The sequence below is a fragment of the Bradyrhizobium sp. 138 genome (genome assembly GCF_023074075.1).
GTDB lineage: Bacteria > Pseudomonadota > Alphaproteobacteria > Rhizobiales > Xanthobacteraceae > Bradyrhizobium.
This window is the reverse complement of sequence record NZ_JADPKT010000016.1, coordinates 219,199-269,402: the sequence shown is the minus strand read 5'-3', so window position 1 is coordinate 269,402 and position 50,204 is coordinate 219,199. Positions and strand designations below refer to the sequence as shown.

At 64.1% G+C, this 50,204-nt stretch carries 44 protein-coding genes (1 of these 44 running past the window's edge); 26 read left to right on the top strand and 18 right to left on the bottom strand.

Translation table 11 applies throughout. The annotated features are described in order from the left end of the window. Positions 1–1,058: 1,058 nt before the first annotated feature. The 7 genes from IVA79_RS10195 to IVA79_RS10165 form a co-directional block, all read right to left on the bottom strand. The gene (locus IVA79_RS10195; RefSeq protein ID WP_247552451.1) at positions 1,059–1,325 is read right to left on the bottom strand and encodes a type VI secretion protein; all 267 of its coding nucleotides are present in this window, start codon (positions 1,323–1,325) and stop codon (positions 1,059–1,061) included. A gap of 595 nt (positions 1,326–1,920) precedes the next feature. Continuing rightward, on the bottom strand, positions 1,921–2,727 hold the full coding sequence (locus tag IVA79_RS10190) for a transglutaminase family protein (RefSeq protein WP_247552449.1): 807 nt from the start codon (positions 2,725–2,727) through the stop codon (positions 1,921–1,923). A gap of 231 nt (positions 2,728–2,958) precedes the next feature. Beyond that, a complete protein-coding gene (locus tag IVA79_RS10185; protein ID WP_247552447.1) occupies positions 2,959–3,420 on the bottom strand; it encodes a hypothetical protein in 462 nt (153 codons plus the stop codon). 287 nt (positions 3,421–3,707) lie between these two features. Then, entirely contained in the window at positions 3,708–4,130 is a 423-nt protein-coding gene (locus tag IVA79_RS10180; protein WP_247552445.1) for an endonuclease domain-containing protein, read from the bottom strand. A 116-nt stretch (positions 4,131–4,246) separates the two neighbouring features. After that, positions 4,247–4,738 (bottom strand): hypothetical protein, encoded by a 492-nt coding sequence (locus IVA79_RS10175; protein ID WP_247552443.1) that lies wholly within the window; start codon positions 4,736–4,738, stop codon positions 4,247–4,249. A gap of 478 nt (positions 4,739–5,216) precedes the next feature. Beyond that, positions 5,217–5,642, bottom strand: a complete 426-nt coding sequence (locus tag IVA79_RS10170; protein ID WP_247552441.1) for a universal stress protein — start codon at positions 5,640–5,642, stop codon at positions 5,217–5,219. 50 nt (positions 5,643–5,692) lie between these two features. Beyond that, positions 5,693–6,229 carry a histidine phosphatase family protein gene (locus IVA79_RS10165; RefSeq protein ID WP_247552439.1) on the bottom strand — a complete coding sequence of 179 codons (537 nt, stop codon included), beginning with the start codon at positions 6,227–6,229 and terminating at the stop codon, positions 5,693–5,695. A gap of 152 nt (positions 6,230–6,381) precedes the next feature. Between IVA79_RS10165 and IVA79_RS10160 the strand changes: the two genes are divergently transcribed. The 9 genes from IVA79_RS10160 (at position 6,382) to IVA79_RS10120 (ending at position 20,058) form a co-directional block, all read left to right on the top strand. After that, positions 6,382–7,845, top strand: coding sequence for an FAD-binding oxidoreductase (locus IVA79_RS10160; protein WP_247552437.1), 1,464 nt, complete (start codon positions 6,382–6,384; stop codon positions 7,843–7,845). An 86-nt stretch (positions 7,846–7,931) separates the two neighbouring features. Beyond that, positions 7,932–8,444, top strand: coding sequence for a peptide-methionine (R)-S-oxide reductase MsrB (msrB, locus tag IVA79_RS10155; protein WP_247552435.1), 513 nt, complete (start codon positions 7,932–7,934; stop codon positions 8,442–8,444). Positions 8,445–8,734: 290 nt separating this feature from the next. After that, positions 8,735–10,990, top strand: a complete 2,256-nt coding sequence (locus tag IVA79_RS10150; RefSeq protein ID WP_247552433.1) for a flagellar hook-basal body complex protein — start codon at positions 8,735–8,737, stop codon at positions 10,988–10,990. Positions 10,991–11,025: 35 nt separating this feature from the next. Further along, complete coding sequence (gene flgK / locus IVA79_RS10145) at positions 11,026–12,909, top strand: flagellar hook-associated protein FlgK (RefSeq protein ID WP_247552431.1); 1,884 nt, start codon at positions 11,026–11,028, stop codon at positions 12,907–12,909. A gap of 21 nt (positions 12,910–12,930) precedes the next feature. Next, complete coding sequence (locus IVA79_RS10140) at positions 12,931–14,814, top strand: flagellar protein (protein ID WP_247552429.1); 1,884 nt, start codon at positions 12,931–12,933, stop codon at positions 14,812–14,814. Between the two features lie 71 nt (positions 14,815–14,885). Further along, positions 14,886–15,671, top strand: a complete 786-nt coding sequence (locus IVA79_RS10135) for a hypothetical protein (RefSeq protein ID WP_247552427.1) — start codon at positions 14,886–14,888, stop codon at positions 15,669–15,671. Between the two features lie 10 nt (positions 15,672–15,681). Beyond that, positions 15,682–17,307 carry a hypothetical protein gene (locus tag IVA79_RS10130; protein ID WP_247552425.1) on the top strand — a complete coding sequence of 542 codons (1,626 nt, stop codon included), beginning with the start codon at positions 15,682–15,684 and terminating at the stop codon, positions 17,305–17,307. 1 nt (position 17,308) lies between these two features. Continuing rightward, entirely contained in the window at positions 17,309–18,562 is a 1,254-nt protein-coding gene (locus tag IVA79_RS10125; RefSeq protein ID WP_247552423.1) for a hypothetical protein, read from the top strand. Further along, positions 18,559–20,058, top strand: coding sequence for an aspartate aminotransferase family protein (locus IVA79_RS10120; protein WP_247552421.1), 1,500 nt, complete (start codon positions 18,559–18,561; stop codon positions 20,056–20,058). Before IVA79_RS10125 ends, IVA79_RS10120 begins: the two co-directional genes overlap by 4 nt. A 75-nt stretch (positions 20,059–20,133) precedes the next feature. On the opposite strand, the gene flbT is transcribed toward IVA79_RS10120, so the two are convergent. Further along, the gene (gene flbT / locus IVA79_RS10115) at positions 20,134–20,574 is read right to left on the bottom strand and encodes a flagellar biosynthesis repressor FlbT (RefSeq protein ID WP_247552419.1); all 441 of its coding nucleotides are present in this window, start codon (positions 20,572–20,574) and stop codon (positions 20,134–20,136) included. 320 nt (positions 20,575–20,894) lie between these two features. On the opposite strand from flbT, the gene IVA79_RS10110 reads away from it, so the two are divergent. The 4 genes from IVA79_RS10110 (at position 20,895) to flaF (ending at position 28,960) form a co-directional block, all read left to right on the top strand. Beyond that, positions 20,895–23,174: a DUF1522 domain-containing protein gene (locus IVA79_RS10110; RefSeq protein WP_247552416.1), complete on the top strand. Its 2,280-nt coding sequence runs from the start codon at positions 20,895–20,897 to the stop codon at positions 23,172–23,174. Positions 23,175–23,504: 330 nt separating this feature from the next. Next, positions 23,505–25,784 carry a DUF1522 domain-containing protein gene (locus IVA79_RS10105; RefSeq protein WP_247552414.1) on the top strand — a complete coding sequence of 760 codons (2,280 nt, stop codon included), beginning with the start codon at positions 23,505–23,507 and terminating at the stop codon, positions 25,782–25,784. 218 nt (positions 25,785–26,002) lie between these two features. Further along, a complete protein-coding gene (locus tag IVA79_RS10100; RefSeq protein ID WP_247552412.1) occupies positions 26,003–28,297 on the top strand; it encodes a DUF1522 domain-containing protein in 2,295 nt (764 codons plus the stop codon). Between the two features lie 294 nt (positions 28,298–28,591). Further along, positions 28,592–28,960, top strand: a complete 369-nt coding sequence (gene flaF / locus IVA79_RS10095) for a flagellar biosynthesis regulator FlaF (protein ID WP_247326691.1) — start codon at positions 28,592–28,594, stop codon at positions 28,958–28,960. Positions 28,961–29,078: 118 nt separating this feature from the next. On the opposite strand, the gene IVA79_RS10090 is transcribed toward flaF, so the two are convergent. The 4 genes from IVA79_RS10090 to IVA79_RS10075 form a co-directional block, all read right to left on the bottom strand. Beyond that, positions 29,079–29,438 carry a hypothetical protein gene (locus IVA79_RS10090; RefSeq protein WP_247552410.1) on the bottom strand — a complete coding sequence of 120 codons (360 nt, stop codon included), beginning with the start codon at positions 29,436–29,438 and terminating at the stop codon, positions 29,079–29,081. A 159-nt stretch (positions 29,439–29,597) separates the two neighbouring features. Next, positions 29,598–30,095 carry a hypothetical protein gene (locus tag IVA79_RS10085; RefSeq protein ID WP_247552408.1) on the bottom strand — a complete coding sequence of 166 codons (498 nt, stop codon included), beginning with the start codon at positions 30,093–30,095 and terminating at the stop codon, positions 29,598–29,600. Between the two features lie 11 nt (positions 30,096–30,106). Continuing rightward, positions 30,107–30,475 (bottom strand): flagellar assembly peptidoglycan hydrolase FlgJ, encoded by a 369-nt coding sequence (gene flgJ, locus IVA79_RS10080; protein ID WP_247552406.1) that lies wholly within the window; start codon positions 30,473–30,475, stop codon positions 30,107–30,109. Then, the gene (locus IVA79_RS10075; RefSeq protein ID WP_247552404.1) at positions 30,475–31,599 is read right to left on the bottom strand and encodes a flagellar basal body P-ring protein FlgI; all 1,125 of its coding nucleotides are present in this window, start codon (positions 31,597–31,599) and stop codon (positions 30,475–30,477) included. The genes flgJ and IVA79_RS10075 overlap by 1 nt, the downstream gene beginning before the upstream one ends. A gap of 283 nt (positions 31,600–31,882) precedes the next feature. Here IVA79_RS10075 and IVA79_RS10070 point away from each other — a divergent pair, with 283 nt between their 5' ends. Further along, entirely contained in the window at positions 31,883–32,296 is a 414-nt protein-coding gene (locus IVA79_RS10070; RefSeq protein ID WP_247552402.1) for a flagellar assembly protein FliX, read from the top strand. Between the two features lie 4 nt (positions 32,297–32,300). Here the strand turns inward: IVA79_RS10070 and IVA79_RS10065 are convergent, their stop codons facing one another. After that, positions 32,301–32,672: a helix-turn-helix domain-containing protein gene (locus IVA79_RS10065; protein WP_247552400.1), complete on the bottom strand. Its 372-nt coding sequence runs from the start codon at positions 32,670–32,672 to the stop codon at positions 32,301–32,303. A 150-nt stretch (positions 32,673–32,822) separates the two neighbouring features. On the opposite strand from IVA79_RS10065, the gene IVA79_RS10060 reads away from it, so the two are divergent. From IVA79_RS10060 to IVA79_RS10040, 5 genes are all read left to right on the top strand, one after another. Further along, entirely contained in the window at positions 32,823–33,434 is a 612-nt protein-coding gene (locus IVA79_RS10060) for an NAD(P)-dependent oxidoreductase (protein WP_247552398.1), read from the top strand. A gap of 215 nt (positions 33,435–33,649) precedes the next feature. Continuing rightward, entirely contained in the window at positions 33,650–34,015 is a 366-nt protein-coding gene (gene dksA / locus IVA79_RS10055) for an RNA polymerase-binding protein DksA (protein WP_085966600.1), read from the top strand. Positions 34,016–34,479: 464 nt separating this feature from the next. After that, positions 34,480–35,259: a fumarylacetoacetate hydrolase family protein gene (locus tag IVA79_RS10050; protein ID WP_247552396.1), complete on the top strand. Its 780-nt coding sequence runs from the start codon at positions 34,480–34,482 to the stop codon at positions 35,257–35,259. A 963-nt stretch (positions 35,260–36,222) separates the two neighbouring features. Beyond that, positions 36,223–36,468, top strand: coding sequence for a type II toxin-antitoxin system RelE/ParE family toxin (locus IVA79_RS10045; protein WP_247552394.1), 246 nt, complete (start codon positions 36,223–36,225; stop codon positions 36,466–36,468). Next, positions 36,468–36,794 (top strand): transcriptional regulator, encoded by a 327-nt coding sequence (locus IVA79_RS10040; protein WP_247552392.1) that lies wholly within the window; start codon positions 36,468–36,470, stop codon positions 36,792–36,794. Before IVA79_RS10045 ends, IVA79_RS10040 begins: the two co-directional genes overlap by 1 nt. 302 nt (positions 36,795–37,096) lie before the next feature. On the opposite strand, the gene flgH is transcribed toward IVA79_RS10040, so the two are convergent. From flgH to flgF, 4 genes are read right to left on the bottom strand one after another with little or no spacing between them, the layout of a single operon-like run. Further along, complete coding sequence (flgH, locus tag IVA79_RS10035; protein ID WP_247552390.1) at positions 37,097–37,861, bottom strand: flagellar basal body L-ring protein FlgH; 765 nt, start codon at positions 37,859–37,861, stop codon at positions 37,097–37,099. Between the two features lie 3 nt (positions 37,862–37,864). Beyond that, positions 37,865–39,004, bottom strand: a complete 1,140-nt coding sequence (gene flgA / locus IVA79_RS10030; RefSeq protein WP_247552388.1) for a flagellar basal body P-ring formation chaperone FlgA — start codon at positions 39,002–39,004, stop codon at positions 37,865–37,867. A 10-nt stretch (positions 39,005–39,014) separates the two neighbouring features. Further along, positions 39,015–39,803 carry a flagellar basal-body rod protein FlgG gene (gene flgG, locus IVA79_RS10025; RefSeq protein WP_247552386.1) on the bottom strand — a complete coding sequence of 263 codons (789 nt, stop codon included), beginning with the start codon at positions 39,801–39,803 and terminating at the stop codon, positions 39,015–39,017. A gap of 16 nt (positions 39,804–39,819) precedes the next feature. Further along, a complete protein-coding gene (gene flgF / locus IVA79_RS10020; RefSeq protein ID WP_247552384.1) occupies positions 39,820–40,581 on the bottom strand; it encodes a flagellar basal-body rod protein FlgF in 762 nt (253 codons plus the stop codon). A 378-nt stretch (positions 40,582–40,959) separates the two neighbouring features. Here flgF and fliL point away from each other — a divergent pair, with 378 nt between their 5' ends. The 5 genes from fliL to IVA79_RS09995 all read left to right on the top strand — a co-directional run bounded on the left by fliL (position 40,960) and on the right by IVA79_RS09995 (position 44,711). Next, complete coding sequence (gene fliL / locus IVA79_RS10015) at positions 40,960–41,457, top strand: flagellar basal body-associated protein FliL (RefSeq protein WP_247552382.1); 498 nt, start codon at positions 40,960–40,962, stop codon at positions 41,455–41,457. A gap of 30 nt (positions 41,458–41,487) precedes the next feature. Next, on the top strand, positions 41,488–42,690 hold the full coding sequence (gene fliM / locus IVA79_RS10010) for a flagellar motor switch protein FliM (protein ID WP_018321852.1): 1,203 nt from the start codon (positions 41,488–41,490) through the stop codon (positions 42,688–42,690). Then, a complete protein-coding gene (locus tag IVA79_RS10005; RefSeq protein WP_212081757.1) occupies positions 42,687–43,133 on the top strand; it encodes a DUF6468 domain-containing protein in 447 nt (148 codons plus the stop codon). The genes fliM and IVA79_RS10005 overlap by 4 nt, the downstream gene beginning before the upstream one ends. 9 nt (positions 43,134–43,142) lie before the next feature. Beyond that, the gene (locus IVA79_RS10000; RefSeq protein WP_247552380.1) at positions 43,143–43,910 is read left to right on the top strand and encodes a flagellar protein FlbB; all 768 of its coding nucleotides are present in this window, start codon (positions 43,143–43,145) and stop codon (positions 43,908–43,910) included. Positions 43,911–44,513: 603 nt separating this feature from the next. Beyond that, entirely contained in the window at positions 44,514–44,711 is a 198-nt protein-coding gene (locus IVA79_RS09995) for a hypothetical protein (protein WP_247552378.1), read from the top strand. A 22-nt stretch (positions 44,712–44,733) separates the two neighbouring features. On the opposite strand, the gene IVA79_RS09990 is transcribed toward IVA79_RS09995, so the two are convergent. Further along, on the bottom strand, positions 44,734–48,867 hold the full coding sequence (locus IVA79_RS09990) for a VCBS domain-containing protein (protein WP_247552376.1): 4,134 nt from the start codon (positions 48,865–48,867) through the stop codon (positions 44,734–44,736). Between the two features lie 513 nt (positions 48,868–49,380). Here IVA79_RS09990 and IVA79_RS09985 point away from each other — a divergent pair. Together IVA79_RS09985 and IVA79_RS09980 are read left to right on the top strand one after the other, a co-directional pair. Next, positions 49,381–49,893 (top strand): FecR family protein, encoded by a 513-nt coding sequence (locus IVA79_RS09985; protein WP_247552374.1) that lies wholly within the window; start codon positions 49,381–49,383, stop codon positions 49,891–49,893. Positions 49,894–49,987: 94 nt separating this feature from the next. Next, on the top strand, positions 49,988–50,204 hold the 5' end (the start) of the coding sequence (locus tag IVA79_RS09980; RefSeq protein WP_247552372.1) for a tetratricopeptide repeat protein. Its footprint extends 644 nt past the window's final position; only the first 217 of its 861 coding nucleotides appear in the window; the start codon lies at positions 49,988–49,990; its stop codon lies beyond the right edge, outside the window.

Sequence of the window (50,204 nt, the reverse complement as noted above, 5' to 3'; positions counted from 1 at the left end):
GCTCTAGCGACCTTCTGGCGAATATTTCAGCCCCCGCTCGCAATCACCCCGTTCGCTACGGCCTAGGACCGCCAACGAACCAATTCTTGCTCAGCCTCGTCGGGCAACGCAAGGGATTGTACCTTGTAGCCCGAGTGGAGGGAGCGTAATCGGGCGACGAGAAGCGTTCAGCTCAACGCAACGGCGATCATGTTCAAAGTCGCTCTTTCAGCGACCCCGCTGGGAGGCACTTGACATCACTCTTGGTTGCGGGGGGCAGTCCCGGCGACGGCTTTCTGCCACAGGCAAAAACGCCGCCCGCTTGAGATAAAGCGCAGGCGGCGGCTGATCAGCCCGGGAGGGTGAGAGTAAAATCCCGATACCAATTGGTCTCCACGCGTCGGGCCGAGGTTCAGCGTATTGGAGGTGGAGACCTAAAGCGGCGCCAACAGTCCCGGCGAGGTCAGCCAATTGTTGACCTCTCCGGCAACGTCGATCTGCCGGGCTTTTCGCAAAAGCTCCGCGCGGCGGATACCAGCTGGCATCCCTTTGGCCTGCTGACGAAGGTTGAGTGCCTCTTGCGCCAAGCGGTATTCGAATGTCGATGATGGTTCTGGGGATCGTCGAGCCGGCATTTTGATGCTCCGCTGCGGGGTTGAGCGGGAGCGCAACTGGCGTTCACACCACCGATAGATGCTAAGGGCCGCTCGGCGGTAACGAGACGATGCGCCCTTATCTGCTGAATAGCGAGGGCTTTGTTACGTTCCGCGCAGGAACTATCGGCAAACTGCGCAGGAGTCGCCGCTGGCTGGATCACTTATCATCGCTTGAAGGGCCATTTGAACGATCGACGCGGACAGTTCTGAATTCCGTAGGCCCATCAAGCAGGCGCAGCTTTCTCTTCGATTGGTCGTTGGAACTCGCGGAACTGTCGGCCCTGTCATCCGGTACCGCACCGGCCATATGAAGAGCACGCTTTCGTTGGCGGAGCACTCGGCCACCTTTCGGATTTTCTTTCGTCATTCATGGCCCTCTGAATTGGAGTGCGATATTCGGCGCACGTCCGCGGTCGGTGAAACTCAGCAACCGCGGCAAATATTCTTCAGCTTCGCGGCGGTTCGGGCTTCTTCCGCAAGAAACGGATCCTTGTAGCCTGACGATGAGTCGATGCCTGGTTTCGGCGGGTTTGCTTGCTTCGGAGGAAATGCCGCATCGTAACAAGAGAGGCGCGCGCCGGTGCTTTCGATCGCACGGCAGTTCGGGTCCGCAGCGAAAGCTGCCGGCGTGAAGGTGCACAGTGCCGATGCCAGCAAAAGCGCCGCGGTGCTTGTTCGAGCCGTCTTCATGTTCAACACTCCATCGCTACTTTGATCTACTCGCCCACGTCGGACGCTCCCCGGTCCAGGCCGGAAGAGCATCCCATTCGGACCAGCGCATCCTGCGCTCCTCATCTCCGACCCTCACGAAAACAAAGGGAGCATCGTCCCGGCCTGTTCTCGAACCCACGAAGATCGCCGGAACGCCGTAGGCATCCCGGATGATTGCTGTGTTTGCCATTCCCGCCTCCTGTCTCTGCTCGCGCCTTGGCTTGAGTCTCGGCTTTGAGTCGTGGCTTGAGTCTCGGCTTTGAGTCTTGGCTCAGGACCGCGCCTGCCCGTTGGTGCAGGGCAATTGAACGGACGCTAAAGAACGGCCGCGATCGCGATCAGCAGCACCAGGAAGATGGGCACCAATAACGGCGGAACGAGCCACTCACGAATGTCGAATTTGACCAAATCGGACATCTGACCGCCTTCTTTCATTTGGAGGCGGGAGCGCAATGCTCTCAGTCACCGATAACAGCCAAGAAGCGCGCGGTGATGCCAACCCTGTAGCACCCGCCCTGCCAATTAGCGAGGTCAATCTCGTCCGGTTTGCGCTCAATTGACTGGGACGAGCGGCTCACACGAGTTCATCGGTCCACACCTTGAAGCTGATGAGCTCGCTTGGCCCGAACGTTTGAACAATTGGAACATCCGCCGCGTCGCGGCCTTGGGCGATCAGGACACGGCCGATCCGCGGAGTGTTGTTGCGTGCATCGAAGGTGTGCCAGCGACCCCCGAGATAGGCATCGAACCAACCTGCAAAGTCGCCGGGGGCGTGGGGCGGCGGAATGCCGATATCGCCAAGATAGCCGGTGCAGTAGCGCGCTGGAATGTTCATGCAGCGGCAGAACGCGATGGCGAGATGCGCATAGTCCCGGCAGACGCCCTTTCGCTCGTTGAAGACCTCCCATGCCGTCATGGTCGGGCGCGCGTGCTCGTATCCAAACGCGATGTGATCGTGAACGAAATCGCAGATCGCCTGGACGCGCGGCCAGCCGGGCGCGGTTTTCTCGAACAGCTTCCATGCGATGTCGGAAAGCCGATCCGTCTCGCAATACCGGCTGCCGAGTAGATAGAGGATGGTGTCCGATGGAAGATCCTCAACCGCGTGCTGCGCAGCTGAAGGCACGATCATATCAGGCAAGCCGCTATCGCGCACCATCCCGTCGGCAGAAAGGCACATACGGCCGGCGGGCGCGACGATCCGGCTGCACCAGTTCCCGAAGCTGTCGCGGTAGGGCGTGATCTGAACAGAAGGCGAGGTGAGGAGGTGATCCGGTATAACAACATCGGATGCTCGCGTGAAATGCGTCCCGACCATCGCGATTAATGGCGTGACTTGCTGGAAGTCGTAGACCATTTCGAAGCCGACACGGATTTGCATGCTTGGACCTGACTCCAACGGCACTGACTGGAATTGGCCGCGGGATGAGTCGCGTTGGCTCGAACTCAGATCGGCGTCGCTGCGAGAGCTTGGTCTGCGTCGTCGCTGAACGGCAGATGGCTACGCAGCTGGCCGAATGCAATGCCAATTGCCGCTATGCCCACCTGTTTTGCCAAACCAATTGTCACCGCTTCCGCATTGCGGCCTGGGCGAGCATAGCGACATCCGGGATCAGGCGATCGCGACCTGGTCCCACACACTTCCATAAGCCAGATCGTCCTCGGACCGGTCGAGCTTGCGCTGCGGCCTCGTTGGCGCCCCGCATGCGCGCCGGTGCCGGACGTCCAGGCGCTGCACATGCGCAACGACGGTACGGACCAACAGGGCAACACGCGCGGCCGCCTGTCCGACCACGAACAGGATCGTCGTGACGCGGCTCAGCACGCCGAGCAGGAACAACGCCGAGAAGATGTCGATATAGGCGAGGAAATCGCCGATCAGCATCAGCTCCGGTGGAATCGGGATTCTGTGGTAGTAGGCTAGCACGATGACGGCGACCGGGATGAAGGCGATCACCTTTCGCACGGTCAGTCTGTCCAGCAGCGCGACCAGTTGGACCACCAGCACCTCCCACAGCCCATCACCGATCGCGAGCGGGACCTCGTAGGTCCATCTCCGCCACCATTGTTTCACGACATTGCTCCGAGTTCAGTGCCTGAACACAAGTCTTGTAGCCCGGATGGAGCGAAGCGTAATCCGGGATTCTATCTAAGCGGATACAGCGGCCCCCGGATTGCGCTGCGCTCCATCCGGGCTACGAGCCTTGGAGAAGGATGGCGTCCATGCCTTGCGCGTGACGCCTACCCAAGCGAGGACTATTGGGCCTCCGAATGTCGAGGCAAGCGCAATCTCTCTCAGATTCAATCCATCGGCCGCTGCTCAGGCTTCGATGTCATGGTCCAGCCGGCGGCATCCCCGGGCTAAGCGGCCATAGACTGCAAGGTGCGCCGGATGCAGCGGTCGATGTCTGAGTTGATCTCCGAACCGGAAAACCGGACAAGCCGAACTTCGGCCTTCAATGCGGCTCCGTCCTTAAGTCGGTCGTTGGCCTGCTGCTCTTCGGTCGAGAGAAACTCCTTCCCGTCGCATTCGATCAAGACGAGCGGCTGGGACTGCCCTTTGGCAAGGATCGCGAAGTCGTATCGGAACCGGCGTAGCGGATATTGGGGATGCAGTGAGACGTCGGCATCGCACCGTGCGCCGACCGAGAACGTCCAGCCCAGGTCTTCGCAGACCGATCTTAAAGCGAGCGCTAGCTTCGCGCCGAAGATCGTTTCTATCGGGCTCTCACTGATGCCTGACATGGTGACGCTTTCGGCCGCGCATTCGACCGCCTTCACCATTGCGACGCTCAGCGGAAACGAAGTCGCGAGTCGACCTTTCCTCAGGCTCGTTTAGGTCCGGCCAGACAATGGCCGATTTGAAGTTGGAAAAGTTGTCCGCCATCAACGTGCCGCGCTCACATATAATCTTCCAACTCGCCAAGTTGCTTGCTGCACCTCTTGAGCCGGGACAGATCGTTGCGGCGCAGTTCGGTGACGCCTCGCTGCCAGAGCCGCTCGATGAACTCTTCGTCAGCTTCGCTGAGATCAAGCCGGGCCTCGTAGCAGCGGGTGATCAGGTTCTTCACGCTGATCCCGCAGATCTCTCGGTGCAGCTCTGTCGCGTCTCGGATTTCAAACAGCGTTTCAGCTTGCAACGTCGTGAGGCGGAAGTCGCGCAAAGCAAGTAATGCCTCCGCGCGCTCCTTGCTGAACTTGAACTCCTTCCGCTCCTTGGGCGAGAGCGCGATGGTCTCGGCTGACTGCTTTGCAATGTCCTGAAGAAACGTCAGCTCCCATTCGGTAAAGACGTTCTCGGCCGTCTTTGCCAAGGCAAGCAGGCTCAGCGCCAGGTTGCGGACCCGAACAGGATCGCTGCCAACAGCATGCATCTCGCGATAAGACGCCAATGCGCACCCCCTGTGGACAACTCAGGTATAGGTCGAGGAAAACTATCTGGTTCGATGCGGGCGTGCCCATCGAAAATAGGTGTGTCAACACAGAAAAATGCTAGGCATGAAGCCTTGACGAGAGAACGTATTGGGTAGCTACCCCAGTGAGTCGCGGCTCCGCTGGCAAGAGATCGGAAGAGGCTGGAGTCATAGCGCTTAAGGGCGGCAATTCCGGCACGCGTCGTCGTCATCGCGACCGGCCCGGAAGGAATTGCTCACCCACAATTGACGCCATCAACGAAGCCAACTGCGCCGTCGACCTAGGTCTGCAATAGCTCGTCTTTTCGCTTCCGCGCGTGCCGCCGTCCCGCATGCCGCCACGCGCGCAGATTGATCATGGTGACGCCGTGGAGGTTTTCCAGGTCGTCGAGTGCGTGGATAGAATACCGGCTACGTTTCGCTCCAACTGGGCTACGAACAGAACCGGGTGTAACGCTCAATGCCTCACCACCAGCACCGAGCATTTTGCGTAGCGCACGACATGGCCGGCGTTGGAGCCGAGGAAATAGGTGCGCATCGCCGGCCGGTGCGAGGTCATGACGATCAAATCGGCCTTCATGTGCGTCGCCTCTTCCAGGATCTCGTGGTAGATGCCGCCCTGGCGCACCACGCTGGAGATCCGCCCTTGTTCGATGCCGGATTCGCGGGCGACGATGGCAAGCGCCTCTTCCGAGGTCTGGCGCTGCTGCTCGTCGAAATCGGCCGGCACGTATTCGGCCAGCATCACCGGCGTCATCGGCAGCACGTTGAGCAGGCGGACCGTGCCGCTCCAGGTCTGAGACAATGTCGCCGCGGTTGCGATCGCCGGCTTGGCCAGATCGGTGTCGGCGAGGTCGATGGGCACGAGGATGGACTTGAACATCTGCGCCTCCAAATCTTCCAGTCAGCACGTCTTGTCGTCACGTCGCGCGGTCAGCCCGATCGAAGCAGCTTGGGGCTGGTGAACAGCACCAGCTTGCCGCGGCGGTAGGCCACGTCACCCCAATCCTTGACGTCAAAGTCGAAGATCGCAAGTCCTGACGTGGGAAGATTGTCGGCGAGCGCCCTGGCGCCATCAGGATCGCCGCCGCCCATCAGCATCAAGGCGGCCTCGTGCATGCCGGGATTGTGGGCCACCAGCAGCAATTGCTTGGGGGCGGCCGGGGCCGTTGCCGTGCGAATGGAGTCCAGGATCTGCGCGGGATCGGCGCCGTAGAGTTCGGGCAGGATCTCGACCTGCGGCCTCGGGACGCGGTCCTTCATCGCCTCCCAGGCGATGTCCCAGGTCTGCCGGGCCCGGACGGCGTGCGACACCAGGACGGTATCGGGGAAGGGCGGATGGGCGGCGATCCAGTCGCCGATCTGGGCGGCGTCCCTGTGGCCGCGCTCGTCGAGCCGGCGGTCCTGGTCACGGCCGCTCGGCGCGTCAGTCTCGGTCTTGGCGTGACGCAGCAACATCAAACGGCGCATGGCATTCTCGAATCGTTCCACGTCCAGAATAATCTACGGGCGCCGGTTGAGGACAAGCTGACAGGGCCCGGTTGGTATCAAGTTGTTATTTCAGGATGATCTTATCGGAAAACCGCTGCGCACTTTTCCGGATCATGCTCTAAGAAAACGACATGAGCGAGACTTTCACAAGCGTGTCCCAGGAAGAAGCCGGCTTTCGCGACCGCACGCGGCTGTCGTTCGACCTCGACGCCGACATCTGCGTCATCGGTGCGGGGCTCGCCGGGCTCACCATCGCGCTGGAGGCGGCCCGGCTCGGGGCCAGTGTCGCGGTGCTCGAGGGCCGCCACATCGGCTGGAACGCGTCCGGCAACCAGCTCGGCACCGTCATGCCGGGCTTTGCGCTGCCGCTCACCGATTTGATCGAGCGCATCGGCTTCGAGGACGCGCGCGAATTGTGGACGCTGTCGAAGGAGGGCGCCGAGTTCGTCAGGACCACCGCCACCGAAGAGAACATGCCGGGAATCGCCAGGAGCGACGGCGTGCTGGAGGTCTCCAATGTCGATGCAGGCGACCGGCTGATCAGCCGGTTGCAGATGCTGCACGAGGATTTCGACACCGAGGTCGAGGGTTGGCAGGTCGACCGCGTTCGCGAGGTGCTCAAGACCGACCGCTACTTCCACGGTGTGTATTATCCGAAGGCATTTCAGGTCGACGGCCGCAAATATGTGCACGGCCTCGCGGCCTTGGCGCGGCGGGCAGGCGCCCGCATCTTCGAGGATACGCCGGTCGTCAGCATCGATCATTCCGGCATCCGCAAGCGCATCGTCACGCCCTCGGCACGGCTGCGCGCCACCCATATCGTGCTCGCGGGCAACATCCATCTCGGCGCGCCCTTGAAGCGCCTGTCGGAGACGCTGCTGCCGGTCTGGCGCTACGCCGGAATCACCGCGCCGCTCGGTGAGCGCGTGCACGAGCTGATCGCCTTCAAGGGATCGGTGATGGATTCCGACGGCGTCGACCATTTCCGCATCGTCGACGGCGACCGCCTGATGTGGGAGAGCCCGGAGACCACCTGGGCCGCGCGGCCGCAGCGCTTTGCGGGCGCCGTCAGGCGGCGGATCCGCACGATCTTCCCGGCGCTCGGCAATGTCGAGATCATCGAGACGTTCGGCGGCGCAACCGGCCAGACCGTGCACGGCATGCCGCAGATCGGCCAGTTGCGCAAAGGCCTGTGGGTGGCGAGCGGGTTCGGCCGGCAGGGCATGAACACCTCCGCCATGGCCGGGCAGATGATCGCGCGCAGCATTCTGCGGGGCGATGAGCGCTGGAAGCTGTTCTCGCCGTTCGAGCTGGTCTGGGCGGGCGGCGCCACCGGGCGCGTCGCAGGCCAGCTGGTCGGGATCTGGGGCAGGGCGAGTTCTGCCGCCGCAGGCTCGCTCGCCCGTTACCGCGAACATGCCAGGGTCAAGGACAGGGAGCGCGAGGCGCGCCTCGCCGAAGCCAACCGGGCCGCAGGCACCGGTCCGCGCCGCCCGCCGCCCGGCGTTCGGCCGCAGCCGGCTCCACCGAAACCTGCAGCCCGAGAGGGCGAGCAGGCCGTGGAACCGGCCTCGCATGATGGCGCCTCTCAATAAGTTGAGAGAAATCCCACCCGGACATGTAACGTCGGCCGTTAAAGCCCGTATCTCAGGGCGTGGACTGCCCGCGCACGGAGAATGAGATGTTTGACCGCCGCATCCTGCTAACGACTGCCGCCGGCCTGTTCGGCCTTTCGGCCTTCCGCTGGCTGAGAGGATCGCCCGCCGAGGCTGGCGAGAAGGCCATGGAAAAGTTCGAGATCACGAAGACCGAGGCTGAATGGCGCGCCCAGCTCACGCCGCAGCAATATGAGATCCTGCGCAAGCACGGCACCGAGCGGCCCGGCTCCAGCCCGCTGCTGAAGGAGCATCGCAAGGGCATCTTCGCCTGCGCCGGCTGCGACCTGCCGCTGTTTGCCTCGGAGACCAAATTCGAGAGCGGCACCGGCTGGCCGAGCTTCTATGCGCCGATCGAAGGCAATGTCGGCAAGACCGAGGACCGGGCCTACGGCATGGTTCGCACCGAGGTGCATTGCCGGCGCTGCGGCGGCCATCTCGGCCACGTCTTCGACGACGGCCCGAAGCCGACCGGATTGCGCTATTGCATCGACGGGTTCGGGCTGGTCTTCCACCCCGCGGCCGCATCGGCGACCTAAGGCTCGGTCGAGGATCACCTCTCCCTATGGGAGAGGTGATCGGAGCTCTTGGTACGCATCGATCCCACCAAAACACATTCCGCTTTGAGCGTTCGCATCGCTCCGGAACGACAATTTCTCCCGGCAATTGTTGCCGGTCCCGGCAATTGTGCCCCTGTCATCAGGCCGGGGCTTTTTCATTAAGTCATTGATTTCCTGAAGATACCCGCATTGGCATAGCCCTTGCGACTGTCTCCCCCGACTGCGGCCATGGTCGACCGGCCGCCGGGATCGGATTTGGAGACAAAGTTATGGGTATCTTCGATGCAATGAACACCTCGGTGGGTGGCCTGCAGGCGCAGTCCTACGCGCTGCAGAACATTTCCGGCAACATCGCGAACTCATCCACCACCGGTTACAAGGGCATCGGCACCAGCTTCGTCGATCTCATTCCCGACTCCTCGGTGCCGAGCAAGCAGGTCGCGGGCGGCGTGACGGCCAATGCGAAGGCCACCATCACCACGCAGGGCACGATCTCCGGCTCCACCGTCGCCACCAACATGGCGATCACCGGCGACGGCTTCTTCTCGATCCAGAAGGCGAGCGGCGTCGTCGACAACGTGCCTGTCTTCACCGGGGTCACCTACTACACGCGGCGCGGCGACTTCCAGCTCAATGCCAACGGCAACCTGGTCAACGGCGCCGGCTACTATTTGATGGGCGTCACGGTCGACCCGAAGACCGGCAACCCGACCGGCAGCGTGGCAAACGTGCTGCAATTCCAGAACAACTTCATTCCGGCGCAGGCGACCACCTCGATTCAGTACGCTGCGAACCTGCCGACCCAGCCGAACACAGTGGCGAAAACCACCGCGGCGACCGGCACGCTGCTGGCGGCCGGCGGGCTGAACCCGTCGGACTTCGCCGCCAACCCGCTGCCGGTCGGCACGCCTCCCGCGCCCTATGCCAACGCCACGGTCTCAGGCGCAGCCGCCACCGGCAACATCCGTTCGGCCTACTCGTCGACGTCGGCCACGGGCACGGTCGCACTCCAGAACAATTCGTCCGCGGTGGCCTCGACCACCACATCGCTCGACAACACGGTCGGCACGCATCTCGCCTCCAGCATCCTCACCGCGCTGAGCGGCCAGACGCTGACCATCAATGGCAACACCATCACCTTCAACGCCGGCACGACGGTCTCGACCGTCGGCAACAACACCACGATTGGTCTCGGTGCCGGCACGACGGCGACGGTTGCAGACATCCTGAACGGGATCCAGACCGCGGGCGGCGCCGGCGTCACGGCCTCGCTCTCCGCCAGCGGCAACATCGTGATATCGAGCGGCACCGGCACCGATGTGGCGGTCGGCAGCGGCACTGCCGCCACCGCGCTCGGCATCAGCAGCGTGACCCGTGGCGGCAACGTGCTGTCCTCGCCCGCGATCTCGGGAGCAACGGTGCTGAGCGGCTCGGCGACCGCCGGTGGCGCCCAGGTGCTCTCGTCCGGCTTCGCCGCCGGCGACACCATCACCGTCGACGGCCAGACACTGACTTTCGTCTCGCCGCCCACGGTCCCCAGCGCCACTCAGATCCTCACCACCGACAACGTCACGACTCTGCTCGGCAAGATCGACGCCTTGTCCGGCGCGTCGGGATCGTCGGTCAGCAGCGGCGGCGTCATCACGCTGAACACCGGCACCGTCTCCAACCTGTCGGTCTCCAGCTCGAACAGCGCTGCCTTCGCCGCGCTCGGCTTCACCTCGACCATCACCAAGAACCGCGACGGCGGCGGCACCGCCGGCACCGGCGGCGTGATCGGCAACGACATCGACACCTTCACCAAGGAATCGATCAGCGGCGGCGCGGTGACTGCCTACAATGCCGCCGGCACGCCGGTGAACCTGCAACTGCGCTGGGCCAAGACCGACAGCGCCTCGCTGGGCGCGGGTCATTCGGATAGCTGGAACCTGTTCTACCAGACCGACCCGAACGCGACCGGCACGACCGTCGGCTGGGTCAATACCGGCCAGACTTTCACCTTTGCCAGCGACGGCTCGCTAACCTCGCCGAGCGGCTCGGGCATCACCATCAACAACGTCAGCGTCAGCGGTCAGTCGCTGGGCTCCGTCGCCTTCAACATCTCCTCGGGCGGGCTGACGCAATATGCCAGCACCAGCGGCGCGGTGACCATCAACACCATCACGCAGAACGGCTATGCCGCCGGTCAGCTTCGCTCGGTCGCCGTCAACAACAGCGGCATCGTGGTCGGCACCTTCTCCAACGGCCAGAACCTCAACCTCGCCCAGGTTCAGCTGTCGCACTTCAACGGCACCAACTATCTGAAGGCGATGGACGGCGGCGCCTATGCCGCGACCGAGCAGTCGGGTGACGCCATCGACGGCGCTTCGGGCACCATCAGCGGCTCCTCGCTGGAGGGATCCAACACCGACATCGCCGACGAATTCACCAAGCTGATCGTCACCCAGCAGGCCTATTCGGCCAACACCAAGGTGATCACGACCGCGAATTCGATGGTGCAGGACCTCTTGAACGTGTTGCGCTGATCAGCGCGTAACGTAACCAAAGGCGGCAAGTAAACATGGGTTTGAGTTCAGCCCTCGCCAGTGCGATGAGCGGCCTGCGTGCCAACCAGGCCGCGCTCTCGATCGTCTCCTCGAACGTCGCGAATGCGCAGACGCCGGGTTACGTCGTCCAGACGCCGAACCAGATCGAGGTCACCACCGGCGACTTCGGCTCGACGGCGATGACGACCGGCGTCAGCCGGGAGCTCGACACCTATGTGCTGAACCAGCTGCGCACCGAGACCGGCGGCAGCGGTTACGCCGATCAGATGGCCAACATCCTGAAGCAGCTTCAGAATGTCTATGGCACGCCCGGCAATTCCGGCACGCTCGAAACCGCGCTGAACAATTTCACCACCGCGCTGCAGGCGCTGTCGACCAGCTCGGGTGCGTCGTCGGCGCAGACCGTTGCGCTCGGCGCGGCACAGGCGCTCGCGACACAGCTCAACCTCACCACCAAAGGCATCCAGTCGCTGCGCTCCAATGTCGAGCAGGATCTCGGCAATTCGGCGCAGGCGGCCAATGCGGCGATGAAGCAGATCGCCGAGATCAACACCAAGCTCCAGGGCCTGTCGGCCAACGATCCCTCGGCCGCGACGCTGATGGACCAGCGCGACCAGGCCATCAACACGCTGTCGAAATATGTCGACGTCCGCGTCACCACCGACGGTTCGAACCAGGCCAACATCTACACCACGACCGGCATCCAGCTGGTCGGCGCCGGGCTCGCCTCGGAATTCTCCTTTGCCTCCGCCGGCGCGCTGTCGGCGACCTCGCTCTACAACATCGACCCGTCCAAGTCCGGCGTCGGCGCGCTCACCATCAAGCTGCCGAACGGCTCGCAGCTCGACGCCATCGCCAACAACGTGGTCTCGTCCGGCCAGATCGCGGCCGACCTGAAGCTGCGCGACGAGACATTGGTGCAGGCGCAGAACCAGATCGACCAGCTCGCTGCGACGATGTCGAGCGCACTGTCCGACAAGACCACGGCCGGCAGCACGGTGACTGGCCCGCCGGCCGGCTTCGATCTCGACCTCGCCGGTGCCCTTCCGGGCAATACGGTCAACATCACCTACACGGACGCCGCGACCAACACGCAGCGTCAGATCACGCTCGTCAACGTGACCGATCCGGCGGCGCTGCCGCTGCAGAACGCGACGAACGCCAACCCGATGCGGATCGGCATCAACTTCGCCGGCGGCATGGGCGCGATCGCGTCCGCGCTCAACACGGCGCTGTCAGGCTCGCACCTGACCTTCTCCGCTGCCCCGTCGCCTGCGACCGCCACGACGTTGCGCGTCACGGACGACAACAGCGGCCTTGCCAAGGTCAATTCGTCCTCGATCAGCAAGACGATGTCGTCGTTGACCTCGGGCAATCCGCAGCTGCCGCTGTTCACCGACGGCGGACAGGCGCTTTATACCGGCGCGATCACCGCCTCGGGCTTGCAGATGACCGGCCTTGCCGGGCGCATCGCCGTGAACACGCAGCTGGTCAACGACCCGACCAGGATGTCGGTGTACAACACCTCGCCGGTGACGCCCGCGGGCGACACCACGCGTTCGGACTATCTCTACTCGCAGCTCACCTCGGCGGTGTTCTCCTATTCGCCGCAGAGCGGCCTCGGCTCGGCGAGCCAGCCCTTCAGCGGCAGCGTCTCGAACTTTCTCCAGCAGTTTCTGAGCGTGCAGGCCAACGCCGCGACCCAGGCCACGCAGCTCCAGCAGGGTCAGAGCGTCGTGGTCTCGACCCTGCAGGCCAAGTTCGACTCGACCTCCAAGGTCAATCTGGACTCGGAGATGTCGAACCTGATCCAGCTTCAGAATGCCTATGCCGCCAACGCCCACGTCATGTCGGTGGTGCAGAGCATGATGAACACGTTGCTCCAGGCTCAAGGGTAAGCAGTAACAGGGCTCTGAAACATGTCGATCAGCAGCATCAACTACTCCTCGTCGGTTCTCGGCGCGCAGATCCGCAACATCAATCAGCAGCTCACCGATCTGTCGACGCAGCTCTCGACCGGCAAGCTGTCGCAGAACTATTCCGGGATGGGGACCAACGAGGGCTTTGCGATCGCCGGACGCGCGCAGCTCTCCAACATCGCCGCCTATACCGACACGATCACCAACGTCAATGTCAGCATCAATCTCGCCAACACCGCGTTGCAGTCGCTGACCAAGATCCGCAGCACGGTGCAGACCGGCTCGGCCAATACCGCGCAGGATCTCAACGTCAACGGCCAGACCATCGCGCAGAACACCGCCGCGGCCCAATTCGGCTCGATGGTCGGCGTGCTCAATACGCAGACGGGCAACCGCTATCTGTTCTCCGGAACCGCCGTCAACACGCAGCCGGTCGCGGATGCCGGCGACATCATCAACGGCACGACCACCCAGGCGGGATTCAAGACCGTGATGGCGGAGCGCCAGGCCGCCGATTTGGGCGCGAGCGGCATGGGCCGCCTGGTGCAGACGCAGCCGACGCCGAGCTCGATCCAGGTCTCGGAAGACGTCGCGGGCTCGCCGTTTGGCCTCAAGCTCAAGGCGGTGTCCTCGACACTGACCGGCGCGACCGTCACCGGCCCGAGCGGATCGCCGGTGTCGTTCTCGGTCGATCTCAACGGCGTCAATCCGAACAACGGCGACAAGTTCAGCGTACAGTTCACGCTGCCGGACGGCACGACCGAGCAGATCGACCTGACCGCATCCTCGGCGACGCCGACGCCGCTCGGCAGCTTTGCGATCGATGCGAGCACCCCGGTCAACCCGAACAACACGGCCGCGAACCTCAACACGGCGCTGAACACCGCGATCACCAAGCTCGCCAACACCTCGCTGGTGGCGGCATCCGCGGTCGTTGCCGGCGATAATTTCTTCAACACGGCGAGCTCTGCGATCGGCACGCCGGTCAACAACCAGGCGGCGCCGCCGGCGCCGATCAGCGGCGCGACGGCATTGTCCGGCGCGACCCCCTCGGATTCGATCTCGCCGGGCTTCGTCGCCGGCGACACCATCACCGTCAACGGCACCACGCTGACCTTCGTTGCCTCGGGCGCGACCGGCAACCAGCTCAACGTCACCGACAGCATCCAGACGCTGATGAGCAAGATCGACCAGATCACGGGAACGTCGAAGCCCTCGACCATCCATGGCGGTTCGATCAAGATCAACACCGACGATGCGGCGAGCCTGAACATCACCAGCTCCAACACGGGGGCGCTGGGTTCGCTCGGTTTCGCCTCGACGCCCGTGACCGCCACGCAGCCGCCGTTGCGCGTCGGCTCCTCGCCCGCAAGCTCGGCGACGACGCTGGTGAACGGCTCGGCCACCACCGTGAAATGGTACCAGGGCAATGACGGGCCCGGCTCGGCGCGCTCGACCGCCATGGCGCGGGTCGACGAGTCCATCACGGTGCAATATGGCGCCCAGGCGAATGAGGATGCGATCCGCCGCCAATTGCAGGCGATCGCGGTGTTCGGGACCTTCTCGACCTCGCCGACCGGTCAGTATTCGGGTGGGCAGGTCGCCGCGCTGAGCCAGCGGGTGACGCAGGCGCTGACCCAGCAGCCCGGCCAGCAGCGCATCGAGGACATCCAGACCGACATCGCGATGGCCCAGAACACGATGAAGGACGCGAGCACGCGCCAGACCCAGGCCAAGGCGCAGCTCCAGACCATCATCGACCAGGCGGAATCGGCTTCGCCCGACCAGGTCGCGAGCGAGATCCTGGCGCTGCAGAACGCGCTGCAGGCGTCCTACCAGGTGACCTCGAATCTGGCGCAGCTCTCGCTCGTCAAATTCCTGTAAGGCCGCGTTAAGACGCCGTTAACCATGCCTCTTTACCTCTTGGTGAGGATTGGAGCGGGGCGGAGCTGTCGATGTCGGACAAGATGCAATTGGTGGTGGCAACGCCCTGCTTCGGCGGGCAGGTGTCGAGCATCTATGCAAGCTCGATCTTCGCGCTGCAGCGCGCCGTGCACGGCATGTCCAATCTCGAGCTCAAGGTTCTCTTGCGCGATGGCGACGCGCTGATCACCCGCGCACGCGCCAATCTGGTCGCGATGTTCCTGGACGATCCCAAGGCGACGCATTTCCTGTTCATCGACGCCGACATCGGCTTCAAGCCGGAGCAGGTGTTCCGGCTGATCGAATGCGGCGCGGACGTCGTCGCCGGCTGCTATCCGATCAAGCGGGTCAATTGGGACAAGGCCGCGCGGGCGATCCAGTCCGGCCGGGCCGACGTGGCGGCGGCGTCGCTGGACTATGTGCTCGAAATCGAGGATCCCGACCGTATCGTCGTGGTCAACGGCTTTACCCGCGTACGCTATGCCGGCACCGGCTTCCTGATGATCCGGCGCCACGTGCTGGAGGCGATGTGCCGCCATCCGGACTACGCGTCCTTGCAATTCTTCCGCGAGCATTCGCACGACACGCTGGTCGCGAGCCCGAACCGGTTCGCGCTGTTCGAATGTATGATCGATCCGGCCACCGGCACGTATCTGTCCGAGGACTTCGCCTTCTGCAAGCGCTGGACCGATATCGGCGGCGAGATCTGGGCCGACATCCAGAGCTCGCTCGATCACGTCGGGCCGTCGGTGTTCCACGGCGACATCGCCTCGCAATTTGCACCGGCGCCCGCGGCGGCGGCAGATGCCGCGGCGTGAGCCTGCCGGGATGAGGGCCGGCGCATCCCGGCTGTCAGAACCGGACCGCGCATCCGACGGTTCGCGCTATCGCCTGCGCGATCTCTTCACACCGCTGGACACGCTGCTCGTCTCCGGCGGCGATCCGCGGCTGGCGCTCGACGCCAGGGATGGCGTCAACGGCTATGGCTGCGCGGCTTCGCCGGAGCCGGAGATCTGGAATTTCGCCTCCTCGACCGCGTCAACGATCTCGCAAGCGGCCTATGACCGTGCCGCCCTGGCGCGCGAAGAGCTGATGCACAAATGCCTGTTCGACGAGGTCGAAATCGCCTTCGATGCGCGCTGCGAAGTCATGCGGGACGAGCTGCGCGGCCATCTCCAGCTGCCGCCGCGCATCGATGTCGTGTTCTCGCCCTCCGGCACGGACTCCCAGCTCCACGCTCTGTTCCTGGCGCGCGCGGCGCTTGGCGCACGGCCGGTGACGATCGTGGTCGGAGCCGACCAGACCGGAAGCGGCACGATCCATATCGCACGCGGGCACCATTTCAGCTCCATGACGGCGAGCGGCCTTGCGGTCCGCAAGGACGGCGCGGTGGCGGGGCTCGCCGGCGCCAGTGTTGCATTGCCTCTGCTCGGGACCACGCCCGGCATTGCCATGCGTGCCGACGCCGATGCCGCGGTGCTGCATGCGATCGAGACCACGATCGCGCAAGGCGCGCCCGTGCTGCTCCAGATCATGGATTGCTCGAAGCTCGGCTGGCGCGCGCCGAGCGCGGCCTGCCTCGACGAGATCGCGCGGCGCTGGCCGCGCAAGGTCCAGATCGTCGTCGATGCCTGTCAGGCCCGGCTCGGCCGCCGCCGGCTGCGTTCCTATCTCGACCGCGGCTATATGGTGTTGATGTCAGGCTCGAAATTCTTCGGCGGGCCTGCCTTCAGCGGCGCGCTGCTGGTGCCGAAGGGCCTTTCGCGATCGCTCGACCGGATCGAGGGAATAGCGCCCGGTATCTTCGACTATGCCGGCCGTTGCGATTGGCCGATGGCCTGGACGGCGCTGCGTTCGCGCTTCGAACGCCGGCCGAACTTCGGTCAATGGCTGCGCTGGGAGGCGGCGCTCGCCGAGATCGGCAGCTACTACGCCGTGCCAGGGGCTTTCCGCGCCAGGGTGCTGGCCGAGCTTGCCGCCGGCATCGACAACATGATCGCGTTGTCGCCGTCGCTTCGCTCCGTTCCGGCCGCGACCGGGACAGTGAGCGTGGATGACGAGGAATTTGCGCAAACCACGATCTTTCCGTTCATGCTGCTGCGCGGCGGCAAGCCGGTCTCGATCGCCGAGACCAGCGCCATTCATCGGGCGCTGGCGCGCGACATGAGCGAGGACATCAGCGGCAGCGCCGCGGATCGGCAGGTCGCCGCGCAGCGCTGCCTGATCGGCCAGCCGGTCCGTTTGGAGCGGCAGGACTGGGCATCGCAGGCCGTGCTGCGCCTTTGCGTCGGCGCCCGGCTCGTGACCGAGGTCTGGTCGCCGGACGCGGCGGAGGCGGGGCGCAATGTACAGCACGTGCTCGATCGCATCGCCCATGTCCTGGTAAAGATCGAGCTGCTGCTTGACCGTGGCGCAGCCGCGGCCGTGCCCGTAAACTCTGCGTTCGAGGTGTGAGATGCAGCATCCGCTTTCCGCGCCGATCGGCATGACCGCGGCGAACTATGCCGATCGCATCGGTTTTGCGCAGCTGACACGCCAGGCCTTCGAAGGCGTCGACCTGCATCCGTTGCGCGACCAGCTGGTGGCGCGGATCGCGGCGGGGAGTGCGCTCGCGGGCGAAGCGCTGGATCTGTCGTTGATCTCCCAACTTCTCGGCGACAAGGGCCAGGGGCTCGCGATCCAGTCCGAGGTGCTCGCCTTCCATCAATTGTTTCGCACGCCGAGCGTTGCTCCGAAACCGCGCCTGCGCCTGCTCGCGCTTGCAGCCGACATCGATATGGGCGGCAACACGCCGATCGATTTCCTGCTCGAAGGCTCCGACATCGAGCTGTTGACGCTCTACGTGGTCAAGGGCGTCGGTCTGCCCGAGAATTTGCCCGAGCACGACGTTGCCATCGTGGTCGCCTCCGATTCCGAGGAATGCCGCGAGGCGCTCGCCTTGATCGAGAAGGCCGCGCCGCACTGGCCGCGGCCGCTGCTAAATCGTCCCGATCGCATCGGCAACCTTGATCGCGACAAGCTGCATCGGCTGCTGGCCGGCGTGCCGGGTCTCGACATTCCCGCGACCATCCACGCGACGCGCGCGCAACTGCTGGATCTTTCGCGAGGGCAGATCGCTTGCCGGGACATTGCGGTTGAACTGCGCTTTCCGATGATCGCGCGGCCGCGCGGCTCGCATGCCGGCGTCGGGCTCGCGAAGATCGACGATGCGGCGGCGCTCGCAGCTTATCTTTCCGGGCGCGACGAACAGGATTTCTTCGTCGCGCGCTTCGTCGACTATGTGAACGCGGACGGGCTCTACCGCAAATATCGTCTCGCGATGGTCGACGGCAAGCCTTACGCCTGCCACATGGCGATCGCCGACCGCTGGGATATCTGGTATCTCAACGCCTACATGGCGTTCAGCGAGGAGAAGCGGGCCGAGGAAGCCGTCTTCATGCGTGAGTTCGACAACGCCTTCGCAGCGCGCCATAGCAGCGCGCTCGACGAGATGAGCAGGCGCGTCGGCCTCGATTATTTCATCGTCGATTGCGCCGAGAACCAGGACGGCGAGCTGCTGGTCTTCGAAGCCGACAACACCGCCGTCGTGCACAACATGGATTCGCCGGACGTGTTTCCTTACAAGCCGCCGCAGATGCGCAAGATCTTCGCGGCGTTCTCGGCGATGCTGTCGCGGCATGCAGGAGCAGGCGAGGGGCGTGCAACATGAACGAGCTTATTCGCAACGCGCAAAGCGCCACTGCGCATGCCTCGCTCGACCCGCAGGACTGGAGCGCGTTTCGCGCGCTTGCCCATCGCATGCTGGACGAGACGATCGACCGCATCGCCAACGTTCGCTCGCGCCCAGTCTGGCAGCCGATCCCCGATGGCGTCCGTGCGGCATTCAAAGCCGACGTGCCACGCGAGGCGAGTGACCTTGCCGAGGTCTATCGCGAATTCGCCGAGCACGTCGCGCCCTATGCGACCGGCAACGTCCATCCCGGCTTCATGGGCTGGGTGCATGGCGGCGGCACCGCGGTCGGCATGCTGGCCGAGATGCTTGCAGCCGGCCTCAACGCCAATCTCGGCGGGCGGGATCACATGCCGATCGAGGTCGAGCGCCAGATCGTCGACTGGATGCGCCGCCTGTTCGCCTTTCCGGACAGCGCGAGCGGCATCTTCGTCACCGGTACGTCGATGGCCAATCTGATGGCGGTGCTGGTGGCGCGCACCGCTGCGCTCGGCACACTGGCGCGGCAGTACGGCATCGGCAATGACGGCGCGCTGCTGACGGCCTATACGTCGGAGGCCGCGCATGGCTGCGTCTCCAGGGCGATGGACATTGCCGGGCTCGGCACCGATGCGCTGCGCAAGATCGGCGTCGATGCCGATCATCGCATCGACGTCGCGGCGCTGCGCGCGCAGATCGCCGTCGATCGCGAGGTCGGCTTAAAGCCGTTCCTGGTCGTCGCCTCTGCCGGCACGGTCGACATCGGCGCGATCGACGACCTCAAGGCCGTCGCGGAGCTGTGCCGCGAGGGGGGGATCTGGTTTCACGTCGACGGTGCTTTCGGTGCGCTCGCGATCTTCTCGCCCGAGCTCGCGCCACAGCTCGCCGGCATCGAGCTCGCCGATTCCATTGCGCTCGATTTCCACAAATGGGGACAGGTGCCTTACGATGCCGGCTTCCTGCTGGTGCGTGACGGCGAGCAGCATCGGCAGGCCTTTGCGCAGCCGGCGGCCTATCTGCGCCGCGAGGCGAGGGGGCTTGCGGCGGGGGCCGTCTGGCCCTGCGATCTCGGACCCGATCTGTCGCGCGGCTTCCGCGCGCTGAAGACCTGGTTCACGCTGAAGACGTTCGGCATCGACCGGCTGGGTGCGACGATCGCGCGAAGCTGCGCGCTGGCGAAATATCTCGAAGCGCGCGTGCTGGCCGAGCCGCGGTTGGAATTGCTGGCGCCGGTCAACCTCAACATCGTCTGCTTCCGCTACCGCGCCGATGATGCGGTCAATCGCGAGATCGTCGCCGACATCCAGGAGTCCGGAGTTGCGGCGCCGTCGAGCACGACGCTGAACGGCAAGTTTGCGATCCGTGCCGCGATCGTCAATCACCGCACCGAGGAGGCGGACATCGATGCGCTCGTCGCGGCGGTGCTGGATTTCGGCGGACGGCGGTGCGGCGATGGCGTGATCGAGGTCGAGGCGCCCCCGCTCGCGGCGCAATAGCAGTGGTACATGCCTGAAACGACAACGGCCCCGGAGGCGATCCGGGGCCGTTGTCGTTTGCGGGAAGGTGCGGGATCAGGCGGCGGAGCTCACGTCGTCCTTGTCCGCTTCCACCTTGGGATGGGTGGCCTCGAATTGAGTCCGCAGCTTCTCTTCATAGGCGATCAGCTTGCGGGCATCCTTCAGCGCCCGGTACAGGTCGCCGTTCAGGATGTTGTTGTTGATGGCCTCGATGATCGGCCAGGCGCTCGGCACCGCGGTGACGATGTCGCGCACCAGGTTGAAATAGGTGCCGTGCTGGGTCTGCGGATCCGGCGAGATGTACATGAGCTGGACCGCCAGATAGACGAGCTTGGCCGGCGTATCGGCGGTCTCCGGCGTGAGGATGTCGCGCTCGCGCAGGATCGGCACGTTGTCGCCGTCGATCAGGAGGCGGGCACGCTGGTCCGTGTTGGTAATCACGCAGTTACCGACGATGATACGTTCGTGCGGTCTGAGTTCGACCTTGAGGGCCATGCCTGTTCTCCATCAACGCTTTCGTAACCGAGCGTTCGTTGCGGCCTATCAGGGCGTGATTCTCGCTCGGAATTAGTTAACGAGCTCTAAATCCCCGGCGTTTGAGCGGAAAAACTCAGTTTTTCCAATGCCATAGTCGTGTGGCGGCGCGGCGGCGCGCGCAGCTTCCCCGGCCGAATCACGCGCGCCCCAGCAAAAGCACGGGTTTCATTTCATGTTTCGTTAGAGGTCTCGGCGCCACGGTCCGCCGTCGCTGGGTCAATCTCGATCCAAGCGGACGTGTAACAGTATGCGTCGTTTACCAGAAAGGTAACAGAGTCATGTCCGGTATCGTCCTCTCCGCATCGGTTCGCCAGAACCTGCTCTCCCTCCAGTCCACAGCTGACCTCCTCGCCACCACGCAGAACCGTCTGTCGACCGGCAAGAGCGTCAACTCGGCTCTCGACAATCCCACCAACTTCTTCACGGCACAGTCGCTCGACAACCGCGCCAGCGACATCAACAACCTGCTCGACGGCATCGCCAACGGCGTGCAGGTGCTGCAGGCCGCCAACACCGGCATCACCTCGCTGCAGAAGCTGATCGACAGCGCCAAGTCGATCGCCAACCAGGCCCTGCAGACCACGGTCGGCTATTCCACCAAGTCCAACGTCTCCGCCACCATCGCCGGTGCGACCGCGGCCGACCTGCGTGGCACGACTTCGTTCGCCAGCGCGACTGCGAGCAGCAACGTTGTGTTTAGCGGCGCTGCCGGCGGCACCACGGCGGCGAGCGGCACCACGACGCTCGGCGCCACCATCGGCTCGTTCACGGGCACCGCGGGAACGGCCGGCGACGGCACCGCCGCCCTGACCGGCGCCATCACCCTGATCGCCACCAACGGCACGACCGCAACCGGCCTCGCCGGCAACGCCCAGCCGGCCGACGGCGACACGCTGACCGTGAACGGCAAGACCATCACCTTCCGCTCGGGCTCGGCTCCGGCGTCGAGCGCGGTTCCGACCGGTTCGGGCGTCAGCAGCAATCTCGTCACCGACGGCAACGGCAACACCACGGTCTATCTCGGCACGGCGGGTACCCCGGCTGCGACCGTCAGCGATCTCTTGACCGCGGTCGATCTGGCCAGCGGCGTGAAGACGGCATCCATCACCGCGGGTGCTGCGACGATCTCAACCAGCGTCAACCAGACCGCTTCGAGCGTTGGTGGCGGCGCGGTCACGCTGAAGAGCTCGACGGGTGCGGATCTGAGCGTCACCGGCAAGGCCGACCTGCTCAAGTCTCTCGGTCTGACCACGTCGGTCGGCGGCGGCAACGCCACCGTGAGCGTCAACCGGACCACGAGCTCAGCCTCGCTCGGTGCGACGATCGCGGACGGCTCGACGCTGAACGTCGACGGTCACGTCATCACCTTCAAGAACGCGCCGATCCCGGGTTCGACCGGTGCTCCGAGCGTTCCGAGCGGGTATGGCTCCAGCGGTAACGTGCTCACCGACGGTGCCGGCAACTCGACGGTCTATCTGCAGGGCGGCACGATCAACGACGTGCTGAAGGCGATCGACCTTGCCACCGGCGTGCAGACCGCGACGGTCAACGCCAACGGCACCGCGACGCTGGCGACGGCCACCGGCCAGACCAACTCGTCGATCAACGCCTCGGGTCAGCTCAAGCTCTCGACCGGCGTCAACGCCGATCTGTCGATCACCGGCACCGGCAACGCGCTGAATGCGCTCGGCTTCGCCGGCAACACCGGGACCTCGACCGCCTTCACCGCGGCGCGCACCTCCGGCGTCGGCGGCCTCACCGGCAAGACCTTGACCTTCTCCTCCTTCAACGGCGGCACGGCGGTCAACGTCACCTTCGGCGACGGCACCAACGGCACGGTCAAGACGCTCGATCAGCTCAACACCAAGCTCCAGGCCAACAACCTGACGGCGACGATCGACGCTAACGGCCTGCTGACGGTCTCGACCACCAACGACTACGCGTCCTCGACCATCGGATCGACGGCGGCGGGTGGTGCGATCGGCGGCACGCTGACGACGGCGCTGACGTTCTCGACGGCTTCCAGCCCCGTCCAGGACACGGTTGCCCAGACCTCGCGTGCCAATCTGGTGTCTCAGTACAACAACATCCTGAACCAGATCGACTCGACGGCGCAGGACTCCTCGTTCAACGGCGTCAACCTCTTGAACGGTGACCAGCTCAAGCTGGTGTTCGACGAGACCGGCAAGTCGAACCTCAGCATCACCGGCGTGACCTACAACTCCAAGGGTCTGGGCCTCGCTGCGTTGACCGGCGGTGTCGACTTCATCGACAACGCCGCGACCAACAAGGTGCTGACCAACCTGAACTCGGCCTCGAGCACGCTGCGTTCGGAAGCTTCGAGCCTCGGTTCGAACTTGACGATCGTGCAGGTTCGTCAGGACTTCAACAAGAACCTGATCAACGTGCTGCAGACCGGCTCGTCCAACCTGACGCTGGCCGACACCAACGTCGAAGCGGCCAACAGCCAGGCGCTGTCGACCCGGCAGTCGATCGCGGTCTCCGCGCTGTCGCTGGCCAACCAGTCGCAGCAGAGCGTGCTGCAGCTGCTCCGCTAACAAGCAGACGACATCGTAAAGCAAGATCCGGCGGCGGGGCTTCGGCTCCGCCGCTTTCTTTTTTGCTTACTGCTCGAGATTTTCGAGAGGGCAGGCGACGCTCTAAAAAGTAACCAGCGGTTATGGTTAATGGAGCGTAAGCGCGAAGAAATACCAATGATTTCAGGCCGATTGCCGATCCCATCGGCGCCTTGCCCGCGCTTATGGTGAACCGGCGCTTATGCAGGCGATGTTCGTTTCACCCTTTGTTAGCCATGTCGCGGCACGCTGGCCCCGTCACTCGATCCGAAGCGATCGAACGAAGACGCGTAAGCCAGAAGGGTATGAGTCATGTCAGGTATTGTTCTCTCCGCATCGGTTCGTCAGAACCTGCTCTCTCTCCAGTCCACCGCCGATCTTCTCGCCACCACACAGAACCGTCTGTCGACCGGCAAGAGCGTCAACTCGGCTCTCGACAACCCCACCAACTTCTTCACGGCCCAGTCGCTCGACAACCGCGCCAGCGACATCAACAACCTGCTCGACAGCATCGCCAACGGCGTGCAGGTGCTGCAGGCTGCCAACACCGGCCTGACCTCGCTGCAGAAGCTGATCGACAGCGCCAAGTCGATCGCCAACCAGGCGCTGCAGACCACGGTCGGTTACTCCACCAAGTCCAACGTCTCGACCACGATCGCCGGTGCGACCGCAGCCGACCTGCGCGGCACGACTTCGTTTGCCAGTGCGACCGCGAGCAGCAACGTGCTGTATAACGGCACGGCCGGCGGTACTACGGCGGCGAACGGCACCACGACGCTCGGCGCCACCATCGGCTCGTTCACGGGTACTGCGGGAACTGCCGGCGACGGCACCGCCGCCCTGACCGGCGCCATCACCCTGATCGCCACCAACGGCACGACCGCAACCGGCCTGGCCGGCAACGCCCAGCCGGCCGACGGCGACACGCTGACCGTGAACGGCAAGACCATCACCTTCCGCTCGGGCTCGGCTCCGGCGTCGAGCGCGGTTCCGGCTGGTTCGGGCGTCAGCAGCAATCTCGTCACCGACGGCAACGGCAACACCACGGTCTATCTCGGCACCGCGGGCACCCCGGCTGCGACCGTCAGCGATCTGTTGACCGCAATCGATCTGGCCAGCGGCGTCAAGACGGCATCCATCACCGCGGGTGCTGCGACGATCGCCACCAGCGTCAACCAGACCGCTTCGAGCGTTGGTGCGGGCGCCGTCACGCTGAAGAGCTCGACGGGTGCGGATCTGAGCGTCACCGGCAAGGCCGACCTGCTCAAGTCTCTCGGCCTGACCACGTCCACCGGTGCGGGCAATGCCACCGTGAACGTCAACCGCACCACAAGCGCGGCCTCGCTCGGTGCGACGATCACCGACGGTTCGACGCTGAACGTCGACGGTCACGTCATCACCTTCAAGAACGCGCCGATCCCGGGTTCGACCGGTGCTCCGAGCGTTCCGAGCGGGTATGGTTCCAGCGGCAACGTTCTCACCGACGGCAACGGCAACTCGACGGTCTATCTGCAGGGCGGCACGGTCAACGACGTGCTGAAGGCGATCGACCTTGCCACCGGCGTGCAGACCGCAACGGTCAACGCCAACGGCACCGCGACGCTGGCGACCGCCACCGGCCAGTCGAACTCGACGATCAACACGTCCGGTCAACTCAAGATCTCGACCGGCATCAATGCCGATCTGTCGATCACCGGCACCGGCAACGCGCTGAACGTGTTTGGCCTCGCCGGCAACACCGGCAACGCGACCGCCTTCACTGCGGCCCGCACCTCCGGCATCGGCGGCATTGCCGGCAAGACCTTGACCTTCTCCTCCTTCAACGGCGGCACGGCGGTCAACGTCACCTTCGGCGACGGCACCAACGGCACGGTCAAGACGCTCGATCAGCTCAACACCAAGCTCCAGGCCAACAACCTGTCGGCAACGATCGACGCTAACGGCCTGCTGACAATTACCGCGTCCAACGACTACGCATCTTCGACGCTGGGCTCGACGGCGGCAGGCGGTGCAATCGGCGGCACGCTGACTTCGGCGCTGACGTTCTCGACGGCTTCCAATCCCGTCCAGGACGGCGTTGCCCAGACCGCCCGTGCCAACCTGGTGTCTCAGTACAACAACATCCTGAACCAGATCGACACGACCTCGCAGGACTCCTCGTTCAACGGTGTCAACCTGTTGAACGGCGACCAGCTCAAGCTGGTGTTCGACGAGACCGGCAAGTCGAGCCTGAACATCACCGGCGTGACCTACAACTCCAGGGGTCTCGGCCTCGCCGCGCTCACCATCGGCGTCGACTTCATCGACAACGCCGCCGCCAACAGGGTGCTGACCAATCTGAACGCCGCCTCGAGCACGCTGCGCTCGGAAGCCTCCAGCCTCGGTTCGAACCTCTCGGTGGTGCAGATCCGTCAGGACTTCAACAAGAACCTGATCAACGTGCTGCAGACCGGCTCGTCCAACCTGACGCTGGCCGACACCAACGTCGAGGCGGCCAACAGCCAGGCGCTGTCGACCCGCCAGTCGATCGCGGTCTCCGCGCTGTCTCTGGCCAACACCTCGCAGCAGAGCGTGCTCCAGCTGCTCCGATAATAAGTAGCTGAACTCACTCAATAAAATCGAGCGGCGGGGCCTTTTGCCCCGCCGCTCTTTTTTGCGCCTTGGGCGGGCAGGGGCGTTCATCCGCCATTAACCCTGTCGCTTAAACCGGCGTTAACCATACTTTAAAGGACACCTCCTAAAACTGGACAAAAGCCCGCTTTCCAGACCGCGCGGCCGATTCGTATCCGGTTCAAGAGGAAGACTCGCCAATGTCCAACATCGTTCTCTCGGCGTCCGTTCGCCAGAACCTGTTGTCGCTGCAGTCGACGGCCGACTTGCTGGCCACGACGCAGGAGCGGCTGTCGACCGGCAAGAAGGTCAATACAGCGCTCGACAATCCCACCAACTTCTTCACGGCGCAGGGATTGGACAACCGGGCGAGCGACATCAGTAACCTGCTCGACGGCATCAACAACGGTGTGCAGGTGCTCCAGGCCGCCAACACCGGCATCACCTCGCTGCAGAAGCTGATCGACAGCGCGAAATCGATCGCCAACCAGGCGCTGCAGACCACGGTCGGCTATTCCACCAAGTCGAACGTCTCCACCACGATTCCCGGCGCGACGCCCGCCGACCTTCGCGGCACGACCTCCTATGCGAGCGCAACCGCTAAGAGCAACGTGCTCTATACCGGCGCTGCCGGGGGCACGACCCCCGTCACCGGGACTGCCGCGCTCGGCGCGTCGCTCGGCTCGAGTGCCGGCACGGTAACCGGGTTCGCCGCGACCGCGGCCGACGGCACCACCGTGCTCAGCGGCACCGCGACATTGGTTGGCACCACCACGTCCACCACGTTCGGGGCCGCGCCCGCCGACGGCGACACGCTGACCGTGAACGGCAAGACCATCACATTCCGCACCGGCGCCGCTCCGAGCACGCAGCCGACCGGCTGGGGCCTCGACGCCAGCGGCCACATCGCCACCGACGGCAACGGCAATTCGATCGTCTACGAGGGAACGGCGGCTGCGCCGCTCGCGACCATCAACGACGTCCTCACCGCGATCGATCTCGCCAGCGGCGTCAAGACCGCCACGATCAGCGCGAGCGCGGCGACGATCGCGGTCAGCGGTTCGGCCGGTCCCGTCGGTACGCTTCAAGTGGCATCGTCGATCTCGGGCGGCGGCCAGGTCACGCTGAAGAGCTCGACCGGCGCCGATCTGAGCGTGACGGGCAAGGCCGACTTCCTCAATAAGCTCGGACTGACCGCGGCGACCGGCGCCGGCAATGCGAGCGTGACCGCGAACCGCTCGACCACCGCGGGTTCGCTCGGCTCTCTCGTTCAGGACGGCTCGACGTTGAACATCGACGGTCACACCATCACGTTCAAGAACGCGCAGACGCCGCAATCGGCGGCGAGCGTGGCCACCGGCTATGGCGTCAGCGGCAACGTCGTCACCGACGGCAACGGCAACTCGACGGTCTATATCCAGAGCGCGACGCTGACCGACCTGCTCAACTCGATCGACCTTGCCACCGGCGTCAAGACCGCGAGCATCTTCAACGGCGCGGCGACGTTGTCGACCACCGCGGGCCAGATCCCGTCGTCGGTCAACAGCAGCGGCCAGCTTGCGCTCTCCACCGGCATCAATGCCGACCTGTCGATCACCGGCACGGGCAACGCACTCAGCGCGTTCGGTCTCAGCGGCAACACGGGAACGGCGACCGCCTTCACCGCGGCGCGCACCTCCGGCGTCGGCGGCGTCAGCGGCAAGACGCTGACCTTCACCTCCTTCAACGGCGGCACCCCGGTCAACGTCACCTTCGGCGACGGCACCAACGGCACCGTCAAGACGCTGGACCAGCTCAACGCACAGCTTCAGGCCAATCACCTGACCGCGACGATCGACGCCAACGGCGTGCTCACGGTGACGACCGTCAACGAATACGCCTCCTCGACGCTCGGTTCGTCGATCGCCGGCGGCGCGGTCGGCGGCACGATCACCGGTGTGCTGGCCTTCACCACCGCGCAGCCGCCGGTGCAGGATCCGGTCGCGCAGACGGCGCGATCGAACCTGGTCAACCAGTTCAACAACATCCTGGCCCAGATCGACACGACGTCGCAGGACTCCTCCTTCAACGGCGTCAACCTGCTCAACGGCGACACGCTGAAGCTCGTCTTCAACGAGACCGGCAGCTCGACGCTCGGCATCAACGGCGTGGTGTTCAACGCCGCCGGCCTCGGTCTCAGCAATCTCGTCAACGGCGTCGACTTCATCGACAACGGCGCCACCAACAAGGTGCTGGCCAGCCTGAATGCCGCCTCGAGCACGCTGCGTTCGGAAGGCTCCACGCTCGGTTCGAACCTCTCGATCGTGCAGGTGCGTCAGGACTTCTCCAAGAACCTGATCAACGTGCTGCAGACCGGCTCGTCCAACCTGACGCTCGCCGACACCAACGAGGAAGCGGCCAACAGCCAGGCGCTGTCGACCCGCCAGTCGATCGCGGTCTCCGCGCTGTCGCTGGCGAACCAGTCGCAGCAGAGCGTGCTGCAGCTGCTCCGCTAATTTCGAGAGCCAGGCGCATCATTCGAGATTTCGCGGCGGGGCTCACGCTCCGCCGTTCTGTTGAGGGAGATCGCTAAGACTAGATTAGCTGAGATCAGCACGCATCACGCGAAGCGAATTTACAACGTGCGTGCGTGGATCTAGCGTTGTGCCGACGAAGAGCTCCGCGGGCCCGTAATTATCCGGAGTGCTTCCAAGCAGACACGTAAGCAAATCTTAAGCGGTGCTGCCTAGGGTTGGGAAAGAAATCCTTAAGCGCTTACAACGCGCTAGGTAACCTCCAGGGTGTGATTGATGTCGAATTCCGCTGCCTCGGCTTATGCGCGTGTTGCAACCACCACCGCATCTCCTCGCGACATCGAGGCGCAGACCCTGCTGAAGGCCGCCAACAAGCTCCAGGACGCCGTGAACGCCGCCGATCCGCTCAGCGAGCAGACCATGCAGGCCCTGATGTTCAACCGCAAGCTCTGGACCATCTTCCTGAGCGAGGCGATGCGCGACAACAATCCGCAGCCGATCGACGTGCGGCAGAAGATCGCCAACATCAGCGTGTTCGTGCTGAGCCAGACCGCCGCGCTGCAGATGAGCCCGCAGTTCGATCACTTCCGTCCGCTGATCGAGATCAACCGCAACATCGCCGCTGGTCTGTCCGGACGGCCGTGACGGGCACGCGTGATGGTGGACATCACGAGCATCTTGGACCTGTCGTCTTTCGGAAATGAGACTCTTGCGCTGACCGGTGCCGGTCAGACGCAGAGCATGGTCATCGATCGCGTGATCGTCAGGCGCTGACGTCCGTGTTGAGCGGACGCGAGGGCTCGGCCTTCATGTCCAGTGCATGGAAATAGGCCCGCCGGCGCAGCATCGCTTCGTCGGGGAACTGGTTGACCACTGCGTCGGTCCTGTCATTGACGACCTGGAAGACGAAGGACGCGGCGGCCTGGTCGAACACGACCTGGCGCGAGACGTTCTCGCGGTTCGGCAGATCATTGCGCACGGGCGCGCTCGTATCCGCCGCGGCGACCGTCTGGCTCACCGGAAGATCAGTTTGCACGGCCTCGTTCGCCGCCACGTTGGACGTCGCTACGATCTGCACGGGGGCCGGGATCCCCACCGGCCTGATGCTGAAATCTGTACTCATGGCAGCCTCCTGGTTGCCTCATGTGAGTCAAATCCCAACCCCTCTAATTGCGCAAGCATGGAACACCAGGACTGAAGACCCGGTAAGGAAACGTGCCTAACCGCGCGACGACATCGTCGCGCGGTTTTTCGTAAAATCGTCTCTAGTTTCTGGGTGCGCTCAGAGCGAGCGGCTGACCGCGAGCGGCGTGATGTGGCGTGGGCCTGGAGCTGCGCGACGGCCCGCGGCCGTATAGGTGTTCGGCACGTTGCGCTTCTGGATCTCGGCATTGACGCCGCGCACGACGCTTTCGGAGACCGCGTGCGCGGTCGCGAGCACGGTGAGATTGACCTGAAGCATCGCGCGGAACGCGTCGTGGTGGCGATGCAGCGTCGAGAGCAGCTCCGGCGCGGATTTCGCCAGTTGCGGCTGGTTCGCCTTCAACTGGCCGACGGCGCCGACGTAATTTCGCGACAGCTCCTGCTTCTTGCTCTCGAGCATCATGGCCTCGCGGACCTTGCCGGCGCGAACGAGCTCGGTCTCGCGCTCGATCAGTCCGAGCAGGGCGCTCATCGCATCCATCAGGTCCTCGGCGAGCTTGCGCGCCTCGGCATTGCCCGGCGCAACGTTCGGACGCTGGGCTTGCATCGGCCGACGTGAGGCGTTGAACTGGTTCATCTCGTTTGACCTTATGCCGTGCGGATCGTTTTCGCCTGCTGCAGGATGAGGGTGCGGTAGACGTCGGTGGCGACGCCGACGCCGCCGGCCTTGGCGAAGTTCTTGGAATATTGCTCGGTCAGCATCGAGCGCCACACGCCGGTGCCGGGCGTGTCGCCGAACGGGCCTTCGCCCTTCAGGCCCGAGGTCATCTGCGCGAACATGCTGTTGAGGAACATCGCCTCGAAGTCGGTGGCGGTCTTCTGTGCCCTGGCCTGCTGCTTCGGCGAGACCTTTTGCAGGGCGCTTGCCAGCTCGAAGTCCGGCCGGCCGTTGCGGCTCTCCACCGAGAAGGCCGAGGAGGTGGCGAGGCGCGGGGTGTTGATCGTGCCGGTCTGCATCACATCACCTCGATGTCGGCTTCGATCGCGCCGGCGGCCTTGATCGCCTGGAGAATGCTGATCATGTCGCGCGGGCCGATGCCGAGACCGTTGAGGCCGTCGACGAGCTGCTGGAGCGAGACGCCGTCCTTGACGAGCGCCAGTTTCTTGCCGTCCTCGGTGACGGTGACGCTGCTGCGCGGCGCGACCACGGTGCGGCCGCGCGACAGCGGATTGGGCTGGCTCACCTGCGGGCTCTCGGAAATGGTGACGGTGAGGTTGCCCTGCGCCACCGCGACGGTGGCGACCCGGACGTCGCGGCCCATCACGATGATGCCGCTGCGCTCGTCGATGACGATCTTGGCGGCGAGATCGGGATCGACCTGGAGCTGCTCGATCTCGGTGAGGAAGGCGACGACGTTGCCCTTGAACTCCGGCGGGATCGACAGCTGCACCGTGGAGGGGTCGATCGGCTCGGCGGTCTTGACGCCGAGATAGTCGTTGACGGCGGCCGCGATGCGCTTGGCCGTGGTGAAGTCGGCATTGCGCAGCGCCAGGCGCACGTTCGGCAGGCGGTTGAGCGCGAACTCGATCTCGCGCTCGATGATGGCACCGTTGGCGATGCGGCCCACGGTCGGAACGCCGCGCACGATTTTCGCCGCCTCGCCCTCGGCCTGGAAGCCGGAGATCGCGAGCGAGCCTTGCGCGACCGCATAGACATTGCCGTCGGCACCGAGCAGAGGGGTGACGAGCAGCGTGCCGCCCTGGAGGTTCTTGGCATCGCCGAGCGCGGAGACGGTGACGTCCATGCGCGTGCCCTGGGTGGCGAAGGCGGGCAGATTGCCGGTGACCATCACGGCGGCGACGTTGCCGGTGCGGATGGTGGCGCCGCGGATGTTGACGCCCATACGCTCGAGCATCGCCTGCAGCGACTGCTTGGTGAAGGGGATGTTGTTGAGGGTGTCGCCGGTGCCGTTGAGGCCGACGACGAGGCCGTAGCCGATGAGCTGGTTCTGCCGCACGCCTTCGATGTTGGCGAGGTCCTTGATGCGCGAGGTCGCAGCCGCCGGCGCGACCGACAGCACCAGCGCCGACAGCGCCGCGCAGGCCACCCCGACAATCCTCACCCAACGAACGCCTGGCATCCTCTGCTCCCCAAGCCTCCCGAAAAGGCCCCTCAAATCTCGGACCAACCCCGACACTCGCATGTCGAGCTGGTCCGACGCTGTCCTTGCGAGGGCTGTGCCAACCCGGGGCGGCGGGCATAGGTGGCTGAATAGGTTGAATAAATCTGTTTCGACCGGCGTCAGCCGGCGTTCGCCCTGAGGAGCGAAACTGCCGCCTGTCGGCAGATTTTGCCGACCCGTTTACGCGCCGTTAACCATAAGACAGCGAAGGTGACGGCATCGATCACCCGGATTCCTTCCGATGCGCATCTACGGACCGAACGGCACCACGCTTGGAACGCCGGCCAGCCAGGCCAGGCGGACCGGCTCCGGCACCTTCGTGCTGCCCGACACTGCATCGGCGCTGGAGACGCGGAGCGCTGCCGCACCGAAGGCCGCCGCCAACATCGACGGGCTGCTGGCCCTGCAGGGTGTCGAGGAGGATCCGGTCGAGCGCCGCAAGCGCTCGGTCGCCCGCGGCAGGACCGCGCTCGACGTGCTCGACGATCTCAAGATGGGCCTGTTGTCAGGCAATCTCGACGCTTCGACCGTGATGCGGCTGCGGGATGCTGCGGCGAACCTGAAATCGTCCTCTGGCGATCCTGGTCTCGATTCCGTGCTCTCCGAGATCGAGCTGCGCGTCGAGGTCGAGCTCGCGAAGGCCGGGCAGGCTTAGCGCCTTACGCCGCTTCCTCCTTCTGCTGCGCGTCGTAGCGGCGCTGGGCGGCGAGGACGTCTTTCAGATTCTGCTCGGCCCAATCGCGCAGGGGATCGACCGCACCGGCGAGCGTCAGCCCGAGCTGCGTGATCGAATACTCCACCGTGACAGGCACGGTCGCGATGGCGTGGCGCTTGATCAAGCCGTCGCGTTCGAGCGATTTGAGCACCTGGCTCAGCATCTTCTGCGAAATGCCTTCGATCGTGCGGCGCAACTGATTGAAGCGCATCGCATCCTCGCGCAGCAGCAACAGGATCAGCACCGCCCATTTGTCGCCGACGCGATCGAGGATCTGGCGGGTGGGGCAGTTCGCTGCATAGACGTCGGGTTTCATGGCCGGGCCTCGGAGTTCGTTCTCGTCGCTTCGGGTACGCATGGAGGGTTACCCCTGTGTAATCAGGTAAGCACAAAGTGCTCTCTTAACACCAGCATTCTTTTTGTTATCTAGTCTCCATTAGTTACTACAGTAGCAAAGGAGCCTTCCATGAAAATCGCAGTCGCCGGCGCCTCGGGCCGGGCCGGGTCGGAGATCACCAAGGAACTGTTGCGCCGCGGCCACGCGGTCACCGCCATCGCCCGGAACCCCGAGAAGATCGCGGCCCTGCCCAACGTCACGCCGACCAAGGGGGACGTGCTCGACCAGGCCGGCCTCGCCAAGCTCTGGGCCGGGCACGACGTCGCCGTGAGTTCCGTGCACTTCCTGGCCAGCGACGCGCTCAAGCTGATCGGTGCGGCGAAGGACGCCAAGGTTGGTCGTTATCTCGTCGTCGGCGGCGCCGGCAGCCTCGAGGTCGCGCCGGGCGTGAAGCTGGTCACGACTCCCAATTTCCCGGCCCAATACAAGGCGGAAGCGGAAGCAGGCTCGGCGTTCCTCGACCTCTTGCGGCAGGAAAAGGAGCTGAACTGGACCTTCATTTCGCCGTCGGCCCTGTTCGACGTGGGGGAGCGCACGGGCAAGTTCCGGCTCGGCACCGATCAGCTTCTCGCAGATGCGAACGGCAAGAGCTGGATCAGCTTCGCCGACTACGCCATTGCGCTCGCCGACGAGATCGAGCGCCCGGCCCATCTGCGGCAGCGCTTCACGGTCGGCTACTAGCCATTCGGCCGCCCCCGATCCCTCCAGGATAAACCTTCCTGTGCAAGGGCTTGGGGGCGCCAGCCGGACGGTGAGGGAAACATTGTCTGTCACAGGAGGCCGCTATATAACGCCCCGCTCAACGGACCCTGTTTCCGTTGCGAGTCGTTGCTTAGACAGATAGGCCGCCCTTGGAAAAGTTGAAAAACTACCGACCGACCGACAAAGAGCCTTTCATGAACGACCGGCAGAAGGAGTACTTCCGTTTGAAGCTCCTCGCCTGGAAAGATGAAATCCTCAAAGAGTCCAAGCTGACGCTGCAGGCTTTGCAGGAGGAGAACGTCAACCACCCCGATCTCGCCGATCGGGCATCGTCCGAAACCGACCGCGCCATCGAACTCCGCGCCCGCGACCGCCAGCGCAAGTTGATCGCCAAGATCGACGCCGCGCTCCAGCGCATCGAGGACAACACCTACGGCTATTGCGAGGAAACCGGCGAGCCGATCTCGTTGAAGCGGCTCGAAGCCCGGCCCATCGCGACGCTCTCGGTGGAAGCGCAGGAGCGCCACGAGAAACGCGAGAAGGTCTATCGCGACGAATAGAGCCCGAGCCGCAGCGATGCGGCTCTTTGTTTTTGGACGCAAGGCGCCGTTTCGCGTCGTGATCGGCATTTTGCCTGTCGCTTGTGCTCGCGTGGCCTCGGCGCGCGAGCGCAATGGCGAAAAGTGAATCGCGATCAATGGGCTAGACTCGATTCCTCCGAGCTCACGTGAGTTCGGATGAGAAACAGCCTTCACTTCAGGTGCGGGAGATTTTGCGAGTCGCATCAACGGGATCGACTCGGGAGTTGAAGCGCTGACCCAGCTGCATCAAGCATCGCTGCAATCAGGCCTCTCGCGCGGTTTGCAGGGCCTGCGAGGCGCGTGCCTCCATAGAGCCTCCACCGGCTCAATATTTCCTTAAACGCGGGCGAGGCACCGTAATCACCCGGCCGGGCGCGCTTGTCAGGCCGGAGCGGGGATGCTGAAGTGCCGCTCTCGAATGCGTAGCGTGGGAGGCGGCGCCGATGGACAAGATTCTCGAAGCCGCAAAGGCGATCGCGCTGGCGCGCCGCAACCATGCGCCGCTCGCAGTGCTGGAACGTCCGCCCGCGGATGAAGCCGAGGGCTATCAGGTTCAGCGCGCCCTGCACGATTTGCTGCTGCCGCACGCCGGGCCGCTCGTCGGCTACAAGATCGGCTGCACCAGCCAGGTGATGCAGGACTATATCGGCATCCCGCATCCCTGCGCCGGCGGCGTGTTCCAGAAGGGCGTGCATCACAGCGGCGCCAAGCTCGCGGCCTCCAAATATGTCCGGGTCGGCGTCGAATGCGAGATCGCAGTGCGGCTGAAGCGCGACCTGGCCGCCGGCGAGGCGCCGTTCACGGCCGAATGGGTCGGCGAGGCGGTCGAGGCCTATCATCCCGCGATAGAGATCGTCGACGACCGCTACGTGAAGTGGGAGACGATGGGCGCCCCGACGCTGATCGCCGACGATTTCTTCGCGGCCGGCTGCGTGCTGGCCCCGGCGGTTCCGCGCTCGTCGGTGCCAGACCTGAGGGCAGTCAAGGGCCGCGCCATCCTCAACGGCGAGGAGGTCAGCCACGGCACCGGCGCCGACGTGCTCGGCCATCCCCACAACGCGCTCGCCTGGCTCGCCAACCATCTCGCCGCCGAAGGCAAGGGTCTTCACGCGGGACAACTTGTGCTCACGGGCAGCCTGGTCAAGACGCTGTGGCTCAAGGACGGCGACAAGGTGCGGATGGAACTGGAGGGCCTGGGGGCGGTGGAGGCGGAGTTTACGTAGCCGCTCCGCGCCGCCTGCGGTCTCATGCCCCGGACGCAGCGCAGCGCCATCCCGGCGATGCGAAGCATCGTTCGGTCGGCGGTGCGCTGCTGAGCCGGGGCCCACGTCGCGGCGTGTTGCTTGGCCTCATGGGTCCCGGCTCTGCGCCGCACCGCTGACGCGCTGCGGCTTGTCCGGGACAGGCGAGAGATGTGGTTCGGCAGACACCTTCGTCCTTTCACTGCAATCGCGGACAGCCTTTCGTATCCTCGCGGCATCTTCCGCCCGAGTTTTGCAATCGTCTTTACCCTCCTGAAGATCAAGAAGGCGCAGGGAAGGCCGGGCGCCGGCTGGCACCCGAAGTCCCGCGTGTGCGAGAGAACGCGCACGGGGTGGACGACAGGTGATGCCGGAACCTCCCGGCCTTCCCTGCGCGATGGTTTTCACGGTGTCCTTCGTGCTCTCCTCGGGGAGCGATGCACTATTGCCCCCGTCGCCTTGCGGATGGCTGATGCGCGTGCCGGTTGGCCGCCACATCACCGCTGAGACTTGACGCCAGAACCCCGGGCGTCAGGACCACACGACTTCTCCGTCCGCGCACATCTTCGCTGGGCTCTCCACGGCTGGCGTGCGCTCGCCGTCGAGACCATTCGAAGACGCTGTCAGCGTCGTGTCGTATCGCGCAGGCGGCTGCTCACGGGATTCCCGCCCTGCAACCTGCCATACCCGCCGACGCCGTCGCGGCCACCGCATTCCATCCCGCGTTCCGTGACGATCGCGATACGCCCTCTTGTGGAATGGAACAAAACGAGAACATAATGAGGTAGCCAGAGTGTGTCAACAAGAATTTATAAAATCCGAATATTCTGAAATTGAAAAATGGTAACGATTGTGGTACCAAATGATCAGGATCGAAGAATACATCATCGACGATCGCAGCCCGTTCCGCGATTGGCTGGATGGCTTGATCCGCAGGCACGTGTGATGATCGCGGTCGCCATCGAGCGGCTGGCCGATGGCAACACATCAAACGTCAAGTCCATCGGGGAGGGCGCCGCTGAGCTAAAGATCAATCGCGGTCCGGGTTACCGGATCTATTTCGGCTGGCATGGCAATTTGCTGGTCATTCTGTTGGGAGGCGGTACCAAACAGAGACAGCAAAAAGATATCGACGCGGCCCTGCGCCGCTGGCGCGAGTACAAATCAAGAGCAGGACAGGGGAATAGGTGATGCCATTGACCCGGAGTTTTCGGGACACGGTCCGCGCGATGGCGGAGCGCGATCCCGCCTTTCGCGAGGCGCTGTTCCTGGAGGCGATGCAGGGCCTGTTGCAGGGTGATGTCGATTATGGCCGCACGGCGCTGCGGACCTACATCAACGCCACCATCGGTTTCGAGCGACTGAGCGAGGTGCTCGACCGTCCGCCGAAGAGCCTGATGCGAATGTTCGGGCCGCGCGGCAATCCGACGGCCGAAAACCTGATGGCGGTGATCCACGCGCTGCAGAAGGAGACCGGCGTGCATCTGGAGATACGCGCGGTGGCGAAAGCGGCGTGAGGAGTGCACGGTCTCCCCGCCGTCATTGCGAGCGCAGCGACTTGTCCGCCGAAGCCTTGGCGAAGGCGGAAGCAATCCAGAATTTTTCCATGGAGGCGGTCTGGATTGCTTCGTCGCGAAGGGCTCCTCGCAATGACGTGGATGGGACGTCCTCTTATGGGACCATCTGACTCGCAGCCCCACTCGCACCACCACCGCCAAAATACATGCGGCCTCCGGCAGGGGAGCTACCGGAGGCCGCGTTGTACATCGTCGTTCGCGCCTTAGGTTCGCGAACACGATGTGGGAGCTCTTGAAGAAGGCTAGAAGGGCAGCAGCACGTCCATGACTTGCTGGCCGTAGCGCGGCTGTTGCACGTCCGTGATCTGGCCGCGGCCGCCATAGGCGATGCGGGCCTGGGCGATCTTGGTGGAATCGATGGTGTTGTCGCTCTGGATGTCTTCGGGGCGGACGATGCCGGCGACCACGAGCTCGCGGATCTCGAAGTTGACGCGGATCTCCTGCTTGCCCTCGACCACGAGGTTGCCGTTCGGCAGCACTTGCGTGACCACCGCGGCGACGTTGGTCTGCAGCGCTTCCTGGCGGTTGACCGAGCCCTTGCCGTCGCTGGACGCCGTGGAATCGGCGGTGAGGATGCGGCCGGGCAGCACCTTCTGCGCCTGCGCGCCCAGCGTCTTGGCGCCGATGAAGTCGGTGATCCCGGAATCTTCCGAATTGGTGCGGCTGCGCTGGGTCTCGTTGGAGAGGTTGGCCTTGTCGGTGATGTTCACGGTCACGGTCAGGAGGTCGCCGACCTGGCGGGCGCGCTGGTCCTTGAAGAAGGCGCGGCTGCCGTTGCGCCACAGCGAGTTCGGATTGTAGGAGGCGACTTCCGGCTTCGGCATCGGCATCTGCACCGGCTTGTAGCCGGGCTGCGTCGTCGGATTGTCGATCGCCGACAGCTTCGGCTGCTCGCCGATCTGCGACAGGCGGTCGATCGAGGAGCAGCCGCCCAGCGCGCAAGAGGCCAGCAGCAGGGCAGAGATCGCGATGCGACGGAGGCGGAAAGCCGAACTGAACGTGGACATGACTTACTCTGACTTGGCTGGAGCCTGCGAGAGGCGAACTTGCGGAATCTGGGCTTGGGCGATTTGAGCGGGCGAGGCGGGAGCCTGGACCAGGCTCCGGACGATGGCGGCAGTGTCGACGGGAGCGGGAACTTCGTCACGCTTGAGCGAGGAGGTCTGCTCGACCGCGGGCGCGATCGGTGCGGACTGGCTCGCGCCCTGGATCGTCACCTGGCCGCGGCCGGTGACGACACCGGTCAGGGTGCGCTTGGATTGCAAATTGATCACGCTGACGCTGTCGCCCTCGGCGCCGCTCTCGATCGCCTTGCCGCGCGTGGTGAGATAGACGCCCGGCACCTGGTAGATGATGGTGACGGCCTGATCGCGCAGCACGAAGTCGGGTTTGACGATGTCGGCAAGACGGAGCGGCGTGCCCGCCCGCATCGGCCGGCGCAACTGCATGCCGACGCTACGATCGCGCGAGGCGGGCTCGCCGGTGATCTCGGCCTTCGGCCGGCGCTCCAGCGCGACGTCGGAGGATTTCAGGAGATCGGTGCGGTCGATGTCGCGCGTCAGCACGGCCACTTCCACCGTCTCGATCGCGGTGCCGGTGAAGCGGAGCTTGGTCGGGGTGGGATTGCTGTCGTTGGCAATCTCGAAGGCGATGTCGAAACGGCCGCTGCGGGCGTCATAGCGGGTTGCGACCGGCTGCAGCGCGCCGCTGTTGGAGGCGTCCAGCCGCATCTCGGCGACGCCGCGGTCGAACGTGACGGTGAGGTTGGCGGCATCCCCGAGGCCGAAGCGGCGCTCGAGTGCCGCGCCGACCGCGTTTTCGAGATCCTTGCTCACGAGCGTGCGGGCGAGGCGAGTGACCTGGACCTCCTTGATGTCGCCGGTCATCACGCCGATCACCTGTTTGGCGCGAAGCACCGACAGCACATGCGCGACCGGCAGCGCGCCGGTGGTGCCGAGATCGGGCGAGCGGTAGACCGGGATCAGCGCGGCCGATCCCGCGTTGTCGATGAGATCGCCGACCCGCACCACGTCCGAGGTCACGGTGACGCTCGCGCGCAGCGTCGGCGAGGCGATGAAATCGTCGGCGGCCGCGGCCGGCAAGGCCAGCGCGAGAAGCGCGGAGATCGTGGCGAGGGTGGCGCGGATCATCGTCATCACCTCAGCGGAACAGCGCCGTGGTCGACTGCATCATCTGGTCGGCGGCGCTGATCACCTTGGCGTTCATCTCGTAGGCGCGCTGGGCGGCGATCAGGTCGCTCATCTCCGAGACCACGTCGACATTGGCCTGCTCGAGGCTGCCTTGCGAGATCTTGCCGTAGCCTTCGGCCGTGGCCGTGCCGTCCTGGGGCGGGCCGGAGGAGGGCGTCTCGGTGAATTGATTGCTGCCGACGGGCTGCAGGCCCGCCTTGTTGATGAAGCGGGTCAGGCCGATCTGGCCGAGGATGGTCGAGGTCGAGGAGCCCGGCAGCGTCACCGAGACCTGGCCCTGCTCGTTGACGGACAGGCCCGAGGCGTTGTTCGGCACCGTGATGGTCGGCTGCACCGGGTTGCCCTGCGCGGTGACGACGCGGCCCTGATTGTCCATCTGGAAGGTGCCGTCGCGGGTGTACTGGTAGGTGCCGTCGGGCATCAGGATCTTGAAGAAGCCGTCGCCGGAGACCGCGAGGTCGAGATCGTTGCCGGTCTGCGACAGCGTGCCCTGCGTCATGCTGCGCGGCGTGCCGACGGTCTTGACGCCGCCGCCGATGTCGACGCCGACGGGCACGATGGTGCCCTGGTCCGACGACTGGGCGCCGACGCGGCGGACGTGCTCGTAGATCAGGTCCTGGAATGCCGCGGTCTGCTTCTTGAAGCCGGTGGTGCGCAGGTTCGCGATGTTGTTGGAGATCACCTGAACGTTGAGTTCCTGTGCCGCCATTCCGGTCGCTGCGGTGTGAAGCGCCTGCATGTCAGTTCTCCCTCAATCAGGCCGGAACGTCGGCGAGCTTCTCGATCGCCGATTTGTGGAGGTCGCTCTGCTGCTGAAGCAGGTTGGCGATGGCGGTGTAGCTGCGCATGACTTCGACCATGCGGCTCATCTCGCCGACCGCGTTGACGTTCGACTTCTCGACATAGCCCTGGCGCACGGTCGACTTGGTGTCGGCCTGCGGGACGGCGGAGCCCACGGCGTAGAGATTGGCGCCGAGCTTGGTCAGCTTGGCCGGATCGTCGAAGGAGGCCATGCGGATCTTGCCGCGGATCGAGTCGGTCTTGGCCGTGCCCTCGAGCACCGTGACGGTGCCGTCGGGGGCGACGTTGATGTCGTGGTCGGTCGGCTGGAAGGTGATCGGGCCGCCGGTGCCGAGCACCAGATTGCCGTCCGAGGTGACGAGCTGGCCGGTCGCGTTGAGCGAGAATTTGCCGTCGCGGGTGAAGCGCTCGCCGCCATTGGCCTGCACCACGAAATAGGCGCTGCCGTCGATCGCCATGTCGAGCGGGTTGTTGGTCGGCTCCATCGGCCCCTGGCCGATGTCGCGGAAGGTGCCGCGGTCCTGCACATAGGAGACACGGCGGTCGGCGCCGATGAAATTGTCCTCACGCGCGTTCGAGTTGAGAAACTCCTCGAACAGCGAATGATCGGCCTTGAAGCCGTTGGTGTTGGCATTGGCGACGTTGTTGGCGATGACATCCATCTGCCGTTCCAACGTCATCTGCCGTGACAAGCCGATCAGAAGCGCGTTCTGCATCGGAAATCTCCCCTGAGTGGGACCTGCCATTTCGCTCTCCCAAGCGCCTTGGCGGACCCGTGAACGAGACCTTCAGGTTCTCCCAAACCGTTCGGTCTCGGCCCTCTCTCAGCGAAAGCCGTGCCAACTCGGAAAGCTACGTAATTTCAATGATTTATTGATTTTTGAGGGACGATCGAGGGCGGCAGAAAGGTTCTGTTAGCCATATCTGCCCGGCAGATTTTTCCTAGCGCAGGGCCAATCGAAAGATTCCGTTAACCATTATTACCGTAGCGTTTGCCTTGAAGAGGAGCGCATTCGCGCCGGGGCATTTGTACCGCGTCACTGTCTTAGGGCTTCGCTCTCTCGACCCCTTTTAGAGATCCGGGCGCGGCGACCATGGCAGAGAATGAAGCGGAAGGCGGCGCAGCCGGTGAGGGCGCGGAAGCCGCTCCGAAGAACAAGCTGAAGCTCATCATCATGGCCGTCGGCCTGCTCGCCGTCCTCGGCGGCGGTGCTGCGACCTGGTTCTTCTTCTTCCGTCACGGCGACGACCAGCATCATGCCGAGGCCGCGGCGCCGGCGAAGCCGCCGTCCTTCGTCGACGTCCCCGACATCATGGTCAACCTCGCCGGCGCGCCGGGCGAGCGGGTGCAATATCTGCGGCTGAAGATCGTGCTGGAGCTGAAGGAAGAGAAGCAGGTCGAGGCGATCAAGCCGACGATGCCGCGCGTCACCGACATCTTCCAGACCTATGTGCGCGAGCTGCGCCCCTCCGACCTCAACGGGTCCGCCGGCGTCTTCCGCCTCAAGGAGGAGCTGACCAAGCGCGTCAACGCGGCGGTCGCCCCGGTCCAGGTCAGCGCGGTGCTGTTCAAGGAAGTCGTGATCCAGTGAGCACGCTGCGGAAGGCAATAGGCTAGCGTCATGGCCGGCAACGAGCAAATGGACCAGGATGCGATTGCCGCCCAATGGGAGGCGTCGCTCGATTCCGAGGATCCCGCGGAAGCCGCGAAGGCTGCCGCCGAGAACGAACTATCCGAGACCATGGCGCTGCAATGGGCGGCCATGGTCGAGGACGGCAGCCGCGATCTCGGCAGCGGCAAGAACTCCGGCGAGCGGGTGCTGTCGCAGGAGGAGATCGACAACCTCCTCGGCTTCACCGTCGGCGACGTCACGCTCGACGACCATTCCGGTATTCGCGCCATCATCGATTCGGCGATGGTCTCCTACGAGCGTCTGCCGATGCTCGAAATCGTCTTCGACCGCTTGGTGCGGCTGATGACGACGAGCTTGCGCAATTTCACCTCCGACAACGTCGAAGTCTCGCTCGACCGCATCACCTCGGTGCGTTTCGGCGACTACATGAACTCGATCCCGCTGCCCGCCGTCCTCACCGTCTTCAAGGCCGAGGAGTGGGAAAACTTCGGCATGGCGACGGTCGATTCCAACCTGATCTATTCGATGATCGACGTGCTGCTCGGCGGCCGCCGCGGCACCAGCCAGCTCCGCATCGAGGGCCGGCCCTACACCACGATCGAGACCGAGCTGGTCAAGCGGCTGGTCGAGGTGGTGCTGGCCGACGCCGAGCAGGCGTTCCGGCCGCTGTCGCCGGTGACCTTCACGATCGACCGGCTCGAGACCAATCCGCGTTTCGCCGCGATCAGCCGTCCCGCCAATGCCGCAATCCTGGTGCGCCTGCGCATCGACATGGAAGACCGCGGCGGCAACATCGAGCTGCTGCTGCCTTATGCGACCATCGAGCCGATCCGGGGCGTCCTGCTCCAGATGTTCATGGGCGAAAAGTTCGGCCGCGACCCGGTCTGGGAAGGCCATTTCGCCACCGAGATCGTGCAGGCCGAGATCGCCGTCGATGCCGTGCTCTACGAGGCCGACATCCCGCTCAAGCAGCTGATGCGGCTCAAGGTCGGCGACACGCTGCCGCTGGACATGCGCGCCGACGCCAACGTCACCGTGCGCTGCGGCGACGTCACGCTGACCGAAGGGCGGATGGGCCGGGTCGGCGACCGCGTCGCGATCCGCGTGACGAAACCCTTGCGCAAGCCAAGTACGACACTTGCGATGTTCGAGAAGGTGGACGAGCAGAACAAGATGATGGAGGCCCCATGAACCACTCCCTGGGAATGGCGATCGAGACGCTGGTGGCTATCCTGCTGATGCTGACGATCGTCTATTGCGTCATGCTCAACAAGCGCCTGACGCGGCTGAAGGCGGACGAGCATTCGCTGAAGGCGGTGATCGGCGAGCTGATCACCGCAACCGAGATCGCCGAGCGCGCGATCGGCGGGCTGAAGCTCGCCGTGCGCGACGTCAACGAGAACCTCGGCAGCCAGCTCGCCGCGGCGACGCAGATGTCGGACCAGCTCTACAAGCAGCTCGGCGAAGCCGACAACGTGGTGCGGCGGCTGTCCAAGATCGCGATCGCCGCGCGCCCCATGACCAGTCCGGAAACGGTTGCCGCGCCCGCGGCCAAGCCATCGACGGCGAAGGCGGTCGCGGCGGCAGCCGAAGCCTTCTCCGAGCGCCGACGATCCAACGGCCTTGCCGCATGAAGTCAGGGTATGAAATCCTTTCGTAACATCCGCGTCATCCCGGTCGTCCTGGTCGCCGTCGCAGGCCTCGCCACGCTGAAAGTCGCGGGCCTCGCGATCAATGGCGGCTATGTGTTCGACTACAAGCCGAACCAGGCCAAGAAATCCTGGGCGGAGGAGAATCTGAACTTTCCGACCGGCCGCGAGGAGCCGGAGATCATCACCGGCTCGACCCATGGCGCGCCGAAGGAGGCGCCCAAGCCCGCCGCGCCTGAGACCAAGATGGAGGGTGGCACCGTCGTCAAGATCGACGAAGCCCAGCCGCAGGTCTCGGCCTCCGAGCGCGCGATCCTCGAGCGGTTGCAGTCGCGCCGCCAGGAGATCGAAGCCCGCCAGCGCGAGATTGATATCCGCGAGAGCCTGCTCAAATCGGCCGAGAAGCGCATCGAGAACAAGGTCGAGGAGATGAAGGCGGTGGAAACCCGCATCTCCGCGACGCAGGCCGAGCAGAAGGCCGCCGAAGCCCAGCGCATGAAGGGCCTCGTCACCATGTACGAGGGCATGAAGCCCAAGGACGCCGCGCGGGTGTTCGACCGGCTCGAGATGGGCGTGCTGATCGAGATCGCCTCGGCCATCGCGCCGCGAAAGATGTCGGACATCATGGGGCTGATGTCGCCGGAGGCCGCCGAGAAGCTGACGGTCGAGATGGCCCGCCGCGCCAATGGCGGCGGCGATCAGTCGGCTTCGGCCGGAGACTTGCCCAAGATCGACGGCAAGCCGACGCAAAAGCCGAATTGAGGGCTCAAGCCGAAGCGAGCCTTGGCAACCTGCGCGTCATCGGGCGGTCGTTCGACTGGAGCCCAGCGAGACGCCCTGCGTGTCTAGTTCGCGAACGCCTGTTGCACCCTGCGAACAGGCGGGCGCAACTGCTTCTCCACACGAGGAAGAGTCTTGAGCTGCTGCTTGATCGGCTCTGCCTTTGTGACCCGAGTCACGAGCTGCAGCGTGCTGTGGCAACAGGAGCATTCATATACTTTCAGGGCATATCCTCTGGCGATCGGAATGATCTCGACGACCGCTCTTGCCCTGCTACACACAATGCAACCGGCTTCTCCGCTCATTGATTACCCCCAAAGCTAACCAATCGATTCGCATCGCCGAGATCGCATCTGATTCAGAGTCGCGCGCGAAGCGCAACGCCTCGAAGGTTGTGGGGGCGCGCGCTCGGCAACTCGTCAAGGCCGCACATCAAGCTCCCGTTGCGGGTGCAGTTGCGGCAGCCGGCATCTTCTGAGGCTGCGGTGAGTTGACGCGCGCGGATGTGAGGTAGCGGACAGTCGCGCTCACGGCGCTGTCGTAGGCTTCGGCCGTTCGCAATCAGCAACGCAGGAGGACGAGGCCATGAACTACTCGTCCGCAGCAGAACGCGTCATCGAGGCTGTCAACCGGCTCATCACAGTGGCGATGACGTCCGCCTGGACATCCACGCTAAGCCATCAGCATGTAGAGCCGCCCGAGGGCGACGACGGCAACGATGATGAATCGTCTCGCGATCAAGAGAACTCCTCCGCGCCGGATGGCGCCGGCAATCAACACTGAAGACGCCATCGGCTCGCGGACGTCACACGATCAGATCGTGCAACACATGGTCTTGAACTGGACCTGCTCCGTAAGCTGGATCAACATCAGGCGGGAATGTTTCAGGCATGGACGCCAGCTCGGACCCGCGGAATGCTCCGGTGTGGTCGTGAAGACCGGCGACGTCTGAAGGATGATCCAGCAACGCGCCGTGCTGTGAGCCCTGCGAAGCCTCATCCTTGAACAGGAACGAATCGCCGAGCTGCTGCGGATTGGCAGGCTTTGCGGACGCTCCATAGGGTGTGTCGTGCTGCTCGGCTGCCTTGCCTGAGAGCGAAGGGTGGGCGCCGGTGGTCGATGACTTCAGAAGGTCGGCATTGAGCGTCGTCTCTGCCGCGCTGGCATGACCAGCCGCCTGCGCGGCGTTTGCCGGGAGCGAGCCGCCGTGATTCCCAGCATCGCTCCCTAGCGCAAGCCCACGCCCGGCGTGCGGTTCGGCGGTGTTATGGTCAAAATTCACCGCGGCGACAGCGATGTCAGGAATCTGGCCGGAATGCGCGCCATTCTTGCCAGCGGTTGTGTCTGGGTCGAGCACCGCAAAGTAGCTGAAGACAAAACTGACCTCCGTCGGTGCGGCCATGTGCTGCAAGATCGTGGACAGTCCGCTGGCTGAGGAAGCTACCGCGTCACTGCGGGTCGTTTCGGTCGCGCGTGTTTGCGCTTCGTCTGAACCGGTGAGGCTGGACGAATATTCGGTCCATTCGTCCCAGCTCCAATTCGGGCTGGAGGTCGCCTCGCTTGACTGGATTGTGGAACTCCCATCGGCGAGGAGCGTGCCGTCGCCGCTCCCGGAATCGGACGAGACCTCGGAAGTGGTCGCTATCACGGCGGTCGCGTCACTCTGCGCGGTTGCGGTGAGGTTGAGCAGTTCGCTGGCCGTCGCGATCACAGGTGCTGCCGGCGGCGCCAGGATGAAGTCCGACGCGTCGATGGTTGCAATCCCCTGCAAATGGATTTCGAGCAGACCGGAATCGCCGATGTGGAGGGTCTGGTCCGTTGCATTGACGTACACGATGGTTTCATTTGCCGCGCTGTCATAGAGCCAGGCGATCGTATGTGCAGGCACGGCCGTGCTGGTTGAGCTCAAGGCCAGGATGACGAACCCGAGCGCGCCAAGAGCGGTCAAGTCGATCTTGTCGGCCCCCGAGGCGAAGTCGGTGATGGTGTCGAACTGGCTTGCGTTGGAATCGGCCACGAACAAATAAGCGAAGCGGTCGTTGCCATTGCTTCCGGTGAGTTGGTCCGCACCAAATCCGCCGGTTATGGTGTCGCCGCCGTTGTTGCCGTTGATCGTATCGTTGCCCGAGCCCCCGTAGATGACGTCGTCGCCGTCGTTGCCTTTGATCGTGTCATTCCCGGAGCCGCCATAGAGAACGTCCGCTTTGCCGGTGCCATTGACGGTATCGCTGCTGGCCCCCGCGTAGATGATCTGACCTGTGTCGCCGCCGCCCGCGATGGTTTCGCTCCCCGGCGTCCCATACACGTTGGGTGGATCGGAGATCACGACGGATCCGGTGGCCAGGTTGTCAAAATCGTTGGGGTCTGCGTCACTGGCGCCATGGATGGCGATGGTCACCGCCTGGGTGGTGCCATCGATGGCAGTTACCGTGAAAGTGTCGGTCAAGGTGTCGCCGACCTCGAGCGCCTGAACCACGCTATTGTTGTTGTCGAGGGTGTAAGTCCAGACGCCGGCCGCCGTCATGGTGTAGGTGCCGTATCCGCCGTCGCTCGCAGCCGGCGAAGAGACCGCGGTGAAAGTGTTCGGCGCGTTGTCGATGTCCGTATCGGTGAGCGCTCCGGTCGCGGTGGGAACGCCGGGCGAGAAAGTTCCCGCCTCGGTCACGGAGCCGGTCGTGGTACCGGAAATGATGGCTGCGTCGTTGGTGCCATGGATGGTGATCGTCACCACCTGCGGGGTGCCGTCGACCGCTGTCACAGCGAAACTGTCGAAGAGTGTGCCGCCGACATTGAGCGCCTGCACCACGCCGTTGCCGTTGTCGAGCGTGTAGGTCCACACGCCGGCGGCGGTTATCGTAAAGGCGCCATATCCGTTGGTGCTGGCTGTGGGCGAGGTCACTGTTGTGAAGGCATTGGACGCATTGTCGATGTCGGCGGCAAAGAGCGTCCCCGTTGCGCTCGGCGCACCGGGTGTGGCGTTGGTGACGCCTCCGGCCTCGGTCACCGAGCCGGCCGTGGTCCCGGAAATAACGGCGGCATCGTTGCTGCCATGGATGGTGATCGTGACCACTTGGGCAGTTCCGTCCAGCGTGGTGACTGTGAACGTATCGGTCAGTGTCTCGCCGGAATTGAGGGCCTGCACCGCGCCGTTGGTATTGTCGAGGGTGTAGGTCCAGACCCCCGCTGCCGTCATGGTGAAGGTGCCGTAGCCAGCGGCGGTCGCCGTTGGCGAGCCGACTTCCGCGAAAGCGTTTGCGGGGGTGTCGACGTCAGCGTCGGTGAGCGTACCACTCGCGGTGGCGGTGCCAGGGTTTGCATTGGCGATGCCGCCAGCCTCGATCACCGCGCCGGTGGTCTCACCGGAGATGATCGCCGCGTCACTGGTTCCGTGGATGGTGATCGTCACCACCTGGGCGGTGCCTCCGATCGTGGTCACCGTGAAGCTGTCGATGAGTGTGTCGCCAGCATTGAGCGCCTGCACAGCGACGTTGCCGTTGTCCAAGGTGTAGGTCCACACGCCGGCCGCCGTCATTGTGAAGGTGCCGTAGCCACCGGCGCTGGCTGTTGGCGAACTCACTGTGGTGAACGTATTGGGCGGATCGTCGACGTCGGTGTCGGTGAGGGTGCCGGTCGCAATCGGCGTGCCGGGCGTTCCATTGGCGATGCCACCAGCCTCGAAGGTCGAACCGCTCGTGGTCCCGGAGATGATTGCCGCGTCGTTGACACCGTTGATGGTGATTGTGAACGTCTTGCTCGCAGAGTTGAAGCCGTCGGAGACCGTGATAACGAAATCATCGGTCGTAGGCGACTTCAGCGCGTTGATCGCGACGCTGTCAGGCACGAACGTGTAGGCGCCGCTCGCACTGTTGACGTAGAGCGTCCCGTATGGACCTGGCTTTGACAGATCGTATGTCACTCCGTTGAGGATCGTCTCGCCGGCGGTCGCCCCTACGACACCAAAGGTCAGAGTGCCGCCGCTAGTGGTGCTGCTGGCGGCGAAAACTCCGCTCGTCGCAGTAAATGTATCAAACACCACCGTATCGAGCTCGATTGGCCCCGCTCCGGTGTTGAGCGTCGGCGGTACAGGGTCGAAAATGGGAATGGCAAATGGCGACAATGGGGCCAGCAGGTTCTGCGGCGCGGGCGCATCGGGCGGAATGAAATTGATCGGCTGCAGCGGCTGGGATTTGACAAAGGGTGGTGTGCTCGATCCATGTGGCCCTTGCCCGTCTGCGAGATTGGCGAGCACATCCTGCTGAGCGGCGCGCAACTCGTCCATGCGAGCGGCCGTGTTTGCGACCTGGTTGACACTGATGGTGGATCCGACCTTCTTGAGGACGATGGTCTCGCCGGGATCTTCAACGATGATGTGTCGTGGGATCCGCTCCTTGGTCACGAGCTCAAATGCACCGTGCGCAAGGTCCTTGTAAGTGATGGAGTCGTCATCCAGAAATGTGACATCCGGATCGGCGGCTTCGGCATTTTGCGCGGCCGAGAAAGTCAGTGCTGCAAGCGTCAGAATCCCGAAGCCGCCGGCGTGGCCCCGGGTGCGGATGCCTGCAATGGGCGTATTCAACTGAAGTGATCCGGTTTCTGCCAGCCGGCCTGGTACGAAACTGAAGCTCCCTCGGGTCACGTCGAACAGGGCCCTCGGTGACATGCCTTCGGCCTCGAAGACGAATTCGCTCAGCACGACGTGAGTGCCGCAAGCGATGTCGAACAAGGTACCGTCGATGAAGCGAAGCGTGATCTGGCCATCGGCATCGGTCTCTATCACGTCGGCCCGGTAGACAGGCGCGCCAGCGACCGCCTGTGTGGCGACACCGCTCGCTCGCGTGAGCGTTCCGCAGCCGATCACTTTATGGATATGGCCAATGATTTGGGCGGGCAGGGCAATGGCGGTCCCGTTACCAACTTGGATGCCGGACGCAATGGACATGGTTCGACCTCGCCTGGGTGATCGATTCAGGCTCGGCGTGCTGCCATGGTCTTGCTCGGGGCGCCCTCGCCAAGGGACGAATATCCGAGGCGCTGGCAGCCCGAAGGCTTGCCCGCCGAAATAATCAAGTTTGCTTTAGGGAGAGACGCATTTCGCAGGGGACAGTCACGCTTACTGCCATTCCCGCCCGGCCCCTCCCGCCAATGTGATTAAATTAAAACAGAGACGTATTCAAATTAGTGGCATTTATCTAACGATGGGCTTAATTAATGCGGTCGAGCAAATTAAACAACAATTATATTTATTGCAGCTGCGCTTCACGGCTCGAAAGATGTGCCGTCGATAGCGACAAGATCTTCTCAGAAAGGGGGGATCATGCGCAGACCTACGATAGCCGCTTTGGCCACAGGCCTTGTTTTGGCGCTCCCTAATTTCTTGCCGAGTGCGACTCGAGCGCAAAACGATTCCGCCAGGCCCGCCGTCGCTACCCCGGCTTCGAAACCGATTGGGAAGGTGGTGGCGGCAACGGGCTCGGTCACGATCGAACATGCGGGCGCAGTGGTCGTTCAGGCGAATGTCTCGAGTGAGCCCGCTCGAACCAAGACAGGTGATTCCGTATACCTTGGTGATGTAGTGCTGACCGGGGCCGACGGCCGAGTCGGCATCAACTTTACCGATGGCAGCTCGTTCAATCTATCGAGCAACGCCCGCATGGTGTTGGATCATTATGTGTATGAGCCGGACGGCAAGTCCAATGCCACCTTGTTCAATCTCGCCAGGGGAACGTTCACTTTTGTTGCGGGCAGCGTCGCCAAGACGGGTGACATGAAGGTCGATACTCCCGTCGCCACGCTCGGGATCCGAGGCACGACGCCGCACATCGAGATTTCGGATGATGGGTCAGCGAGATTTTCGACCTTGATCGAAGAGGGCAACAGCAAGCTCCTGAAGAAGCCGCCGGCAGTCGCGGCGCCGGAGCCCGATCGAAGTCTCAATCGCAGGCTCAACATCTGTCGCGGATGCTGAGAAGTTCGGCCAGAAGCCTCGGTGATGCCGGCGCAACGCCGATACTGGGATTAGCGCTTCGTTCAGCCCTCGGAATTTGGCCCCTGGTGCGAAAATGACAAGAGCCAGTGTCATCAAGGCGGTGATTCTCATTCTCATTGTTGTGCTGTCCGGTTCGCCGAGCTTCGCGCAGAAGCCAAAGAAGGGCAGCTCACTCAAGAATGTTGAACTGTGTAACGGCTCAGATCGGGTGTCGCCCGAAGCTCGGATTGATGGCTGCACGGCGTTTATCGATGCGGGCGAGGGGACTGCGAACGGCTTCGCCGTCGCCC

Bases quoted from the DNA above. Each gene is read 5' to 3' on its own strand.
- flbT (WP_247552419.1), bottom strand. From the start codon at position 20,574: ATGGCCCTCAAGGTCGAACTCAGACCGCACGAACGTATCATCGTCGGT.
- flgH (WP_247552390.1), bottom strand. From the start codon at position 37,861: ATGTCCACGTTCAGTTCGGCTTTCCGCCTCCGTCGCATCGCGATCTCT.
- IVA79_RS10130 (WP_247552425.1), top strand. From the start codon at position 15,682: ATGAGGGCCGGCGCATCCCGGCTGTCAGAACCGGACCGCGCATCCGAC.
- IVA79_RS10065 (WP_247552400.1), bottom strand. From the start codon at position 32,672: ATGAAACCCGACGTCTATGCAGCGAACTGCCCCACCCGCCAGATCCTC.
- IVA79_RS10110 (WP_247552416.1), top strand. From the start codon at position 20,895: ATGTCCGGTATCGTCCTCTCCGCATCGGTTCGCCAGAACCTGCTCTCC.
- fliL (WP_247552382.1), top strand. From the start codon at position 40,960: ATGGCAGAGAATGAAGCGGAAGGCGGCGCAGCCGGTGAGGGCGCGGAA.
- IVA79_RS10085 (WP_247552408.1), bottom strand. From the start codon at position 30,095: ATGAACCAGTTCAACGCCTCACGTCGGCCGATGCAAGCCCAGCGTCCG.
- msrB (WP_247552435.1), top strand. From the start codon at position 7,932: ATGTTTGACCGCCGCATCCTGCTAACGACTGCCGCCGGCCTGTTCGGC.
- IVA79_RS10100 (WP_247552412.1), top strand. From the start codon at position 26,003: ATGTCCAACATCGTTCTCTCGGCGTCCGTTCGCCAGAACCTGTTGTCG.
- flgG (WP_247552386.1), bottom strand. From the start codon at position 39,803: ATGCAGGCGCTTCACACCGCAGCGACCGGAATGGCGGCACAGGAACTC.
- IVA79_RS10165 (WP_247552439.1), bottom strand. From the start codon at position 6,229: ATGCGCCGTTTGATGTTGCTGCGTCACGCCAAGACCGAGACTGACGCG.
- flgF (WP_247552384.1), bottom strand. From the start codon at position 40,581: ATGCAGAACGCGCTTCTGATCGGCTTGTCACGGCAGATGACGTTGGAA.
- IVA79_RS10195 (WP_247552451.1), bottom strand. From the start codon at position 1,325: ATGAAGACGGCTCGAACAAGCACCGCGGCGCTTTTGCTGGCATCGGCA.
- IVA79_RS10180 (WP_247552445.1), bottom strand. From the start codon at position 4,130: ATGGTGAAGGCGGTCGAATGCGCGGCCGAAAGCGTCACCATGTCAGGC.
- flaF (WP_247326691.1), top strand. From the start codon at position 28,592: ATGTCGAATTCCGCTGCCTCGGCTTATGCGCGTGTTGCAACCACCACC.
- IVA79_RS10105 (WP_247552414.1), top strand. From the start codon at position 23,505: ATGTCAGGTATTGTTCTCTCCGCATCGGTTCGTCAGAACCTGCTCTCT.
- IVA79_RS10170 (WP_247552441.1), bottom strand. From the start codon at position 5,642: ATGTTCAAGTCCATCCTCGTGCCCATCGACCTCGCCGACACCGATCTG.
- IVA79_RS10125 (WP_247552423.1), top strand. From the start codon at position 17,309: ATGCAGCATCCGCTTTCCGCGCCGATCGGCATGACCGCGGCGAACTAT.
- IVA79_RS10070 (WP_247552402.1), top strand. From the start codon at position 31,883: ATGCGCATCTACGGACCGAACGGCACCACGCTTGGAACGCCGGCCAGC.
- fliM (WP_018321852.1), top strand. From the start codon at position 41,488: ATGGCCGGCAACGAGCAAATGGACCAGGATGCGATTGCCGCCCAATGG.
- IVA79_RS10120 (WP_247552421.1), top strand. From the start codon at position 18,559: ATGAACGAGCTTATTCGCAACGCGCAAAGCGCCACTGCGCATGCCTCG.
- flgJ (WP_247552406.1), bottom strand. From the start codon at position 30,475: ATGCAGACCGGCACGATCAACACCCCGCGCCTCGCCACCTCCTCGGCC.
- IVA79_RS10045 (WP_247552394.1), top strand. From the start codon at position 36,223: ATGATCGCGGTCGCCATCGAGCGGCTGGCCGATGGCAACACATCAAAC.
- IVA79_RS10190 (WP_247552449.1), bottom strand. From the start codon at position 2,727: ATGCAAATCCGTGTCGGCTTCGAAATGGTCTACGACTTCCAGCAAGTC.
- IVA79_RS10090 (WP_247552410.1), bottom strand. From the start codon at position 29,438: ATGAGTACAGATTTCAGCATCAGGCCGGTGGGGATCCCGGCCCCCGTG.
- IVA79_RS10000 (WP_247552380.1), top strand. From the start codon at position 43,143: ATGAAATCCTTTCGTAACATCCGCGTCATCCCGGTCGTCCTGGTCGCC.
- IVA79_RS10140 (WP_247552429.1), top strand. From the start codon at position 12,931: ATGTCGATCAGCAGCATCAACTACTCCTCGTCGGTTCTCGGCGCGCAG.
- IVA79_RS10160 (WP_247552437.1), top strand. From the start codon at position 6,382: ATGAGCGAGACTTTCACAAGCGTGTCCCAGGAAGAAGCCGGCTTTCGC.
- IVA79_RS10005 (WP_212081757.1), top strand. From the start codon at position 42,687: ATGAACCACTCCCTGGGAATGGCGATCGAGACGCTGGTGGCTATCCTG.
- IVA79_RS10135 (WP_247552427.1), top strand. From the start codon at position 14,886: ATGTCGGACAAGATGCAATTGGTGGTGGCAACGCCCTGCTTCGGCGGG.
- IVA79_RS09995 (WP_247552378.1), top strand. From the start codon at position 44,514: ATGAACTACTCGTCCGCAGCAGAACGCGTCATCGAGGCTGTCAACCGG.
- IVA79_RS10040 (WP_247552392.1), top strand. From the start codon at position 36,468: ATGCCATTGACCCGGAGTTTTCGGGACACGGTCCGCGCGATGGCGGAG.
- IVA79_RS10075 (WP_247552404.1), bottom strand. From the start codon at position 31,599: ATGCCAGGCGTTCGTTGGGTGAGGATTGTCGGGGTGGCCTGCGCGGCG.
- IVA79_RS10050 (WP_247552396.1), top strand. From the start codon at position 34,480: ATGGACAAGATTCTCGAAGCCGCAAAGGCGATCGCGCTGGCGCGCCGC.
- IVA79_RS10060 (WP_247552398.1), top strand. From the start codon at position 32,823: ATGAAAATCGCAGTCGCCGGCGCCTCGGGCCGGGCCGGGTCGGAGATC.
- dksA (WP_085966600.1), top strand. From the start codon at position 33,650: ATGAACGACCGGCAGAAGGAGTACTTCCGTTTGAAGCTCCTCGCCTGG.
- IVA79_RS09990 (WP_247552376.1), bottom strand. From the start codon at position 48,867: ATGTCCATTGCGTCCGGCATCCAAGTTGGTAACGGGACCGCCATTGCC.
- flgA (WP_247552388.1), bottom strand. From the start codon at position 39,004: ATGATCCGCGCCACCCTCGCCACGATCTCCGCGCTTCTCGCGCTGGCC.
- IVA79_RS10150 (WP_247552433.1), top strand. From the start codon at position 8,735: ATGGGTATCTTCGATGCAATGAACACCTCGGTGGGTGGCCTGCAGGCG.
- flgK (WP_247552431.1), top strand. From the start codon at position 11,026: ATGGGTTTGAGTTCAGCCCTCGCCAGTGCGATGAGCGGCCTGCGTGCC.